Source organism: Clostridium sp. (assembly GCF_050717535.1).
Taxonomy (GTDB): Bacteria; Bacillota; Clostridia; order Clostridiales; family Clostridiaceae; genus Clostridium_AD.
Window position 1 is genome coordinate 1 of the sequence record NZ_JBOITM010000070.1, and the last position, 57671, is coordinate 57671.

Below are 57671 nucleotides of genomic sequence, written 5' to 3' on the forward strand. Positions count from 1 at the left end.
TGTGTTAGGCACGCCGCCAGCGTTCGTCCTGAGCCAGGATCAAACTCTCAATTTAAAAGTTTACACTTTTTATTTGAAATGAATAATCTGAGACAACTGTTAAGTTGTTACTCAAGCTCATTACATACTTTTTAGTCTTACGACTAAAATTTTACTTGTTTATCTAAAGTAATTAACTGGTCTAACGAAATATTATTTCGCTATTTTACCTATTTCTCTGTTTAATTTTCAAAGACCAACTATCTATTTTGTATTAATCGCCAAGTGACGACTTCTACTATATTACTAGATATTGTTTGTTTTGTCAACAACTTTTTAAAATTTATTTTCAGTGGAAAATTTATTAAAGAGTAATTAACATTTAACTTATTGCGCCACTGCTTGGTGACTACAAGAAATATTCTATCATATAAATAAAACTATAATATCATCAAATATCCATTCTACCTAGATTATATGCATATTCCTACATATATATATAAATAATTCGATATTTCGCATCCGGATACGCATGGCTAATTATCAATATAAATAATATATATATTCAGCTTAATAATACCTATGCTACAATGATATTATATTTTCATAATAATAAGCTTGAACCGCTTCTGACAAATTTATAATTATGTAGTCCTAAAAATCCCTTATTACTATATAATGTAGTAATTTTAAAAAACAATAAAAAATAATAAAAAAACAGGTGATGAAATGAATAATAAACTTACTAAAAAAGATATTGAAGAACTCCAAAAGGAATTTGACTATCGTAAAGGTCCATTAACAATGGAAATTGCACATGAAAAGATGATAGCTGCAGCTCATGGCGATAGAAGTGAAAACGCAGAATATAAAGCAGCCAAATCAAATATGTATGATAACTATAGAAGAATGGGCTACTTAATAAAAATGATTAGATCTGCTGAAGTTATTGATGATATTATTGTTAATACTCAGGGTGCAAATATTGGTGATAAATTACTGGTAAAATTTGAAGGTAGTGATGATATAGAAGAAATAGAACTTGTAACAACACTTAAAATTGATATATTTAATAACAAATTCAGTATTGAATCACCAATAGGCATAGTATTGTTTGGTAAGACACCAGGAACCATAGTAGAGGTGGCATCCCCAGATGGAAATTACAAAATAGAGTTAGTAAGTATTCAGCCATTTTATAAATAAAAACAAAGTACACCACTTAGATTAAACTAGTTTAATCTAAGTGGTGTACTTTGTTATATATTATTAAATTAATAATATATATCCAACATAAATAAAAAAACCATTAAATAGTATAACTATTTAATGGTGAAATATTAATTATTTTTCAATAGTAATATTTTCAGCTTGTGGTCCTTTTGGTCCTTCAACGATGCTGTAAGAAACCTTTTGACCTTCTTCAAGTGATTTGTAACCATCTGAATTAATTTGTGAAAAATGAGCGAAAACGTCTATTCCGTCCTCTCCTGTAATAAAACCAAATCCTTTTTCTGAATTAAACCATTTAACTGTACCATTCATATTATGTGTACCTCCGAAATTTTATATTTCTTAAACACTTTGTAATACCCCACCTATAAAATTTCGATTTTAAAATACTAATTAAAAGTACTATTTAATTGAAATATATCTGTGTTGCTTTATTTACTATTCATTTAAGTTATGACTTAATAATATCACAATTTATTATAAAAAGCAAGTTTTACTAATAGATTTTCATCAAAACTTGTCTTAAGACTCTTAATATTAACAGTGAACCGCCCATATATAAGGCGATACAGCCTTCTAAAATAAAATTAATTTATTTATATTCTAATCACTATATATCAGTATATTTAAAAAAATTAACCAATTCAGAAGTACAATTTTATTAATAATCATAAAAATAAGAATGATTTTATATAATGGAAGAGATTTAGTTCAAATGAAAAAGCATCCTATTAAGATGCTCTTATTCTATCTTTCTAATTTTTTACCAACATCTAACCATCTAGACTGCGAGTTTTAATAACTCCCTTATACCATAAGGCACTATCTTTCATAATTCTTTCTTGAGTATCATAATTTACATATACCATGCCAAAACGTTTTGAATATCCAAAAGCCCATTCAAAATTATCCATGAAAGACCATAAATAGTAACCTTTAAGATTTCCACCCTCTTCAATAAATCTTTGTATAACCACAAGGTGATCTTTAATAAAGTTTATTCTTTCTATATCGTGAACCTTATTATCTTTTGTAACTTTATCATCAAAAGCTGCACCATTTTCAGTAATATATAATGGTAGCTTTGTATATTCACTCTTGATTCTTATAAGCAATTCGTATAGTGAATTAGGACAAATCTCCCAGCCCATTGCAGTTTTTTCTTCTCCACCATCAATTCCCTTAAATTTAAGTTCCAAATCTGGAGCATATTCTATTTTACTGCTACTGTAATAGTTTATACCTAAAAAATCCATATCAGTAGATATAATACTTAAATCTCCTGCTACAATAAAATCTAGACTTCCAACTATTTTCTCATAAAATTCAATCATATCTTTTGGATAACTGCCTTTAAGCACCGGGTCTAGAAACCATCTATTTAGGAAGCCATCATTTATTTTTGTGGCAAATATATCTTCTTCTTTAGTCGATGCTGGATAAACAGGTGATAAGTTCAAGGTAATTCCTATGCTACTACTTACAAATTTAAACTTTCTAAAAGCTCTTACTACAAGACCATGAGACAATAGCAAATGGTGTGAAACCATTAGTGCCTTTTTCAAATCACTATTCCCTGGTGCATGTATCCCTAAATAATTTCCAAGCAAAGATGCGCAAAAGGGTTCATTATGTGTTATCCACAATGATACATCTCGCCCCAACTCCTCAAAGACTTTTATGCAAAAATTTTCAAACCAATATACACATTCTCTATTTTCCCATCCACCTAAATCCTGAGCCCATTGTGGTAAATCCCAGTGGTATAAGGTTATAGCTGGAATGATTTTTTTCTCTTTTAATTCCTTTATTATATCTTTATAAAATTCTATTCCCTCTTGGTTATATTCATCCTTTGATGGGAATATTCTTGGCCAAGAAATAGAAAGTCTATATGAATCTACCCCTATTTCTTTTAAAATATTTATATCTTCTTTATACCTGTGGTAATGGTCACAAGCTATGTCACCATTATGACCATTATAAACTTTTCCTTTAATTTTTGAGAAAGTATCCCAAATAGATGGAGTTCTTCCCCCTTCATCAAATCCACCCTCTATTTGATAAGCTGCCGTAGCTGTTCCGAATATGAAATCATCTTTAAATTTGTTCATTTTTATGCCTCCTACTCAAGTACCCACGTTATAAAATAAATTGGTATAAAAGTTATCCCTTTACTCCTCCTACGGTAAGTCCTCCTACTATTTTTTTTGATAAGAAAATAAATGCTATCATTATAGGTACAATTGAAATAGCTACACCTGCAAAAACTGCACCATATTCTGTTTGGTAGGTTCCTCTAGCTAGCATTACCATTATTGGCAATGTAAATTTCATAGGATCAAATAGTAATATAAGCGGTATTAAGAAATTATTCCAAGTTTGAATAAACGTAAATATAGACATTGTAGCCACACTTGGGAATATCAAAGGCAAAACTATCTTGTTAAATATTTTAAATTCGTTGCACCCATCTATTCTAGCCGCTTCTATAAGTGAACCACTAATTGCACCATCTGTATATCCTTTAATAAAGAATACCGATGCTGGTGTTGCAATAGCAGGTATTATTAGTGGTATATAGGAATCAAGTAAATGAAGACCCTTTATCAATTGAAATAATCCTATCATACCTAACTGCGTAGGTATCATCATAGTTCCAAGTAATACCCAAAACAAAATTTTATTACCTCTAAATTTAAACTGAGAAAAACCATATGCAGTTAAGGCGCTAAAATAACCACTTACTATAGTAACTAAACTTGCTATTATTAAGCTATTAAATAAACCATTCCATATAGGCTGACTTTGTAGTAATCTTTTGTAGTTTGTCATAAATGCCGTTCCAGGTGTTAAATATAATGTTGTAGCTATCTCTCCATTAGTGTGAGTAGCATCAATTATCATTATGAAAAACGGTAAAAAACATAGGATGGCAAGTGCTATTAGCACTATGTACAAAATTGTTTTACTAAAAAAACTTCCTACTTGCTTTCTATTATTTTTTAATACATTATTATATTCCATCTCTACCTCCTCTATTCGTAATCGGCATTTCTATTTATAAATTTAAATGATATTAATGCGAATACAAGTATAATTAAAAATAATGCATATCCCACAGCTGCACCGTATCCATAATTACTATTTACAAATGCAGTTCTATAAAGATACATAACCATTGTCATAGTTGCATTATTAGGATCTCCTGCACCTTTTGATAGTGCATATGGTATATCAAAAGATTGCATTCCTCCTATCAATGAAGTTATAAATGAAAATAAAATTGTTGGTCTTAATAGTGGAATTGTTATTGACCAAAACCTTTGAAATTTCGTGGCCCCATCCACAGTTGCAGCCTCATAAAGTTCTTCAGGTATATTTTTAATTCCTGCCATAAATATAATCATACTATACCCAAACCACATCCAAAAGGACGTAAGTGACACTATGCCTCTAGAGTAACCTTCACTCATCAGAAAATTTATTGGCTCCTTTATTAAATGAACCCCCATCAATATTTTATTAACTGATCCTGCTTGCCAATCAAATAAGAATGCAAACAAAATACCAATTGAAGTTGCTGTAACTAAATTAGGAAAGAAATATACTGCTCTAAAAATATCTTTACCTCTTAACCTTGCTTCATTTAATATTACTGCTAAAGCTAATGCTACAATTAGTTGAGGTATCCCCCCGCATAGCCACATAATCCAAGTATTAATTACAGTTTTTATAAAAACAGGATCTGAAAATAATCTTGAATAATTGGCAAAACCTACAAATTTTGTATTACTGGACATTCCATCCCATTTAAGAAAACTCACATAAAGAGAATAAATCATAGGATATAATTGAAAAATTAAAAATGTTATAAAAAATGGAGCAATAAACAGCAATCCATATTTTTCCTTGTTTATTCTTGCTTTCTTCAAATTTACTCCTCCCCCTAATTAATTAGCCTTATTAATTAAAAACAATTAATAAGGCTAATTGTTATTTATTTTCTTTTATATATCTTTAAATTAATCTACTTTTATGTCAGGATATGCATTTACTACATCAGCTTTGAATTTTTTAAGCATGTCATCCTTAGATGCTGTTTTACCTAAAATCAACAAATCTATTTCTTTATTCCAAGCATTGTTAATAGTATCATCATATTCTGTAACTAATTTACCATTAACGCCTTTAACAAGTTCTGCGTAAGATTTGTATACATTTTGTCCATTTAGATATTTATTGTTTCCCGCATCTGTAGTTGATAATGTAGCCTGAGTATCACTATTATTCATGAAGTCACCTTTATCTGTTGCCTGTGCTGTCATGAAATCTGTATTTGTAGTTATATAATTAACAAATTGCCAAGCATTATCTTTTTCTTTACTATTCTTGGATATTCCAAGCCAAGTTCCACCCCAGTAGTATGGTGTTGGCGCTTGTACAAATCCATAGTTTCCTTCTTCCTTTGGAGCATTCTGTGCTAGAACAAAAGGAAGTCCCCAAGTTGGAAGCATGTATCCAAATGTAGTCTTATCTGCCATAGATCCAGTCCATGCTGGTGTCCATTGAGTAAATTTAGCATCCAGTCCTTCTTTTCTAATTTTAGTTGCTTGATCAATATAATCCATCATTTTAGCATCAATAACTAACTTACTATCTTTTACCCATCCCTGCGTACGGCTACCAATAGCAACATTTACTAATTCATTATATCCAGCTAATAACTTAACAGTTCCTGAGCTCTTAGCCTTGAGTGTTTCTCCAAGTTTGATAAAGTCCTCTGTTGTTGTCATCATCTTTTGAATATCCTCTGGTTTATCTGTACCAAGATATTGCTTTGCAATGCTCCTCTTATAAAAGAATCCACCAGGAGTAGCCTGCCAAGTTAAAGCTCTAATTGACTTATCTTCATCATTTCGTCCCAAATCTATAGTATATGGTACCATTTTGCCTATAAGTGTTTCTGCATTATAAGGTGCTTTTGATAGATCCTCGTAAAAATCTGAATTTGTAAATTTCTTTACAAAAGCTGATTCTGATAAGAAAATATCAGGTCCACCTACACCAGCACTCATTGTAGATGAAATTTTAGTTGTATAAGCACTATTGTCATTTGGTATTGATACAAGCTCAACTTTAATATTAGGGTAAACTTTGTTAAACCTATCGATGATACCTAAATCCTTGAGTTCAGTATTCCAAGACCAAATTTTTATAGTGCCCTTATAATCTGCTGGTGCTTTATTAGTAGCGGCCACTGCCTCTGTTGTTTTCTTAATTTCCTCTGTTTTAGTCTTAGATCCACATCCAGCTAACATTGACGTAACCATTATTGTAGATAAGGTTAATAGTGCAACCTTCTTTAAATAATTTGTTTTCATTATTTTCCCCCCTTAAAATATTTGGTTTATCTATTAATAAATAACACCCTCAAAAGGACATTATATTACTAACCCATTCTCAATAACCTCGCGTTTATTATTGATCCAAAAGAAAATGTAAAACACTTCACTTTAGAGTCTTACATGAATTTCTTTTGACTAAATCAATAGGTAGTGTATAATTTGCTGAAAAATTAGAATCGTTCTCGATGGACGTTATTAGTGTATTGGTTGCTATTGAAGCCATTTCTAGAAGATCCATTTTTACAGTTGTTAGTGATGGACTTATATACCTTGCCACCTCTATGTCATCAAAACCTACTATAGAGATATCTTCTGGCACTCTTAAATTAGTTTCTTTAATAGCATTCAATGCTCCTATAGCCATATTATCATTTCCACAAAATATTGCGGTGGGAATTTCCTTTCGAAGCATTTTTTTTGTAGCATTATAGCCTCCATTAATTGTAAAATCACCTTTGACAATCAAATTATTCTTTATAGGAATTCCTGCATCTGTTAATGCTTCTTTATAAGCATCCAATCTCTCAATGCCAGATAAATTTTCTGATATTCCAATTATGTGTGCGATTTTTGAATGTCCAAGTTCTATTAAATAATTAGTGGCTTTATATGCTCCATAATAATTATCAGCATTTACAATTATGCACTTCGAATAGACCTCTTCATCTAATTTCACAGATTGATCCAGTAGAGCAACCCTATACCCAGAACGTATAATATCTTTTATTTCTGATTCTCCGTTTTTTTCTCCAATAAAAATTCCACCTGATATTGTCTTATTATAAAAAGTTTCTTTTACTTTTTTATAATCCTTTTGTTTACTTACTATAGAAACGAGTACGTTATAACCCAATTTACTTGCATTATCTATAACTGATCCTAAAAATGGTGAAAAGTAAGAAGATGCCGTAACTTGTTTACCGCCTGAATCTGCCTTCATGTCAATTATAAAAAGGCCAATCACCCTATTTTTAGCTCCAGCAAGCATTCTAGCTGATGCGTGAGGTACATAATTATTTTCCTTGATTATTTGTTGAATTCTTTTTCTAGTTTCCTCTGGAACATTAGTATAATTATTAATTACCCTTGAAACGGTGCTTCTTGAAACTCCTGCAATATTTGCTATGTCAATACTGTTCATATCCACACCCTCCTCGCATCCTTTAAACGCGTGTTTATAATATATATATACTACTTCATTTTTCCTTTGATTTCAAGTGGCCATAAGCTGATTTTCCCTTAAATAACGCATTTAAAATAGTATTTTCTTCAATTACATCCTATTTGCTAACTTTCTTTTGAAAACCGTTTACATTTCCCCCTTAAAATTTAAACTTAACCCGAAGTTTTTTCTAATCCTTCAACAGCTTTATTACTATCTAAATCTAAATCATTAGAGGTTTCTACACATTGCATTGTATTTAGTGCTTGTTCACTAGATATTGCTGCAATTTCCAAGATAGCAAGAGTGAATTCTACTTATTTAACTACCCATTTTCACTTCTATTTTATGCTCAGAGCCATCACCAAACACAGGTAGTGTCTTCCCTTCTATAGCCACTCCATCTATTTTTATCAATTTAACACCGCTACAAACATGCTCAGGATTTTTAACTTCAATATTATATATATCTCCTCTATATACTCTCTTAATTTCAAAACCATTACATGCACTTGGAATGCAAGGATTTACACTAAGGCCATCATATTCTGGCTTTACTCCTAATATAAACTGAGTAATTGCAAAATAATTCCATGCTGCGGTTCCCGTAAGCCAAGAATTTTTAGCTTCTCCATGCCTTGTTGCATCTTTTCCTGCTACCATTTGTGAATAAACATAGGGCTCTGTTTTATGAATCTCGCTTATGTCTTCAACAAAGGCTGGAGCTATCTTCTTATATACTTCGTATGCTCTATCCCCTCTACCTAAAACTGTTTCAGCGATCATTATCCATGGATTATTGTGACAGAATATACCCCCATTTTCTTTATATCCTGGTGGATAAGATGAAATTTCACCAAGTTTTACATCATATTTGCTGTATGATGGAGTCTGAAGCATAATACCATATTTAGTATCTAATCTTTCCGCAACAGAATCTAAGGCTTTCAATGCTAATCCCTCTTCTACACCAATACCTGCCATTACGCACAAACCCTGTGATTCAATATATATCTGACCCTCTTCACATTCTTTACTCCCCACTTTATTTCCAAAAGCATCATATGCTCTTAAAAACCAATCTCCATCAAAACCTTTTTCTATGACTGCCTTTCTCATTTCATCAATGTGCTTTTGGGCTATTATAGCTTCTTTATTTAAGCCTCGCCTCTTGCATAGCTCTACATATTCAGGTCCAATAAAAACAAACATTCCAGCTATTAGTACTGATTCCGCAACTCTACCATCTGGATCTCCAAAGGTTTGAAAAGATTCATCAGGTTCTTTAGAAAAACAATTTAAATTCAAACAATCATTCCAGTCAGCTCTTCCGATTAGCGGAAGTCCATTAGGTCCAAGATTATTAATAACATGATAGAAAGAACGTTTTAAATGCTCCATTAAGGTTCCTTTTATATTCTCGTCACAATTAAAAGCCACTTGTTCATTAAGTATATTAAAATCTCCAGTTTCTTTTATATAAGCTGCCACACCTAAAATTAGCCATAATGGATCATCATTAAACCCTCCGCCAATTTCAGTGTTACCCTTTTTAGTTAATGGCTGGTATTGATGATAAGCTCCACCGTCTTCAAATTGTATTGCAGCTATGTCTAATATCCTTTCTCTTGCTCTACCCGGAATTTGATGCACAAATCCAAGTAGATCTTGATTTGAGTCCCTGAATCCCATGCCTCTTCCAATTCCTGACTCAAAATATGAAGCACTTCTAGACATATTAAAAGTTACCATACACTGATAGGGATTCCATATGTTAACCATGCGATTTAACTTATCATCCTCACTTTTTATAATGTATTTTGATAATAAATTTAGCCAATATTTATTTAAAGCTTCTAACCCTTCTTCAACTTGAATATCCGTACTAAATTTTGCTATCATAGACTTAGCCTTTGTCTTATTAATAATACCAGGACTTTCCCACTTTTCTTCCTCTTCATTTTCTACATATCCAATTATGAAAATCAAACTTGTTTCTTCACCTGGTTTAAGTGTTAATACCTTACTATGAGATGCTATGGGTGACCATCCACTGGCTACTGAATTATTAGATTTACCAACTGTCACAGTTTGGGGCGCATCAAATCCATTATATAATCCAAGAAATGATTCTCTATCACTATCAAATCCATCTACCTCTGTATTAACTGAGTAAAATGAATAATGATTACGTCTTTCTCTATATTCTGTTTTATGGTAAATTACAGAATGATCTATTTCAACCTCTCCAGTACTAAAATTTCTTTGAAAGTTTGTCATATCATCATAGGCATTCCATAAGCAAAACTCAATAAATGAAAAAACTGTAATTTCCTTAGAATCATTTGAAGTATTTTTTATTTTAAGCCTATTCACCTCTCCCTGATATTTTAAAGGTACAAACATTAATTGTTCTACTTCAATACCATTTCTTTCACTTTTAATTTTAGTGTATCCGAGTCCATGCCTACATTCATAGGAGTCTAATTCAGTTTTCACTGGCATATAGCCTGGTGTCCACACATCTCCACCGTCATTTATATAATAATATCTTCCCCCATTATCCACAGGTGCACTATTATATCTATATCTAGTTAACCTTCGAAGCCTAGCATCCTTATAAAAGCAATACCCACCACCGGTATTTGAAACTAGCGAAAAAAAGTCCTCCGTTCCGAGATAATTAATCCAAGGATAAGGAGTTTTAGGTGTAGTTATAACATATTCTTTTTTAAAATCATCAAAATAACCAAATTTCATTGTTCATCCCCCCTATATTTGTACAATTCTATTTTATATAGAATCCATAAATATATCAATTATCATAGGAGCTAGAATTACCTCTACTACTTAGATTATATTTAATTAACGCGCGTTTTTAAGATATTTTACAGTTTCTTAAGTTTATTTAAAAAGATACAGAATACACCTAAGTATATTCTGTTAGACTAAGAATAAGTACAACATATAATATAAATGCTTATGCTCTAGAGTATTTAAGAAACCCTTCATCTATATTTAATACTAACCTTCCAGTTTCATTTAAATATTCCACATAAGATCCTAACATTCTTTCTATCATAGTATATTTATATTTACTATTTACATGAATATTAAACTTTTTAATAACCGCCTTCAAAATATCGTCCCTTGTCATAGCAGAATCTATGACATCATATACTCTTGTAGCTCTATTTTTATAGAAATCTATATTGTCAGTTATAAGTTTTGTAATATCATCGAACATCCCTTTGTGTGCCACTACATATTTACTACAACTTAAGTCATAGAGCTTTAGTTTACTCTTCAAGTCTTCACTGAGTATAAAAGCATAGGGCATTTTAGCCCCCCTCATAACTTCATAGCTTATAAGTGCATCTCCTAAGTATGCAACATCATCGGGTGTAATAATACATACATGTGCTGGACTGTGCCCTGGTGTATGAATAATTTTAAATTCAATACCCTGAACAGATACTATATCTTGGTTATCCAAAATCATAATATCTGTTTTACAGACCATATGGCCAAAATGCTCCGTAACCTCGGATAATGTTTGGCTATTATAATAAAGCTTTAAATTCATTGTGGAACTACAAATAAGAGCTTCATAGGCTGGCATAGCTATAATACAGTTATATTTTTCCTTGAAATAAGCATTATTCCCTACATGATCTACATGAGCATGAGTACATATTATACCAACTACCACAAGGTTGTTTCTTTCTAAAATTTCATCTATTCCTTCTCTTTCTCCATTGGCCCATCCTGAATCAAGCATAATAATTTCCTTTTGATTAATTTTATAAAAAGGTATGTATAACATGCCGGTATCAATACAAAATGTATTCCCCTTAATTTCTTTTATTTCCATATTTTCTTTAGTGAGAGAGTGTGCTATAAGTACACAAAAACACTAAATACCACTTCCTTTCTTATCTATTCTTTTATGTGCATTCCCTGTTAATGGATATTACAAGAATTAATGATTAATTTCAATCATTAATAAACATATACTCGATTATATCAAAGTTTCAACATTGTTTCCATATAAACGCATTATTACTGAGCAATGCCATTGTATACAACTTATAACCAAACTAATTTCAATCAAAAGAGAAAGTCCCCTATAACAGATTATAAACTGCCATAGGGAACTTCAGTAGGTGTAAAAACAACACTATAATTTAATTTTTATTTATTAATAATGTGTTTTTCTTATTTATGCCACTTTTTTCTTGATAGTAATATCTTTTCCTTCTTTACGCCACTTAGCAAATTCAGCTGTTGCTGTGAAAAGTGCATCTGTAGATGAGTTAAGTGCTGTTTCGCAAGAGTCTTGTAAAACACCTACGATAAATCCTACACCAACTACCTTCATAGCAATATCATTTGGAATCCCAAATAAGCTAGCCGCAAGAGGAATCAGTAGAAGTGAACCACCAGCTACACCTGAAGCACCGCAAGCGGAAACAGCAGACAGAATGCTTAGGATAAGTGCAGTAGGCATATCTACTTCAATACCAAGTGTGTGAACCGCCGCCAGTGTCAAGACACTAATAGTAACAGCTGCACCCGCCATATTGATAGTAGCACCTAATGGAATAGATACTGAATAAGTATCCTTATCTAAACCTAAACTTTCACATAAACTCATATTTACAGGAATGTTTGCAGCTGAACTACGTGTAAAGAATGCTGTAATACCACTTTCCCTTAAGCATTTAAGTACAAGTGGGTATGGGTTTTGACGAATATTTACGTATACAATGATTGGATTGACAACAAGAGCCATAAATACCATACATCCAACCAAAAGTGCAAGTAAATTTCCATAACTGAGTAATGCAGAAACACCATTTGTAGCAATAGCATCAAATACAAGACCCATTATTCCCAATGGTGCAAAGTCAATTACCCATCTAACCATTTGAGTTAATGCATCTGAAAAATTAGTAATCATGTCTTTTGTAGAATCAGGAGCATTTTTTAAAGCAACTCCAAGAAGTAATGCCCAAGCCAAAATGCCGATATAATTTGCATTAAAAAGTGCTTTTACTGGGTTATCAACAACATTCATAAGTAATGCTTTGAGAACTTCTACCACACCACCCGGCGGCGCTGTCACACTCTGAGCACTCCCTGCAAGTGTTAAAGTTATTGGGAATATAAAACTTGCAACAACCGCCACAAGTCCCGCTAAAAATGTTCCTAAAAGATAAAGAACTATAATCGATTTCATATTGGTCTCATGACCACTCTTATGTTGAGATATAGCCGACATTACCAAGAAGAATACCAATATTGGTGCAATCGCTTTCAAAGCACCTACAAATAAAGAACCAAAAATAATGACAGGTTTTGCTTGTTGTGGAATCGTTACAGCTAATACAATACCAATAACTAACCCAATAATTATTCGTTTTACTAGACTCATTTTATTCCAACTATTCATTAGCTTTTTCATAATCTTTTTCCTCCTATAGTTTATGATAAAAACGAAACTGCGCACAGTCGCTTTAGATGTCTACTATGGACTAGTTATGCCTAATAAACCTGTGATAAAAGTATTTTACCACAAATCACAACACATGTGAAGTAAATATTAAATGTGATTAAAGATATTCTTTTGCACAATAGTGTTACTTATCCCTTTGTTTCAAATATAATGATTTTATACCACAAAATGCTTTGTTTTGATTAAACCTTCATCATTACTAAGGAAGATTATAACCCTTCCCTTTTCAATTTTACATTCAATTTTAATAAAAATATTGTATTGACATGTATACAATTAAATGGTATTATAATTTAAATTAATGGAATTTAATTACCCCAAGTGTCCCTACTATGCAGATGTGGCGGAATTGGCAGACGCACTAGACTTAGGATCTAGCGCTTTACGGCATGCAGGTTCAATTCCTGTCATCTGCACCAAAAAAGCAGTCATTTTATGACTGCTTTTTTTATTATCAAATTTATTTTTGTACCATTTAATTAAAACCCTAACATTTGCATTATCTAGAGAGGAAAAAATAGCTCATCTCCACTCGTTGAGTTTTAGCACTGTACAGCTTAGAGATTTGTTCCTCAGCTACATTAAGTAAAACCTTAATCCGGTAATACCTGCTGACCCGTTGGTGTCTCTCGATATTTCTGGGCAGTAGCATGTATCTTATACAGTATCCTCACCTAACAAGAATATTAAATTGTTACATTGACAATTTTGCTATTTTTAAAGCACTTTCCAAGCTTTTAGCTGATGCTATAAATCCTGCACTATGACAAAATATAGCATCATCTATTTTAATTATAGAATTTATTTCTTCACTTGATTTTCCTCTAATTAATTCTAATAAATCTTTTCTTGCTTCAAAAGTATCAGCAGTTTTCTTTACGGTCTGAATCTTATACTCTGCATTATTATCATCTGGAGAAATAACGAACAATACCTCGTTATTAATATCTATTTTAAATAACTGTTGAAGCCAAGGGCAACCCTTCTTTAAAACCATTATTTCATTAATATTTCTACTTTGAAATGCCTCATTTACTATAATCCTTGCTTTTATAACAGAAACTTGCCTACTTATTAATCTCTTTATAACCTGAGTAGCATACAGAACAGCTTCCATAAACGCATCATCCTTGGATGAGTCAGAATCCCATGTAGGATTAAATCCTTGGATAATATCGCTTATGGATGTTACTTTAATTTCTGATTTTATATCTATGCCATTATCTGTAGCATCAATGCCCTGTACTAAATTTTTATCGATATAATCAAAAATCGACATTATATCCACTTCGTCAAAATCCGAGTTAAACTTTTGTATTACTCTGGATCCAAATTCCCTCCAAACTAAACCACAAGCAGCATAAGGAATATTATTTTCTCTTACTTCCTTATTTAATTGGTGATGATCAAATTCTCCTAGGGATATATCATAAACAAAGTCTAGTTTGCTAAGTATATTTTCATCTCTTGTTCTCGTTACCTTTATATCCCCTAATATTAGACTAAGTATAGCTGTAGCCATAACATCATCTGCATGAAATTTACCACTATGTGTTCCTAAAGTTTTAATATTCTTTTCATTAATCATCATTTATCTTTAGTGAGAGAGTGTATAACAAGTACCAAACCCCCACCAAAATTCACTTCCTTTCTTTTTATACTATTAATCCTATAACTCATTAATTTATTATTATATCACAACAGTTGATTATTTGCCTATAGACTTTCTTAAATATATCTGTGTTACACTCAATATTTTTTTGCAAGATTTAATAATTTTGTTGAAATATAAATAAATATTTTTTGTTAATAATGTCACAATTTTACATAAAAATGTCATAGCTTATAATATACTTTAAAGGGTCATTTGAAATATATTAAAAGATAACTTATATTAAAAAGAGGAACGGGGGTATAAAAATATGGAGTTAAATGAATTAGAAAGTCAGATATTAATTGACATTTATGATGCCGATATGTTACCAGGAATGTCACTTGACATTGAGAATTTTAAATTAAAAGAGGCGGACCCAAAAGAGAAAAAGCAAGAATTTGCTTTCTATTTAGGTAAATTAAAAAAATTAGGCTTTATAAAATATGAAGAAAAAGATGCCTTTTTAAAAGGTGGAATTCGTAGCATTAAGTATAATAATAATATAACTACGATTAATGAAGATAAAGTACACATAGATTCAAAAGGAATAAAATTAGTAGAATGGTATAACCACAGTAATTTAGCAATTCAAAAAAACGAATACAAATGTGGCTAAAAAAATTAGCATAGACAATGTTAAATATAGCATGTCATTATTCAACATCTTAAAAAATAGCTTAACAATATAAACAAAAGAATTCCAATGATGGAATTCTTTTGTTCTTTGAGGAGTTGTTGCATTTAAGCTTAAAATAAGTTAAATTCCATGTTTATACATTTTACTTTTTGTGGTATAATTATTAAAATTATACCACAGGGGGTAAAGCTATGGAAAGTAACCGTAAATTTAATTTTGTAGTCTCCATATTACTAGCTTTAATCCTCACAGGAACAATAGGTTATAAATTTTTACTAGATGTTAGCATTGTAGATGCATTGTACATGACCATTATAACAATATCAACCGTAGGGTACGCAGAAGTGGCTACTATGAATCCAGATGCTAAGCTTTTCACAATATTTATTATTTTATTTAGTTTAGGTACTGTTGGGTATTTATTTACAAGTATTGTATCTTCATTTTTAGAAGGAGATTTAAAAGATGCATGGAGGAGGCGACGTATGGAATCACAGATAACTAAGTTAAAAGACCATTATATAATATGTGGTGCAGGAGAAACAGCACAAAATGCCATAAAGCAATTCAAAAGAAGTAATGTTCCTTTTATTGTAATAGATAATGAGGAAGAAAAAATAAATGAATTAATAGAAGACAAAATCCATGCTATCCATGGAGATCCAACGGAGGAAGATGTATTAGATAAAGCAAGAATAAAATATGCAAAAGGTCTTATATCTTGTTTACCTAAGGATTCTGAAAATGTATATACAGTTTTAACTGCAAGGGAAATGAATAGTAATTTATATATTGTGTCTCGATCTATAAACAAAAATGCAGAGGGGAGGCTCAAAAAAGCAGGTGCAAACAATACAATTTCTCCAAATGAAATAGGCGGAACTAGAATGGCAGCATTGATGCTCAGACCTACTGTTATTGCTTTTTTAGATATAATAACCCATGCTGGAGATGTAGTTTTAGACTTAGAAGATGTTGTTATTTGTGAGAATTCTATTATATTAAACAAGAGTCTTTGTGAAATAAAAATTCCGGAAAAAACTGGGCTAATAGTTCTAGCCATTAAAAAGTATAATAGTGAAAAATTAGTCTTTAATCCTAGTTCTGATGAAATTTTAAAATTAGGTGATACTATGGTAGTTCTAGGAACAGAAGTTCAGGTAATTTTACTTAGAAAAATTGCAAATGACATAGGAAAAAGGTGTTTCTGATTTTATATTTTTAACCCATCCACATTTTCCTTGAAACCTTATGATATAATATTAACTATACCATTCACCTGCCATACAATCATATTATAGTAATATTTAGGTACATTTCATTTACATATATACGTTTAAATGGTAAGATGGTTAAGATGATTAAATATTTACCAATAGTTTTGCAAAATAAATACACATTTTCATATTAACAAAAGTAATTGGTTAACAATTAGATCACCATTTATGCAGGTGTGGCGGAATTGGCAGACGCACTAGAATCAGGGTCTAGCGCTTTACGGCATGCAGGTTCGATTCCTGTCATCTGCACCAAAAAAGCACTCATTTTATGAGTGCTTTTTTATTTTTCAATATTTATGATCCTAAGTTTACAACTACCCTTAACGTTTACTTTTTCTTAATTCTACTAATGTACATCCCTCTATTGCCTGAATTCCATTTACTCTACAAAAATCAAGTATTTAAGGGTTTTCAGCTCCTGGTGAAAGTGGAAACGGATGTCTTTCCTGTTTGGTCCACATAAAATAGTAAAACAGCCCCAATCTTAACTTTAAAATTGGGGCTGTTTTGCTACTTATTATTCATGGCTACATTTACTTCTTTTAAATGTTTCCTAATTTCCAAATGTTGAGGACATAGTGTTTCACATTTACCACATTCTACGCAAGAAACTGCTCTTTGTTTTAAGGTTAAATCATTATTATAAGCATGGGATTGCGTTTCATATTCATCATACATAGAAGCTTCGTTGAGTATCGCAAAGTTTTTTGGTATGTCCACACCAACAGGACATGGCATGCAATAATTACATGCTGTACATTGAACCTTTATTAATTCATTATATTGCTTCTTAACATTATGAATTATTTCTAAATCTTCAGCTGATAATGAATTTGGAAGTGCAGTGTCTGAAGTTTTCATATTCTCTGTTATCTGCTCCATGGAATTCATACCACTAAGGACAGTAGTGACTTCAGGATGATTCCACACCCATCTCAAAGCCCACTCAGCGGGAGTTTTCTTAACTTCTGTTGTACCCCATTGCTCTTTTACTGACATCGGTGGTGTTTTGGATAATCTACCACCTTTCAATGGTTCCATAATTACAATAGCCATACCCTTTTTCGCTGCATATTCTAGTCCTTGCGTACCCGCTTGATAATTATCATCTAGAAAATTATATTGTATTTGACAAAAATCCCAATCATATGCATCTATAATTTCTTTAAATGTTTCAAGTTTATCATGAAATGAAAATCCTATTTTCTTTATTCTGCCATCACTTAAAGCACCTTTGATAAATTTAAAAATATCTAATTTTAATAGCTTGTCCCATCTTTCTTTATCTAAAGCATGAAGTAAGTACATATCTATATGGTCTGTTTGAAGTTTTCCCAATTGCTCATCTAAATATTTATCAAAATCTCCATAGGAATTTGTAAGCCATGTGGGTAATTTAGTGGCTAGTTTCACTTTTTCTCTGTAACCATCTTTGAGAGCCTTCCCTACAACCAATTCACTACTACCCTTATGATATGGATATGCAGTATCAATATAAGTAACACCATTATCTATTGCATATCTTATTAAAGAAATAGCTTTCTCCTCATCAATTTGCTTTTCATCAGCATTAATTACTGGTAACCGCATACATCCAAAACCAAGTGAAGACACTTTAAAATTGCATTTCCCAAATTCTCTATATTTCATTTGTTGCTCCTTTCAAATCTGCTAAATTAATTAGCTCTAATATTCTTTTATAACTATTATATACTTTATTAAATCAAATTAAAGTAAAAATTCATTTTAAAATAATATAAAAAATAACCATCTATAATAATAGTATGGTTACTGAGAAATCAATATTTAAATTTTTTATAATACATTTAATTTAATGACTGAGCTTGTTATAATTGATTTCTTTAAAATTATTTATTACTAAATCTGCAGTAGAAATATCTTGTCTTCCTTCAGGATCACTATTAATTCCTACGCATTTCATACCAGCTTTTCTAGCAGCAAGAACCCCATTATGAGAATCCTCAATAACTATACAATTTTCAGCGCTTACCCCAAGCTTCTTTGCAGCAAAAATAAATATATCTGGTTCAGGCTTACTTCGCTTTACATCGTCACCAGTAACAAAAGCTTCAAAGTATTCTTCTATATGAAATTTCTTAGCTATGGCATCAATTACATTAAGTGGTGACGACGATGCAATTGCTAGCTTAACTCCATTTCCATGCAACTCTTCTATTAAATCCTTAACCCCATCAATAAGTAGTATTTCACATTCATCTGAATTAAGGTGTTTAAAATATTTGTTTCTGTCATACTGTGTTAATTCCTCTATAGTTTGATTAAGCTTATATTTATTTTTTAGAGCTTCCCACATATAATTAGATGTTGCTCCTACAAAAGAATGATGCTCATCTTCTGTAATCTCTATGCCTAATTTTTTATAAGTCTCATTTTCAAGTTTTATATGTGTCGGTTCACTATCAATAATTACTCCATCCATATCAAATATAACTGCTTTTAGCATAAAATCACCATCCTGTTATTTTTTTATTTTTCTGTATAAATTATTTTATCTATATACAACATATCTATATACAACAAAAATCCCGTTGCTTCCAATTCTAGAATTATAGTATAAAAGTATTATTCCCAACTATGACTATAACATATACATGGAGACCTGATACTCCCATATACTCTCATTTATATAAAAACTATAAATTACAACATATAAGAACTAAATAACTTCTGTAAAAACAAAGAAAAAGTAATACCTTAAAACTCTAAATTTGAGCTTCAAGGTATTATTTATTTTTTGAATTACTAAATTACTATTCATTTTCAGCTTCAGATTTAATATTATTCGTATTTTCATTGCTATTAGATATCATAAAATCCGAGTTAATAATAACACTTGAAACTGTGGAATTATTTTCCAGTGTTATTTTGTCCCAAACAATAGAGTCAGTAATTGTATTATTAGGTCCCACTCTGCAATCATTCCCAATAATTGTATTGGGACCAATGGTAGAATTAGCCGCAATTTTAGTGTTTTCACCAATATACGTAGGTCCAATAATTTTAGCAGAACTATGGATTATTGTATTTTCGCCTACAAATATGTCCTGGTGTTTATCTTTAATTTCTGATAATGGATAATCTCCACTCAAAATATCTTCATTGACTTGAATATATTCTTCAAGAGTACCTATGCCTATCCAATATGCATCACTTTTATAAACTGCAATAGGATACCCTTTTTTTAATAGTAGTGGAAATGTTTCTTTTTCTATTGATACAAGCTGTGAATCTGGAATTTCCTTTAAAACATTTGGTTCAAATATATATATACCAGCATTGATATAGTTTGATTTTATTTCTGAAAGCTCTGATTTTTCAGTAAAGCTTTCAGCATAAAGATTCTTGTTATATTCAATAGCATCATAATCAGAAGGATTTTCAACTTTCGTTACTGCAACTGTAACTGATGCACATTTTTCTTTGTGAAATTTTAACATATCCACAATATTAATATCACTTAATATATCTTCTGTAAATACGATAAAAGTATCATGGAAAAATTCCTCAGCATTTTTAATTGCACCTCCTGTGCCTAAAGTAATGTCTTCCCCTATATAATGAATCTTTAATCCAAATTTTGTACCATCCCCGAAATATTTTTCAATTTTTTGTGGTTTATGACCAGTACTAAGTATAATTTCATCAACACCATAATCCTTAAGTTTTAATATGTTTCTTTCTAAAAGTGGTTTAGCCACAATTGGAATCATAGCTTTAGGTAAATCGTCTGTTAATGGTTCTAGGCTAGTCCCCACTCCATCTACAAGAAATAATGCTTTCATAAGTTTTCCTCCTATAGTTAGTCCCTTAAAGCACACTATTTTAGCAAAAGTGTTATTATAAAGTCTTACTTTATTTTTCACGTATTAAAGTAATTAGCTTAAATTTATATTTAAAAGCCAATAGCCTTGTCTCATAATAAAAAAGCCACCTTAACTAATTATTTAATGTGACATTAAAATCAGTTGGCGCTCCGTTAATTAATCAATATGCAATTAAAATACTATCTTAACAGTGAAGCAATATCTACACCTATTATATCACAACATGCGTTTTTTAGCGAATTATGTATAAACTGTTAAATAATTTTTTCACAACATTGCCTACACCTATAATAATATAATAGCACCAGAGTTACCCCTGATGCGTCAAAATAAAATAATATAAACATTTACTACTATTTTTTTATTATTTTACGTATATACAGACTACAAATAATGACTATACCACCATAAACCACAGGCCCTCTAATTATATTTGAAGTGATGGTAGCCTCGGGAAAATCTCTAAATAAAAATGATATAAACCTTCCAATACTAAATATTATAAGAAACACAGCGGACGTTATACCTTTTTTCACTTTTTTTCGTAACAATAATGCTGCTATTACAGCTGACAGTAAGGCAAAAAATACTTCATATAGTTGTGTTGGATGTCTTAAAATCCTTGGACTGTTAAACAAAATGTTTGTAAACGGATTATTTCCGAATACGCTTTTAAATGGATTTTTATCAGCATTTTCAAATGCAACCCCCCAAGGCATTGTAGTGGCTACACCGTAACAACACCCATTAAAGAAACAACCAAGTTTTGCTATTGCAGCTGATACTCCCAGGTGAGGTACTATAGCATCTGTAATCCTAACAAAATCTAATTTACATCTTATACAAATGTAATACCAAGTTGAAAATGCGCCTCCAAGACCACCATAAAGTGCAAAGCCCACTAGCTTTATTTGAAATAATTTACTTGGGGTTTCTATTATTTTTCCTATATATAATATCCCATAGAGTAACCGTGCTCCTACAAAGAAAGAAATGATAACCCAAAAGCTTGTAACTAGAATTTTTCCTGTGCTAACTCCTTCTTTTTTTAAATGTCTATAAGCAAAAATATACAAGTAGAGGGCTGCTGTGCATCCAAAAAAAACATAAGCGCTGATAGCAAATTTATGATTAAACAAATATACGTAGGTCAATATAGGCTTCATAGCAACCCCCTTTTTTACTTAGTCTTTTTAACTTTCCATATGCCAGATAGCATGGCATCTGTAGAGGTAAGTTCAGTATATTGAATATGACTAGAGCTTATCATAAAACTTCCTGTTATATCTAATAAATTAACATTACCTTCAAATGTTGTTACCGATTGACTTTCTTCGTCTGTTCTTGTAAGTGTTACTTTTCCTTCCTTATATTTTACCTTGTATATCTGATTCTCGCTTTCCTCACATTCATATTCTGGGAAAGCACTTTTATAGTCTGCTTTAAGTGTTGCTTTAAATTCACTCTCGGATGCTCCTTTGGTAATAACAATTGTCAGCGGTACTTCTTTACCAATTACGTTTTTCGCCTTATTGATTACTTCTCTAATTTGCTTTTGATTTTCAACAGTGCTAAAGTCTAGTTCTTCACAGGTTTTTCCATCAGGTCCCTTGATTTCAGGAACAGATTCAGGATTTTTAAGTCCCTTTTCTGCATATTCTATAATTGGTGCCTCCGTTATTATTATAACTCCTGTATAAGTACCCACCTCTAATTTAACCTTTGGTGCATAACCCATCTCTTTAAGTAGCTTCTGATATACTTCTTCTCCGTATACATATCTGGTATTAATCAACTTTGCAAGATCTGATACCAGCATCTCTCCCTCCTTAAGCTTACCTATATTGTCTAGTCCTCTGCCTTGATCCTGTAAGTCTCCGTTTTTATACACCAAATCAAATCTTCCTGTTTCCTTCTGAATTCTTTTTATCTGATTGTACATCCTTTCAAGAATCTGCTCAATACTGCTATCTACTGGATACCAAGAACTTCCCTTTTTTAGAAGGTTCCACTGTTCAAACTGTTTAATAATTTCCTTTTGATTTTCTTCTGCCTGTGCTATTTCCTTTTCTTGTTTACTCCTATTTGTAAATTGCTCCTTCAGTGTTAGTTTCACCTTTTGCACAATCATAGAAATTTTTTCTGCTGAAAGACTTCCCTCATCTACTCCTATGGAATTTGCATATCTCTTTACTGCATCCATCTCTATCTGCCTTGCCACACCTCTCATCTGATTCCAAACATCCTCAAAATTTTCAGGGTCAACATCATAACCAAAAAGAATATAGTCATTTGAGCCCTCTTTAAATGCTTTATAGGCCTCTTCAATACCATCATTTTTCCAGTTTCCTATTTTCATATCAATAACATCTACCGCTACCTTTGCTACTTTGTAAACTGGAGAGTTTTCTGAAATGGCCTCTGCAATTTTCATCCCTGCTCCACTATAATCACCTTCCCATAGATGTCCCGCTGCAGCTGCTACCGTGCCCGTTTGACCAAATACGGTTGACAATGTGCCTGCTTCCTTACTATCTGCAAAGGTTTTACCAATCATTGTAGCTACATTAGCAGTATAGGATTTGAAATCTTTATTTACTAAGTCACTAGCCAGTTTACCGTATTCTAAATTTCCGTATTTTAGTTCCTTCATTACTTCTTCTGCAATTTTATTTATTTCCGATTTATTTTTTGCATTAAATTGACTAACTAAAATACTTTCGATCATATCACGAGTATTAGCCCTAACTTCTCCTTCAAGCTGCGACTCACCCCAGCTCTTTAAAGCCTTATCTTTTATAAACTCTGCTTTTCGCTCTTCCTCTGTAAGCTGCGCTGTACCCCATAATGGATTATTGTAAATATTGAAAGCAACATAGCCTGCTTTAACATTAACCTCTACAGGATTTGTATATGTCCATCCAGTTTCTTTAGTATAATGAACACCTTTGAATCCCTGGTATTCCTTCAGATCTTTTAAAGCCTCTTTATCAATAGCAATCTTAACAAGTAGAGGCATATTGCTCCTGTGTTCTTCACCTTCAATTTTAAATTCAAAAGGAGATCCAGATGGAGTCATGCCCTTACTACTATATTCTACAACATCTGTAATCTTTGAAATGATGAGCTTTGTTCCTTTAGGAAAAGAATCCTTGGGAACATTAACCTCAATACCATACAACTCTAAATCTCCAAGTGTATTATTTTTATCATAATTTTCTAGAAAAATGCTCTTTTTAAGCTTAGAATCTGATTTCCACTTCTGACCATCTACCCGTTTAATTTCACCACTTTTGTTGTTACATGCTACAAATAAAAATATAAAAATAAGCAATAAAGTTGTAATCTTAAAAAGGCTCTTATATCCTTTTTTACCCAATAACATATGACTTTGAGCTATCTTTTTCATTTTTATCCTCTCCTTCTGATATTATATGAATATTCTTACAACTGTACCTCTTAATTTAAGAATTTTTATATTTATTTGCAAAAAAATCTTCTTATCCTAAGATAAGAAGATAGATGAATTTCATATTAAATTTTATATAATAATAAGGCCTAGTATAGCCGAAAGGGAAATAGCTTGTATAGTAGTAACTTTTGCGCCCTTAACATCAGCGATATTTACTCCTATACCTTCAATGTCACAACTAGTAAAATCTATTCCTTTAAGACTTGTAAAATTCATTTGAGACTGAGTCAGATCAGACTCTTGAAATTCTACTTTTAAAAACTTTGAATTTTGAAAATCTGAAGAACGTAATAGACATTGAAGGAATGCAACTTGCTTCGAATTAGAATAACTAAAAAAAGCAAACTGGCCATTACAGTTTTCAAAAATCACATCTCTCAAAGTGGCTTCATTTAAATTAATACCAATAATTTTGCAATTTACAAATTCTACTTTATGGAGTGATGCCTCATTAAAATCTACATTTGATAAATCACAATTTTCGAATCTCACATCTACCATTTCTACACGTCTGAAAGTTATTTTATTAAAAGTAACTTTTGTAAATATTACTTGTTTAAAAGACACTCTATCTGCTTTATGATTTTCTAAAAAACAATCACTAACTGTTCCAAAAGAAAACTCACTTTCATCCTCAATATTCTCCTTAGATAGCTCTATAATATCTAAATCACTATCAAATTTAGGTCTTAAAACTTTTGTTTTTCTTTTCTTCTGTTCCATATATACTTCCTCCATTTTAATCTTTAAACAAATAACCTTAAAAAAGGTATTATATAAACTAACACTTTATTTATTTGTTTTTTTTATAACTAGGGATATAATTATAACACGTTTTCATTGTCCAACACTTAAAAGTTAATTTATTTCTCCTCATGCCTACATTTAAAACAAGCACTATACTACAAAAACAGTAGATATTTTATATATCTACTGTTTTTTCTCATTGACATTTTATATAAACCTAAGTTTTAGAAATATTGTTCTTACAGGATAATAACCAATAATTAATATTGCTAAAAAAATCATCCCCAGTGATGCATATGCTACACCAAATATTATACAAAATATTCCATCAAACAAGGTTACTCTTCTTTCATTTACTGTACTACATCGTTTCCTTGCATTTTCATAAGAAATTTCTTTACCAGGATATTTGTTATACGCAATGGCACATATACCCAATGCTACAACCATAATTCCTAATATAATGTTAGTTGGTGACATAAACATATCCCCCTTTGGCCTAAAATATTTCATATATTTATTTATGCATTTTTTGATTTTGAATATACATCAAATGCTACAGCAAATAATAATACCAGCCCTTTAATTGTCTGTTGCCAGTCAATCCCTACTCCCATAAGTGACATTCCGTTATTCATAACTCCCATAAAAATACCACCAATCATAGCTCCCATAATTGTACCGATACCACCAGCAGTTGATGCTCCTCCAATAAAGCAAGCAGCAATTGCATCTAGCTCAAAACCAACCCCTGCATTCGGTGTTGCTGAATTAAGTCTTGCAGCAAAAACTAATCCTGCAAGAGCACTCAGTACTCCCATATTAACAAATACCAAGAATACAATCCATTTTGTTTTTACACCAGAAAGTCTTGCTGCTTTTTCGTTTCCTCCAAGGGCATAAATATGTCTTCCAAGAGTAGTTTTTGTAGTTATAAAAGTATAGAAAGCTACTAAAATTGCTAATAGAACTAAAACATTAGGTAATCCTCTATATTTAGCCATTATATAACAAAATCCATTTATAATAATTATAATTGTAACCATTTTAATACCTAATACTACTGGACTCGTAACCTCAAAATTGTATTTTTTTTGAGTATTTCTTTTTTTTATTTCAGATATTATATATAAAACTGTTAAAATTAACCCAATTACTATAGTTGTAATATGAATTTCATTACCATTAAATAAATCTGGAATAAAACCAGTACTCATCAATTGAAATGATTTAGGAAAAGGTGCAATGGAAGTACCGTTTAATGAAACATAGGTTAAACCTCTAAATACCATCATTCCTGCAAGGGTAGTTATAAAGGCTGGTATTCTTACATAAGCAATCCAAAATCCTTGCCAAGCTCCTATAATAGCACCGATAATTAATAGAACTATAATTCCAAGTGGAATAGACATATTATTGTTAATTATCATCATTCCAGCAAGAGCTCCAATTACAGCTGCTACTGAGCCTACCGATAAATCAATATGAAAAGCAACTATTACAAGTAACATACCAATTGCTAAAATTAATATATAACTATTCTGCAATATTAAATTAGTAATATTTACAGGTTTTAACAAAATGCCACCTGTTGCAATCTGAAAATATATCATAATTCCTACTAGTGCAATTATCATGCTGTATTGAGTTACATTTTCCTTGAATGTTTTAATTAAAGCTTTCATTATTAACCCTCCTGCCCTTTGTTTAATATCATTTTCATGATTTTCTCCTGGGATGCATCCTTAGCACTTATTTCTCCTAGTATTTTCCCTTCGTTCATAACATATATTCTATCGCAAATTCCCAGTAATTCCGGAAGTTCTGAAGAAATAACCATTACACCCTTTTCTTCTGCTGCTAATTTATTGATTATAGTATATATTTCATATTTTGCACCTACATCAATACCTCTAGTGGGTTCATCCAAAATTAGCACCTCAGGCTCTGCAAAAATCCACTTAGCCAAAATTACCTTTTGCTGATTTCCACCACTTAGATTACCTGTTTTTTGAAGTATCCCTGAACATTTTATGTTTAGTCTTTTACGTAAATCTTCTGCTGCTAGAATTTCTTCATTTTCATTAATTACACCAGATTTAGATATTTTTTTCAAATTTGCCAAAGTAGTATTTCCTTTTATGTGATCTATTAAAATAAGTCCGTACTCTTTTCTATCCTCAGTGACATAGGCCAGACCGCTTTCAATAGCCTTATTTACACTATTTAAATGTACTTCTTTATCATTAATGAATACTTGCCCACTTATTTTTTTACCATAAGATTTCCCAAAAATACTCATGGCAAGCTCTGTTCTTCCCGCTCCCATAAGCCCTGCAATTCCTACAACTTCCCCTTTGTGAATCACAATATTCACATTATCACTAACTTTACGATCAATAACTACAGGATGGTACACATTCCAATTCTTCACTTCAAATATAATATCCCCAATTTTAGGTTCTCTTTGTGGATATCTATTAACTAGCTCTCGTCCAACCATGCCTTTAATTATTCTATCTTCTGTAATATTATCCTTATGAGTATCAAGGGTTTCAATAGTCGCTCCGTCTCTTAGTATAGTTATTGAGTCTGAAATCTTTTTAATTTCATTTAATTTATGAGATATCATAATTGAAGTAATTCCATGGCTCTTAAGGTCCTCAATTAACTTTAACAAGTTATCACTATCAGCTTCATTTAAGGCCGAAGTTGGCTCATCCAATATGAGCAATTTAACTTCTTTAGATAGTGCTTTTGCAATTTCAACCAACTGTTGCTTTCCTACTCCAATGTTAGTTATAAGAGTATCAGGAGATTCATTTAAGCCTACCCTTTTTAATAGCTGGCAGGTTTTTCTCTTAGTCACATTCCAATCAACTACACCATTTTTACTTTGTTCGTTTCCAAGAAATATATTTTCGGCAATAGATAGAGATGGTACTAGTGCTAATTCTTGATGAATAATTACTATTCCTAAATGCTCACTATTTTTTATATCTTTAAATTCACACAGCTTATCCTTAAATAGAATATCTCCAGAATATGTTCCATGCGGATATACTCCACTTAATACCTTCATTAGTGTTGATTTACCTGCACCATTCTCTCCAACTAGTGCATGAATCTCACCTTGTTTAACCTCTAGGTTAACATTATCCAAGGCTTTAACACCTGGAAAGGTTTTGGTAATATTTTTCATTTCAAGAATAATATCCGACATATGAAATTCAGCTCCTCCCATTTTATATAGATTTAGTGGTGGCTATAACCCCACCACTAAATATCACTTTATCTGTTTTTTTATTTTAGTTTATCAGCAGTGATGTATCCACTATCTACTAAAATCTTTTTATAATTTGATTTATCAACAACAACTGGATCACATAGGAATGAAGGAACAACCTTAAGTCCAGTGTCATATGTTTTCGTATCATTAACTGTAGGCTTTTTGCCATTAACAACAGCATCAGCCATTTCAGCAGCTTTTGCAGCGAGCACTCTTGTATCCTTAAATACAGAAGATGCTTGTTCTCCTGCAATTATAGATTTAACTGAAGCAACTTCGCAATCTTGACCTGTAGTTATTGGCATCTTTTGAGTTGATGATCCATACCCCACACCTTTTAAAGACGATAATACCCCAATACTAATAGCATCATTGGGACATAATACTGCGTCAACCTTAGTCGTAGTATAGTTTTTGCTTAATAAATTATCCATCCTTGATTGTGCCTTAGCACCATCCCATCCTAAAATACCAATCTGTGAATATTCTTTCTGTCCACTCTTAACAACTAATTTACCTGAAGTAATATATGGTTGTAGGACTGACATAGCTCCATCAAAGAAAAACTTTGCATTATTGTCATCTGGTGAACCTGCAAATAATTCAATGTTAAACGGACCTTTTCCATCTTTTAATTCTAAAGTTTTCTCTATATAACCACCTTGAAGAACTCCAACTTTAAAATTATCGAAGGTTGCATAGTAATCTATAAATGCAGTTTTTGTAATCAATCGATCATAAGATATTACTGGAATTTTTGCATCATGAGCCTGTTTTAATACATCTGTAAGTGCTGTACCATCAACTGCAGCAATTACTAATACATCTGCACCTTTGGTAATCATATTTTCAATTTGAGATATTTGATTTGCTACACTATTGTCAGCATATTGTAAATCTGTCTTATATCCTAAATCTTCAAGTGACTTAACCATATTACCTCCATCGTTAATCCATCTCTGTAATGTCTTTTCAGGCATTGCTATCCCCACAATTTTACCATTAGATTTTACTCCATCTTTAGATGAAGTTTTTGAACCACATGCTGTAAGTCCTAGTACCATTACGCATATCAATAATGCCGATAATATTTTTTTCATTTCTATTCCCCCTCGTATAAATTTAATTTACTTAAATCTTTGAATTTATCTTTTAGGCAACCATAAAGAGATACATATACCTTATATATTTCATTATATTTTTCTACATCTTTTTTTATTGGTTCAATAATCTCAGTTATATTAATTAGTTCACTGCATGCCTCCTCAACATTTGCATAGAGTCCACAACCTACTGCAGCCAAAATTGAAGCTCCATATGCAGGTCCTTCCTTAGAATTTATGCTACAAACTTTTAAATTGAACACATTTGCTAAAATTTGCTTCCATAGTACACTTTTTGAACCACCTCCACTTACTCTTACCTCTCTTACTTCTACACCCATACTTTTTAAAATTTCTAATGAATCTCTGAGTCCAAAGCACACCCCTTCAAGAATAGAACGTGTCATGTCACCCCTTTTATGAGTTATATTTAAACCTATAAAAGCACCCTTGGCATCCGGATCACTATAAGGCGTCCTTTCTCCTATAAGGTATGGTAAATAAATTAAACCTTTACAACCTACAGCTGTTTTTTCAGCCTCAGAAAGCAAAATTTCAAAAGAATTTGTCTTTGTATCTATATTTATATTATCATTCCACCACTGCAAAGACGATGCTGCTGAAAGCATAACCCCCATTTGATGCCATTTTCCATTGGAATGACAAAAGGAATGTAACCTATTCCCACTATCTACGGAAAACTTTTCGTCACAAGCAAATACAACTCCTGAAGTCCCTAATGCAACAGAAACTATACCACTATGAACTGTACCCGTTCCCACAGCACCTGCTGCCTGATCTCCAGCACCTGCAACCACCACTGTTTTTTCACAAAGTCCCGTAGCCTTTGCTGCTTCTTCACATACTTTACCTGTTATCTCAAATGATTCGAAAACTTTAGGTAAAATTTCCTCTTTAATTTCTAAAATATTCAACATTTCCTTAGACCATTTTCTATTTTCAACATCAAACATTAAAGTTCCTGATGCATCAGACACATCTGTTGCAAACATACCTGTAAGTTTAAATCTTATATAATCTTTTGGAAGCATCATTTTAGCGATTTTATGATAAATATCACTTCTATGTTTTTTAACCCATAACACTTTAGGTGCAGTAAAACCAGTTAATGCCATATTACCTGTGTATTTAGAAAGTTTATCCTTTCCTATAACATCATTTAAATAGTCACATTCTTCTTGCGTTCTTTGATCACACCATAAAATTGCAGGCATAAGTACTTCATTGTCTTTATCTAAAAGTACTAAGCTATGCATTTGTCCGCTAAATCCTATCCCAGTTATTTCTACAGATTCCAAACCACTTTGGGCAATAACCTCTTTAATACATTCTTTTGTGCTATACCACCAATCCTCAGGATTTTGCTCTGCCCATCCAATGTTGGGGTAACTAATTTCATAATTTTTAGACACATTGTTAATTACTTTCCCATTACAATCCATAACTATTACTTTTACTGAAGAAGTACCTAAGTCAATTCCTAAGAAATACATATTTTACCTCCCTTACATTAGCCTTTTTATAATATATATAGGCAACCTAGTATTGCCTATACATATCAATTGTTTCTATGCTAGAATATATCTATTCAATATTGCTTCCAGCATCTCTTGTCTTCCTGATTTGTTTACTATAGCTTTATTATCTAAAGCATATTTTTCAAGTTCATTAAATCCAACTTTACTCTCCACTATCTCTTTTCCTATACCATCACTATAGCTTGAGTATCTTTCCGCTATGAAGTTTTCTAATTCTCCTGTTTCTAGTAATTTATGAGCTATTTTAAAACCCTTTGCAAATGTATCCATTCCAGCAATATGAGAATAGAACAAGTCTATTGGTTCAAAAGATGCTCTTCTCGTTTTTGCATCAAAGTTAAGTCCACCACAGTGAAGTCCGCCATTCTTTATTACTTCGTACATTGCAAGAGTTGCAGTGCGAATATCTGTAGGAAATTGGTCTGTGTCCCATCCAAGATTTGAATCCCCTTGGTTTGCATCTACACTTCCTAGTACACCATTCACTCTTGCTAAGTGAAGTTCATGTTCAAAAGTATGACCAGCTAAAGTAGCATGATTTGCTTCTATATTCATCTTAAAATGTTTGTCTAAATCATATTTTCTTAAAAACCCTAGTACTGTAGCTACATCAAAATCATACTGATGCTTTGTTGGCTCCATTGGCTTAGGTTCAATTAAAAATTGACCAGTAAATCCAATTTCACTTGCATAATCCACAGCCATATGAAAAAATCTAGCCAAGTTATCTTGTTCAAGCCCCATATCAGTATTTAACAGTGTTTCATAGCCCTCACGACCACCCCAGAAAACATAATTCTGTCCACCTAATAAATTTGTTACCTCCAAAGCTTTTTTAGTTTGGGCTGCTGCATATGCAAACACATCTGCATTGGATGAAGATGCTGCTCCATGCACAAATCTAGGATTACTAAATAAATTTGCAGTACCCCATAAAAGTTTTACTCCAGTTTTTTGGGATAATTCTTTTGCAAGTAAAACGATTTCATCTAAGTTTCTATTAGTTTCTGCAAGATCTTCGCCTTCTGGTGCAATATCTCTATCATGAAAGCAAAAATATCCTACTCCTAATTTTTCTGCAAACTCAAAGTTAGCATACATTCTAGCCTTTGCAAGTTCCATTCCACTCAAATTATCCCAGCTTCTTTGCATAGTTGCCATTCCAAATGGGTCGTTTCCACTAGCTGTAAAAGTGTGCCAGAAGGCAACTGCAAAACGTAAATGCTCCTTCATTGTCTTTCCATCAATAACCTCATCTGCATTATAGTATTTGTAGGCTAATGGATTTTTAGATTGTTTTCCCTCATATTTCACTTTTTGAATATCTTTAAAAAATTCACCCATTTTACGACCTCCTAAAAATTTTCTGTTACACTTTTCTATATTTACATCATATCACTTATTTCAAACTTTTTAAAGCTATTTTATAAAGTTATTTTATAAAGTTTAATTATTGTGTTCCAGACTGATAAAAAAAACAAGAAGCGGTGAAATTAAAGTAATTTCGCCAACTTCTTAAATATATATTTAACTATTCTATTTAGATTTACTCATATAAATCAGGCTCAACAAGTCTTTTGCCGCCTGCTAATTAAATATACTATAATATTATATTATTTTTTTATTTATAAAAAATATATCTTGCATAGTCATTAAAGCTGCCCCTAGTATAGATGCATTGGATTTTAATTTTGAAAATGACAGCTTACATTCTCCTTTAGTGTAAAAACTATTTTCTTCAAAAACCTTCATTATCAAAAGTTCTTTAAAATATTCTTCGTAATATGCAATTTTTCCTCCTATTATAACTTCCTCAGGATCGATTATTAAAATTATATTTTTAATTCCTTCTGCTAGGTAACTTATATAATTATGAAGAATATTTTTTGCTTTCTCATTAACACTTGTAAGTTTAAAGAATTCCCCCATGCTTTTGTCTGTTGTATTAAATTCATAATTATATTGTTTTATTAAAGCTTTTTCAGAAGCATATAGTTCCCAGCATCCTTTTTTACCACAATTACATTGCTTTCCATCTTTCACTATAGTCATATGACCAAACTCTCCAGCACGCTTATTATGTCCCTTATAAAGATTCCCGTTTATCATTATTCCTGTACCTATTCCTCCTGTTATAGACACAAAAACTATATCTTTTACACCATTATCAAAATTCAAGAAAGTTTCTGCATAGGCAGCTGTATTTGCTTCATTTTCTATATAAAATTTATAATTATACTTAGTCTCATATTTTTGGAAATCTATATTTTTCAATCTTAGATTTGGTGCATTTCCCAAAAAAAGCTTTTCTTCATCTACGGTACCTGGTAATGAAAACCCTATACCAATTATCTTTTCATTAGGTATTTTTAAGCTATCAACTATTGCATCTATACGTTCTTTAATATTATCCATTAATATATCTACACTTTGATATTCTTGTACTATCTCAAACTCCTCTTCTTTAATTATCACAAGCTTAAGATTTACCAATGCAATTCTTATCTTATTACTAGTTACAGACACTCCAAATGAATATTTAGCCTCAGGTAAAAACCTTACAATAATAGGTTTTCTACCACCTGTGGATTCTGCTACACCTGCCTCATCTAAATACCCCTCCTCAATAATCTCATTCACATTACTAATAACTGTAGGTATGCTTATATGAAGTTCTCTTGATATTTCTTGCTTTGTAAGTTGATTTTTTTTATATAAAAGCTGTATTATATTTTTTTTATTTATTTTTTTTATTGTTTCCTGATCTAAAATAATTAGTTTTTTCAAAGATAAATTCACACCCCGATCTATAATTTTAATCTATACACATAAAGTATACCATTCTTTCAATCTTATTAATTCGGTTTTATAAAGTTATTTTTAATAAAATCCTCAAACCACCTAAGAACTTTATCAATTAATGGGGTTTTAACTTGTGCAATTTCACAAAACTCAATAAATAATTCCACTCATCAGGCCTTGAAGTCAACAATATGATATTTCATTCCAATCACAAAAAAATGAAACCTGTAAGTAATGAATATAAACTATATTTAGCTTTCTTTTACCCAATATACTTTTTTATAAAAATTTAAGAAAAAATTTTTAAAATTATTATTTATTTTTGAAGGATAATGTATTTGATTATAGAATTATACAATTATAGATAAGTATTTTTTCCTTATCTAAGTTCAATTAGAAAGTAATTATTTCTAAAATCCTTATGAATAATCAAAAGTATACTTAATTATTAAAATTCTTATTGAAAAATTGTTATAATTTATTATAGGAGTGATGAATTATTATGATGAATGAAATTAAGTCAATGGATAATGTGCTTTTGAATCTCAATTGGGGATTCATGTCTCTACAACAATATGACGAGATTGTAAAGTTTAAAAAATTCAAATGGATAAAAGGATATGAGATTTCACAAGAGTTACATACATTATACCCAAATCCTCCCTCCATACATGATAGTAAATCTATTAGAGTCGGTACAGCTGATACAATTTTTAAAATAGCACATGTAAATAGCAGTAAAATCACTCAAGAAGTTCTTGATACCTTGCATAGTCATATATTTGATTGTTCTGCAGCATTTAGGCTAGCACTTGTGCAATCACTTTTGTGTGTAGGCAATAGTACTTCCCTTGCACCAATTCAGCAATTATTAACTGTAGAAAAAGAATCAATGGCTATAAGAAACACCTGTGAGATAGTTCTTTATAAGATTCTAAATAGTAAAAAGTTTTTAGATGCTGGCACTTTCATATATGTGGGAGACCTTATAGATGGGGCAGCTGATGGAGATGGAAAAATGTATTATAAATATAACGGACAATTAATTTACGAAGGCGCTTTTAAAAGTAATCGTTTTCATGGTTTAGGCCTATATTATGACGATTATAGAAATATCCAAAATAAAGGTAGATTCCTGAATGGTGAATTTATTGGGTAGAAAATAGGGCATTGTCTAATGAAACCTGTAAAATCATATACTAATTATTACTACCTCCTGCATTTTGCATATATAGATTATTTAGACTAAAGAAAATTATAGTTAAATTTATACTGAATTCCTGTTTTATATGTGTTACTATTTATTTGTTAGTTATATTACAATTAAAATTATAATCTATTATGGAGGTAGCAAATGATTAAAAATATAATCTTTGATATAGGAAATGTACTATTAGAATTTAACCCAATAGATTATCTTAAAAAGACTTTCAACGATGGTAACATTGAAAAGCTTCTTTACAAAGAAATATTTCAGAGTGAAGAATGGATTCATCTAGATAGAGGAATATTAACTCAAGACCAAGCAGTAAATACAATAACACTAAGAAACCCTGATCATGAAATACATATTAAGAAATGCATGGATAATTGGATTGACATATTGACACCTATTGACAGCACAGTAAAAATAATTAATGATCTAAAAGAAAAGGGCTATAAGCTATACCTGCTTTCAAATTTTCATTCATTAGCTTTTGAAACAATTTGTTCTAAATATAATTTCTTTAAAAAATTTGATGGGGGTATAATCTCCTATAAAGAAAATCTTCTAAAACCTGAACCTGAAATTTATACAAAACTTTTAAATACTTATAAGCTAAATGCAGAAGAATGCCTATTTATCGATGATACCTTAGTGAATATTGAAGCAGCTGCTAAACTGGGTATTAAGACCCTCCATTATAATCCATTGGTGCCACCCACGTTACAATTGGCAAGTTTAGTAAATTTACATATTAGTTAACATTTTTTTAATTTTATTAAGTGAAAATAAAAATATATAAGGGATAGACATTTATGCCTATCCCTTATATTTAAGCTTTAATTTTCTTATCATAATCTTTTATAGTTCCTTCATGAACTAAGAGATTTATTAAAAGCCACTGTCCACTGCTTACTAACTATCACATTTTCTTTAGCCCCCACGTCCCCATAAGTGCTAGCCTTAACTATTGTTTGCATAGAGATAAACAATGCAAAAGTTAAAATCATAATTGTAAAGGTTTTAAAGATATTTTTCATATGTTCCTCCTAATTCGTCATTAAATTAATTTATATATTATATCACCTTAGTACTCTAATGAAATTATAAAATTTATTATTATATAAATCCCATTTAAAATTGCTTCTTCTGAGGCATCAAAATCTGGAGAATGAAGGGGATGGATTCCTTTAGTCTTATCCTCTATTCCAAGTCTAAAATGTACAGATGGAATAGCTTCTGCAAAAAATGCAAAATCCTCTGAAGCAAAGGTTTTTTCTAAGTGTAAAACCTTATCTGCTCCTATGAGTTTTTTCGTAATCTCAACAAATTTATTAGTGAGTAATTTGTTACTTATTAATGGTGGATATTGAAAATCATATTTTACTCCCACCTTGCATCCGTATTTGTCACCAGATAACTGTGCATTCTTTAATATATCATCATGTAATTTATTTCTAAGTTCACTATTAAATGTTCTTACAGTACCTAAAACCTCACATTCTTCTGCTATTACATTATTTACATTTCCACATTGTATAGAAGCAAAAGTAATTATATGTGGGTCCAAAGGATTATTTTCTATTCTAGATTGTATATTCATACTCTGAATGAATTCTATGGCAGGATATATTGGATTTTTACATAAATGTGGCATGGCGGCATGCCCCCCCTTACCTATAAAGTGCATATGAAAATTATCTACTGAGGCCATCGAAGCACCACTTGCAACTTCAATTGTCCCTACAAGTACATTAGGCCATACATGAAATCCAATCATATAATTAACCCGTGGCTCTTCAAGTACACCCTCTTTTATCATTGGTGAAGCTCCACCTTCTGTTTCTTCACCTGGCTGAAAAATAAATTTTACAGTTTTATCATATCCTAATTTTTTGAGTATTAGTGCAGTCCCTAAAACAATAGCCATATGATAATCATGACCGCAAGCATGAGAAACCCCATTTATAGGTAAAGCATCCATATCTGATCTAATAGCAATACAATTATCTCCTGAATTTAAAGTAGCCACTACTCCAGTCCTTGCCAGCACCTTTGTATCTATATTTAAATTTTTAAAAAAGTCGATAATAATGCCTTGAGTCTTAATCTCCTTAAAGGACAGTTCTGCGTTAATATTTAATTTTTTTCTTAAGTTTTTTATAGTATCAATGTTTTTTTCTATTAGCTGTCTAATATCCAAATTATCACCACCTATAAATATACTAAATCTTATTAATATAAGCATATACCATAAATGTTATAAGTATGCAAGATTAAAGTTAAATATGGCATTCCCCATTACACATTAAAAGTCATAGATTGTTTACATTATTGACATATAAATGAAACAATTGTTTAGTATTATGTTAATAGTAGTTATTTTTTCGGAGAAAACTACATCAACTAAACATAATGTCGAATTTTGTAATATTGCCTTTAGAGGCAGAAATGGGGACAATTTATGATGAAATCTGAATACGAAAATATACCTGAAATGTCGAGATTATATTCTATCTTAATTGCTTTTTGCGTTGGTGCTTCAGTTTTATCACTGGTTGGGATTAAAATACTTTTAACAACTATGTAACTCAGTGATATGCCACTAGTGTTATTAATGGATTAATAACACTGTAATTGCTGTATATGGATATATATAAGGAAATATATAAAAAAAATAAAGTTCCTGGTTGTATTATTAATACCTGTTACAGTAATCCCGCCATTTACTATTGCAGTAGAAACTGTATTTAGTATGTGGTGTTTTTTTGTTTTTAAATAATTTTTACTTGAGTTCCACAAAATTTTACTTTTGCTAAACCATAGTATTTAAGTTATAATTTTATTAATAATGGAGGTGTCTTATGAATGTTGATTTTTCAAATATTAATCTGAATACCATTATTATGTTTGCATTAGCTTTATTACTTGCTTATCTTGGTATTGCTGTATTTAAAATGATTGGAAGGATACTAAGTATTGCCATTGGTATATTCCTTTTGATATATGTTCTTCAACAAATAGGTATTACAATACCCATATTGACTGATATTCTTAGTACTATTTTACAGCTATTAAAGCCAATTATCCATATTGTAACTAATTTGTTTAGTTCTGTGAAAACAAAATAATATTTAACAAGATAAAGCGATTATGTTTTTACATAATCGCTTTATCTTGTTAAATGGATTCTTTAAAATTCAGTTTTTCTACTATTATACAAGGATTAGATGTTCTGCTTACTATCTTCCTTCCTTTTAAGTCACTTTCTATTTCTTCTAACACAAATTCAATCCTACCTTGGCAATGAGGAGCAACCCTCCCACCTAGAATTTTATATACCGCAACTATCTCACCTCTGTGTGTAACTACAGCAGTATCTTGTTTTGATACAGTTTCAAGTTTTCTCTTCCAGGACCTACTAACTCTCTCTAGTAGTTGCGCTGAACTTTGTGGAACTTCTGATATTTTTATAAGTACCATAAATCTTCCCCTAATTTATTTCTATCACACCAATATATACGCTAGGTATGCAACAATTATTCTATTGATTTATTTTCGGATGTACCACTTAAGGCCAATAGCAATTGAGAAGGAAGGTAAAAAGTCCAAATTAAAAGCCAAGTTATTTGCTGTAACCTTATCATAAAGTATACTGTTGTAGTCACATTAGATAATGCTACACATATGTCACATAAAAGAAAAAGTATCATGCCAAAGACTATCATATATTTACTTGGTGATGGGTATAAATTGTTTTTAAAGGCCGCTATAGCTTTACTTACACTGGTAATTAAGCATATAAAATAAAATAATAAAATAGGTATTAATATATTAATTTTTTCAATAAATAAAGTGGCTATTAAATAAGTGAGCACTACACATTGAAATGTAATAAAAAAATATAATAGTGTTGTTTTAAGATTTTCAGTGCTATATCTCACAGTATAAGTAATTTGAACCAGTGAAAAAAGAATTACACCTAAAACATGAAAATCAAAAATAAGCAGGCACAAATCTGCCATGACAGTTATGAAAAGACCCAATCTAAGTAGAAATATATCTCTATGTTTAGCTATATCTAAAATCGAGTTTTTATTAGAGACTATGGATAATAAAAAACATAGTAATATACATAAGTACTTTATATAATCGGAACTTATTAACCATCTTACATTATAAAAGTCCATACATAAAAACAAAATATATAAAATTAGTATTGTAGCTACTATTACCTCATGCACTAAATTATTTGATTTTCTTTTTTTCAACATAAATCAACTTTTCTTATCATTGCAGCCGCCTTTATTTCTTTAATCATTCTAGGATCAGACATTCTAGCCACCCCCCTTGCTTTCTAATATCTGAGCCAAATTTTTATTAAGTTCATATCTTTCCATAAAAAACCTCCCGAAACATAAACATAGTAACACAATGTTTAGTAAAATATCTTAGGCGACTACTGATTTTATTAAGGTTTCCAATTGGGTAGTACCTTATTTTTTTATTTAAAATAACGAAATTTGCTCCTTACTTATGGTAAAATCGGATAGCTCTAGAGTATCTTCCCCACCAGTTTTAAAGGATACATTTTCTTTATTTCTAAATTTATCTTCTACTACTTTCGCTACGTAAATTTTATTAAATCTATTATACACTGCACTTCCGCCTATACCTGAAAAGCAAAGAAGCTGTATATTATATTTTTCTGCTATCTGAAACATTGGCTCTAGTAGATGCTCAGCATTAGTTTTTGCAAAGGGATTATCCATAATTATTATTTTCTTTTCTTCCTTATTGTCTATGTCCGTCTCCCTTTTTCTCATATAGGACATTAGGCTGGAAAGCAATATGAACATCGATACAAACTTTTCTCCGCCTGAATTTTGGGAAAGTGCATTTTTCCAGCTTTTTCTTACAAGACCAGTCTTTTCAATTTTCTTAATATCCACTCTTATTCTATTAATATTTCCAATAAGCTTACTTATAAGCTCTGCACTTTGAATATCATTTTCTAGTAGATTTGAGTAATCACCTTCAAAGTTACCATAATAAATAACCCTTTCTTTGATATATTCAGTAAGGGTGGCTTCTTCTTTTTCTTCTGGAATTGTGATTTCAAGAAGTTTTTGTGTTTTTCCTAAATGCTTGATATTAGATTTTTTATCTATTGTTCTAAGTTCCTGTAGAACATGACTAGCATATCTTAATACTTCATTTATTACTACCTCTTCCTCAGATTTTATAGAACTTAGTTCTAGCTCCAGGGTTCTTACACTCCGGTCCACAACTTCTAAAAGGGATTCTATGTCACTATGACGTGATATTTTTCTTTCTTTATTAAGATAGTCAAATAGACGCTCTTTAATAAGTCTATTCTTATCTCTATATTTTTCGTAAATTGAACTGATTCCTTTTGAAATCTTTGCTTCTATATTATTAATTTCCTTTTTAATATCCTCATAGTTGCTTATATATTCCTCAGTAGCCAAAGTGGCAGCCTGAATATTCGTAAAATTAAAACCTACATCAACTATTTCCGAGGAATAACTTCCATAAATCTCTAATTTTTGTTTTAATCGCTTAAGCTTATCAATATCTTCAATATAATCCCTTATAATTTCGTTATTTTCTTTTAAATCTTCTTTAATTTTCTTCTCACGGACTTTAAAGTTTGAATCTTTAATATCTTCCTTTGATATGGGCACTTCAAATCCTAGCTTCTCAATATCTTCCATTTCTCGTTGTTTCCTTTGAATAACCAATGACAATTCATTATTAAATCTATTCATTTCATCCTTTAGTACATTAATCTGTACTTCTAAAACACTTATGTCGATTTTTAACTTTTCTAAATAATCCTCAGAAAAACTAATACTTTTATATTCCAAAGAAAGATTGCCTTCTTTAACTGTTCTATTAAGTCTACTCTGAATTTTATTTAGATTTTCACTAAGCTTCCTCTCCTCCTCTTTATCCCTTTTAACGTTCTCACCAAGCTGTTTTTCACAAGAAGATAGCCTAGCCTCTATTGTATTTTTATCCTCTTTTAATAAAACTCCAGTGTAAGTGTTTTTATAGATCTCAAATTTGGAGGAGGTCTCCTTCATCGTTCTCTTAAGCTCATATATTTCATTTCTTGAATTACTAATTTTATCTTGAAGCTTGGAATATTGCTCTTTTAAATTTACTTCTTTTTTCTTTAGGGATTCTAGATGCTTTCTTATGACATACAAATCATTTGTATACTTTTTAAACTCTTCATGCCCCACTAAGAATTCACTAAAATTCTGTTTTTGCTGCAATAAATCCCTAAGATTATTTTGAAGTTCATGAAACTCACTTGTGTTATCATCTCTTCTTTTTTCATTAGCTATTGCTTTTTCATTGCAATTAGCTAAAAGAGTTTCTAGTTCCACAATAGCTATTTCAGATTCTTTTATATCCACTTCGATAGCATCATTTTCGCTACCAATATACTCATAATGGGCTAAAACTATTTCATATTCACCATTTCTGTAAGTAGCCTTAACTATATTTTCAATATCGTAGTTTAAAGTTTTTATCTTCTGCCTCAAGTTTTTTAATAGCTCTGCTCTTTCCTCTTCATCTAGAAGCAAATAATTAAAGGCTAATAAAAACTCTTGATTTTCAATAGTTAAGATATCATTTCTTTTGTCTATCTTTAGCTTTTTATTTAAATCTCCTTTATTTATAATAGGGATAGGAATAGAAGTATAAACATCGATGCTTTCATTTTTTAGCAGGCTTATGTCCTTCGTACTTAATAATATTCCATAGGGAAAGAAAGGATTATTTTTTACTAGGTTTTCTTTTTCCTCTTTGCTTCCCCTATAGTTTTGTAGCCAATTAAGTGCATATTCGAAGTGAATACCTTTATTCTCAAAGCATCTCATCACCTCACTAGGAAGTTGAATAAGCCCCGTTTCATACCTATTTATAGTATCTTCTATTTGCCTTAATTTATCTTGTTCATTACTTAAATTCTCTTTGAGTTTAGCATTTTCACTTTTTAGTACCTCTTTAAGCTTATCCTTATATACAGCTACGTTTAGTGGTAAATTTTTAATTCTAAGTATTTCTATAATTTTAGCCGTTTCCTTTTTAAAACTATTCAATTCATTATTCTTTTTTTCAAGAGTAATTTTCTGCACTGTTAAGTCTTTTGTGGAATCATAAATATTTTTCTTTATGCTATCTCTATTCACCATCAGAGAAGCTGCTTCCACTGTTAACTCCTGTTGCTTAGCAATATTTGCATCATTTTTTTCAGCTAGGCAGAAGCCGTATTTCTCTAATTCTTTTGCGCTATATTCATTTAAAAGGGGATTTCTTATTAAATCAAAATCCACATATTTCACTTTAAAAGACTCTTCGTTTTCTTCAAAGATTCTTACTGCGTTTTTTGCCTCTGCCTCGGAACCTATATTTTCTCTAAACTCTGAATTTATGTTTTTTTGTTTTTCTTCATTTTCCTGTAGACTCACCTTTAATTCCTTCTGAGTTTCAAGGAGTTCTTTTTCCACTTCCAGAAGCTGATCTAATTCCACGTGATAAACATTTTTAAGAGTAAATTTATAGTTGTTTATATTTTCAACTATTTCTGAATCTTCTCTGTGCGAATTCTCAATTCGTTCTCTAACCTCAACTAATTCTGATTCTATATTAGTAAGATCCTCATATAGCTCAGCACTTTCCTGACTATATTTTTCTCTCACTAAGTCTTTATGTTTAATATCCACATTTTTATGTTTTGCACTTACCTCTTGGAACTTTTCCTCGGCCACTTCTTCTTTTAAGCAAAGATTATAGTAATTTAGTGAATGCTCCTCGTAATTAACCTTTGCAAGTTCGAGATATAGCTCACTAATAAATTCTTCACACTGAGATTTTTCACTGCATTTTTTCTTAAATTCTTCTTCGCAAAGATAAGCTATACTATAAATCACTTTATATAAATTTTCTCTAGAAGTTTCCTTTGCAATTCCCTCTTGCAATAGCTCAGTAACAGGAACCATTTCCCCCTGAAAAGCCTTCATTAAATCTATTTCGTGAAAAGACTCTTTACTTTGCTTATAGCTTTCAATATATTTGCCTAAATTATTTCTTATAGCTTCAATTATATTTTTCTCACCATTAATTTTGCTTTCAATAAGTGGCACTATTACATTTCTTATAAGAGCCTCATCGGTTTTATGCTTATCATATAAATTGGAAAGACCCGACTCATCATTGTTTATGCTTCTAATAATATCTTCCCACTCTTTATAATTTATTTTATAAGCTCTTAAATCCTCAAAGTATTGTGATTTCTTACTGCTGTCATTAAAATTATAATAGTTAAAATTAACTTTACCACTTTTATATTTCTTTATTTTATCCTCAGCCTCTGAAAACTTTAAAATTCTTTTACCATCAACAAAGGGAATATTTACTATATCAAAATCATTAGGCCTTGAATATCTATTAGTAAAGGCAAGAATTCGGAGCTTATTTTTCTCATCATCAGAGTTGTCCTTTTTTATTATCATACCTACTAGAAGCTTCTCACCGTTATCTAATAGTACCTCATGAATTATGTAAGTAGGAGCATTGCCAGTAAAATATTCTTCAAATTTTCTACCTGCAAGATCTCTTTTATTTCTTATAAATGGTTGGAGAAAAAACTGTATAAGCACAGTTTTACCTACACCATTTTCCATAGAAAACAAGGCATCCTTACCATTATCATAGTCAAATAACTCATTATATATAGTCCGCTTTCCATCATTATAATTTAAATTAATTATCCTGGTTTTACTTAGCTTAGGCATCGGAATCCTCCTTCCCAATATTTTCATTTAATATTCTATTAATATCTTCTAACCTCTCATAATTTAAAAAGTAATTAGCTGCTAAACGATTAAACTTAACTGTTGGTATTATAACTGTTTCATCCTGCAAATTAATAAGATTTTCTTTTTTTAGAAAGTTCATAACCTGGCTTATGTACCACCTTCTGGTTCGCAGGGCAGTTGAATCATCTTCATTAATTAAGGTAAACCAGTACTTTGCTATATCCGTAATTACTAGTCCACTTTGTTCATCTACAGACTTATCATCACTGTCTAAAAAAAGCTCTAATCTTTCAGTGATTTTTTCGTCTAATTCCCCTAATTGAATTAAATCTCTTATCTTTACATTGCTACCTTTACCGCTGTAAAATTCAGAGGTGAATTGTAACATTATATACATAGCTAAAAATAAATCTATGTTTCTCATATCCGTTCTTGTAAATATTTCCTTTTTAAGTTCAGCTCTCTTATAACCTAAAAATTCATTATCAACATTGGGAATAAAGTAAATGGTGTCGTCATATTTTTTAATGGCAACATTGCACTCTTCCTGAAAAGCTTCAATTATCTCTCTGATGCTTCCATCACTAAAATATTGAAAAAGCTCCACATCCCCAACTGCAGTAAGCTCACCATTCTCTAATAAATAATTATACAACCTCATAGCTTTTCTTATATCATCTAATATATACATATATTTATCTACTCCAATTTCATAATAATATTAGGACAATTTAAATTTTGCAGGGTTACAAAGTCCTCATTAGCATCTTCTCCTTGTTTTTCAGTTATTGTAAGACGCGCGCCATCGCTACACTTGTTAAAATAGATATACTTAACGAGTACAAGCCTATATTTTTCATTTAACTCCTCTACCAATAAGGATCTAAGATCAAATTCAATTTCCTCATTATCATAAGCATCATTTTGATCTCTTACCATTTCCTCTACATCTATAATCCCAATTCTTAAAAGTTCAATTAAAACCTCTGAAAACTTTCTCACAGTGGGTACAAGTTTTTTATACTCTAAAATATCTTTATTGTTATAAAAATTCATTAGGCTTAATAAGTCCGAGTCCTTATTTTCCACTAGAAAAGCTAATATAACAGAAATTATTTCTTTATACTCTGCTCTATTTTTCTGCTTTAAAATAAGCTCGTAATCTTCATTGTCTATCATGTCTATTACAATCTCATCCTCTTCATCGTCTTTAAAATAAAGATTTTGTTCATTAAACATAGAATTTATATTGAACTTTTTAGCTATGCTAGCTTTAAACAGTGGATTAAATAGTTTATATACACTACCAAGCCTCGAGGCATCTTTCTCAATGGGCCTGAGCAAATCATCTTTAATATTAATTCTCTTATTATTATAATAAAAGCTTGCTTCTTCCAGCGCCTTTTTATACTCATCTTTAAAATGAAAATGACAAGTTATAAGCTCACCAGCCTTATAGGATATACTAATCAAAAGCTCTTTTATCTTGCCAAGTTGCTTTAAAGAATCATAATTTTCCTTAGTAATTTCTATATCAGTTCTACTTAGTCTTTCTTCCTCTACAATAATTATTTCCTTGAGCTCATCGAATTTCTTGTTTTGCTCCACCAGCACTTGTATATTTTTTAAAAAATTCTCTTCAAAATCGCTCTGTTCTATAGAAAATATATTTTCTCTCGTTTTATATATAAAATTATTCACCACATTTATCTGCGCCGTTATAAGGTTATTTAAGTTTTCAACTGCCAAAAGCCCTTGAGAGAAATTTTTTCTCTTTAAGCTCATCTCTAAAATCATTTGATTAATATCTATCTGAGTTTTCTCATCCACCTCTAAAGCTCCTAGTATAAGCCTATACCCCTCCTGCGTGAGAGTAAATGTACTTTTATTATTATCGAGTTTCGAAGTTCTTTGCTGTAGGAGATGATAATCATATACTTTCTTTTCTCCCGTTGAATAATCAATGGTGGTAAACATAAATGGTTTACCATCATTTCTAAGAATTTTATAAACAATGAAATGTGTAATATCATAAGCCTCTTCCTCTGTTAGGACTCTATCATAATACTTAGAGGCCAGGTCATCTAATAATGCAGACATACTGTTTAAGGTGCATTCCTCATCCTTCAATGACTTGTCCAAGACAAAGCACATCAAACTATAAACTAAATTTATAAGTTCCATGCTCGTAAAATATTCTTTAAAGGTAGTTAAAGTTGAAACCTTGTTGTCAATTAAAAAGGAGTAGGACAGCTTCTCCATTCTCTTATGAAAATTATTTAAAAAATCATACATTCTACTCCCCCTCACTGAGCACATTATAGTTAACTATTTCTTGTGGTATGTAACCACCCATTTTAAATATTTTTAAAATTTTTTCTGCATAAGGCTTTATTTCAGTAAGAAAAACAACATCTATATTTTTATTTTGTTTTTCGCTATAGCATGGTAACACTCTATTCTCTGCTAGGTTAACCATTGTAATATAGGCATTCACAAATAGCTCTATATTAAATTTATCAGAGTATCTTTTTTTAAGCCTTTCATATATAGAAATACCCTCATAGTCAATATCTCCCCAATATAATACACTTAAAGGTTGCAGAAGATATTCTTCTACAGTAAACTCATACTCCTCAAGAGATTTTTCTATGTTTTTTCCACAGCCGTAAATAATAGTATCCACAGTTTCCCCTAAAAATACCTCCCTACCCTGAAGCATTAGTTTTCTTATAGTATACCAAGTGTCCTTATTTTCAATAATAAGTACTCTTTGATTTCTTCCCCTTTTACAAGAAAAATATACAAAAGGTTCTGGTGTTTTATAAACATTTAATTCCTCTAGTGTAAGGCCTAAGTTTCTCAAAATACACTGTCCATTACCATCTTTTAAAAATTTTTCTTGGCCCCATATTTCAAAACTTCTTTCATTTATGGACATAGTAACTCCAAACTTACTTTTACTACTTCTGAAATAATTAGCTAAGTACTCTATATATTCTTTATCATCTTTATATTTTTTAAGATTATTCAGATAAAATTCTCTATTAAAGTTTAGTGGAAAGCTATAGTTAATATCTTCCTTAAGAAAAGTAAGATCCTCTTCTACAAAGTTAACCCTATATTTATTATAAAGGAAGGGCATCCTTCCATTTGATTTACTGCCTTTAACTTCCTTTAAAACACCCTCTGTAACCTTTGTCTTTACTAACTCTACAAGCACGCCGTAATTCTCTATTTTAAAGTATTCTTGAATTTCTGTTAGACTTATTATCCTTTTCTCCAAATCATAAACAGTTTTCATTAAATCAACCCCATTTTTTAATATCTACCCAATTAATTATACAATATCTATACATTAGAATGCAAAATTATTAAGGATAGAGAAAGTCTTTTTATAGATACTTTCTCTATCCTATTTTCAAATATTACCATTATACATCTTTTTTATATTCTAAGTTTTTCTTATTTATTGCAGTGGGTTGGTAATTTTTAAGAACTTCAGCCAAAGACATGCAGCCCACTATCAGAAAAGGTAAGGTGCTCTTAAATTTAAATTTACCTATAGTAACAAAAAAGAGAAAAGAAAGGAAAGAAATCATACTTATAGCAAAGTAAATTTTCTTACTATTTCTCTTATTAGTGTTTTTATTGCTAAAAATAAGATTACTAATTATACATAAACTAAAAAAAATAACTAGTGCACTCATTAAAAAATCGAATGATTTTATCATACTTTATCCCCCTTTGACGCCACCCACGTAACTAATGGCAAGTTTTATACATATCCTTCTCTATTCTACCGTAAATTTTTACATTTTGTTAGTTAAAAATCCATAAACCCATTCTATCATAAAAATTTCTTAGTTAGGCTAATAATGTAACATTTCACTATTAAAAAGATTATTTACAAGAGTTTATTGTAATTCAAAGAATTTATTTACATTTAACTGTATCTATTATATAGCAACAGTAGACAATGAGGTGGTGCACTTGCCAAGTGAATGGCACCTCATTCTACATATGCATCTCTCAGTATTTTAATTTCTCTAGCATGACCAGATAATTCATTCGGTGTTTCTAAAAAAAATGGCAAATGATGTAATTTGGGGTGATTAATAATTCTAGTTATAGCTTCGAGTCCAATATAACCTTCACCAATTGTTTCATGGCGATCTTTATGACTTTCAAATGGATTTTTGCTATCATTTAAGTGAATTGCATATAAATTATCAAGACCAATAATCCTATCAAATTCATTTATGACTCCATCTAAATCATTAACGATATCATAACCAGCATCGTAAACATGGCAAGTATCAAGACATACTCCCATCTTATCAGAAAGAATGACTCCATCAAGAATTTGTTTTAGTTCTTCAAAACTTTGGCCTACTTCCGTTCCTTTGCCGGACATAGTTTCAAGAAGTACTCTAGTAGTTTGTTCTGGTTTTAACACAGTATTAAGCAGATTTATAATGTATTCGATGCCTACCTTGGCCCCTTGTTTTACATGACTACCAGGGTGAAAATTATAAAGACTATTTGGCATATATTCCATTCTATTTAAATCATCTTCCATAATTTTCAGTGCAAATTCTCTTGTGTGTTCATCTGCAGAACAAGCATTTAAGGTATATGGGGCATGTGCTAGAATTACAGCAAATTTGTTTTCTTTTGCTATTTCTAATAGTGCTTCTACGTCTTTTGGGTCAATTTCTTTTGCTTTACTACCTCTAGGATTACGGGTGAAAAATTGAAATGTATTTGCCCCTATTTTAAGAGCATCTTCTCCCATAGCTTTATAGCCTTTTGAAACTGATAAATGGCAACCTATATTTAACATGATTATTCCTCCAATTTTAAACTTTCTCTATTTATTGAAATTATAATAAAATAGTTATAAATCTATCTATAAAAACCCCATAGACTACATGAAAGTAATCCATAGGGTTTTCATTAAAATCTTTTATGTTTTAAAAAAACTAACACTTAATTATTCTATTCTACAATAATTAAATCTTTTGAAGAATGATTTAATACTTCACAACCATCCTTAGTAACTATTACTAAATCTTCTATACGAACACCAACATCTCCTGGAATATAAATTCCTGGTTCTATTGAAAAACAGTTTCCTACTTCTACTTTATCAGTATTAACAGAAGAAACATCACCAAACTCATGATCTTGAAGTCCTATTGAATGTCCTAATCTATGAGTGAAATATTTCCCATAACCTTTTTCTGTAATATAGTCTCTTGCTGCCGCATCAATATCACAGAATCTAACTCCTGGTTTAACTTTCTCAATTCCTCTTTTGTTAGCTTCTCTAACTATGTCATAAACTTCTCTGCTATGGTCTGATACACTTTTATAAAAAACGGTCCTTGTAGTATCTGAGCAATATGAGTCTTTAATACAACCAATATCAATAACTACACTATCGCCTTCTTTAACTGTTGAGTTATCCATAACATGATGAGGGTCTGCTGCATTAGCACCATAACCTACTATAGGGTCAAAAGAATGTCCCTCAGCTCCCATTTCTTCCCACATGTCACCAAGTATTTTTCCCATTTTCTTTTCAGTATATTTTTTAGAAACAAGCTTTATCATCTTTTCAACAGCAATATCATTAAGCTTTGATGATGCTCTCAAAAGTTCCTTTTCTTTTTCATCCTTTGAACTTCTTACTTTATCAATAATTTTAGAACCATTAACAAATGTGCTACCACCTTTTAGCTCCATTAATCTTAATAAGAAATGTGCAGGCCAGTCTTTATCTATGCCCATTGGAATATCTTTATTAATATGTTTTGAAAGAATTTCTACTGGTTTTTCAGTATCACTATACCATATCATTTCTAATCCTAAGTCTTCACTTATAGGAAATAACTCATTTATGAATAACTTGTTATGCCCATCTGTGTTAATATACAATGCTAGCATTCTTTCTCCTGGTAATATCCATTTGCCCGTAAGATAAAAAATAGCATTCGAATCAGAAACTATCATCTGAGGTATTTTCTTTTCTCGCATAATCTTTAAAACCTTGTTAAGTCTTTCCTGTATCATTAAAAATCCCTCCTAAAATATTATGATTATATTTTAATTCTCTGTATTGAGCAGAGAAATATAAACTATCTTTTTTTTATTAAACCTAATAGTCAGTATATTATGTTATTTATAATATATTATATCATAAAAAATTATAATATGCCTAACTTTTTAAGTATAGCAGTAATACTTCAAGTATAACAATAATTAATTTAAATATTACAGTAACTACTTAAATAAAACAATATTTTTTTTATACATATCATAATTATTATAATATTATAATATTATAATGTTTATTATATTGAATAATTTTTTTTAATATGTTATCATATCTAATAATAGATATGGACACTTTTGGTAAAAAAATATTATTTTTAATAATATACCATTATGTTTTTTGATAAGTATAAAATTTGGGGGTATTTAATGATAGCTGAGATATCAGGTAAAATTCGTAATTTAAGAAAAGAAAAGAATCTAACCTTAAAAGATTTGAGTGTTAAAACCGGCCTTTCAGTAAGCTTTCTATCTCAGGTAGAAAATGGCTATTCTTCACTTGCAATAACTTCACTAAAAAAAATTGCAGAAGCACTAAATGTAACAATGAACTATTTCTTCAAAGCTCCTGGAAAACACAATTTTTTGGTTAAGTCCGAAGAAGAAAAAACATTTAAAATAGAGGGCTCAAATTCTGAATTTATTAGAATTAGTGGAGATTTTCCTGGGAGAAAAATTGAATCCTTGATAGTTATTCTTCCACCAAAAGAAATGCATGGAAGTAGTTCTAATCATCCTGGAGAGGAATTTGTTTATGTGCTTGAAGGCGCATTAATTGTAAACCTTTCTGGAACCGATTATCTAGTAAAAGCAGGAGATTCAATTCAATATCCTTCAACAACTGATCATTCTTGGTTAAATCCACTTAATCAAAACACAAAACTTCTTAGTATCACTACTCCATTAATTTTCTAATCCTATAAAAAAAGGCCCTAAGCCTTTTTTTACATTATATTATGATAATTTTAAATTCATTTTAATTTCTTCATTTATCAAACAGTAGGCCGTATCTTCTTCAACCTTTATATATACAGACAAGGTTTTAAGTTCTGAAATCTTATGAGATTTTACCCATTCTTCATAAATATTTTCAAGTAATATTTTTTTACTAACCTCTTTTCCGTGATATTGAACATAGAATCCAACATCAATTTTCTTAGCAATTGTTTTTTTTGCTGCAGTAGTTGCTTTAGTAGCTCTAGTTTTAACACTTTTAGCAGTATCTTTCACCGCACTTATAGTCTTTCCCATATTTTCTTTTGTTTCTTCCGTAGATTTTATAACTTTTTCTGCTGTTGCCTTTAAAGCCTCTTTAGCAGATGTTAAATTATTATCTTTTTTCATATCCTTTACCTCCGTTTATAATTTTTTTAGTTTGTTATTATATTCTATATTATTTTTAAAAACCCTTTTTTGTAGGAATAAAATAATTAACCACTTATAATTGCAAAATACAATACAAACATTATAACACTACTTTACAATATATGGAATTAAATCCAATTAATAATGAAAAAAAATTAATTTCAATCATAAAAATCCTTCTTTAAATATTTAATTTATTTACCTTAATAATTAACATTATCTTTTTTCTCAATTATATTACAATATATTAATTAATTATATAACCATTTAATAATAATATAACCAAATTATTAAAAGCAAATGGAATTCCATGTGCCTTTTGTTTTAAACTTGTCACTTGCCAAAATGGTATCAAATATCTTGACTTATGCAAATACAATTTCATATTCACACTTAGTAAAATGTAGAATATACTAAAGTACGAGCTATACCTTCCTTAATTACAGGATTTTAAATAAAGAAGTCTATCATCTAGCTGTGATGGTATCAATACTAAAGCATCTCCAATACTTAAGTTAAAGCATAAAATTTCTTCTTAAGGTGGTTAATGAAAACACTTTAGTAGATTTTTAAAACTTTTACTTAGGTACAGTAAAATAAATAACAAGCATTCAAGTGCTATTTATTTTACTGTACCGAATTTAAAAAGGAGGTTATTTAAATGAGTCATAGACATAATAATAATTGTTGTAATAATAACTGTTGCTGTAGGCCTACTTCCAACTGTGGAAATAACTGTTGCTGTGGAAACAATTCTGGAAATAGTTGTGGAAATGGATGTGGAAATGGAATCGGTGGCGGCAGTGGCATCTGGTTACTTCTCTTGCTTTTAGGTGTTGGCGGCGGCGGCTGTGGCTGTGGTAGAGGGTTTGGTGGCTTTTTTTAGTTAATTAAAAAAGCACTTCTAATAATAATTATTAGAAGTGCTTCTCTTATTTGTACATAAGTTCTAATTCATTTTGAATTTCATCGCTTTCTGAGAATTCATCATACGACATTACTTTATCCATTATTCCCTTAGGTGTAATTTCTATTATCCTATTTGCAACTGTTTGAATTAGCTGATAATCATGTGACGTAATCAAAATTGTTCCAGTAAAGCTAGTTAAACCATTGTTTATAGCTGTAATAGACTCTAAGTCTAAATGATTAGTAGGTTCATCTAAAATTAATACATTAGCATTACTAAGCATCATTTTAGAAAGCATGCATCTAACCTTTTCTCCACCAGACAACACACTAGATTGTTTAAGCGCTTCTTCTCCAGAGAAAAGCATTCTTCCTAAAAAGCCTCTAATAAAGCTCTCTGCCTTTTCTTCTGAAAATTGTCTAAGCCAATCAACTAAGGTACAATCTACAGCATTAAAATATTCGGAGTTATCCTTTGGCAGATAAGCTTGAGAAGTAGTAACTCCCCATTTGAACTCACCACTATCTGGCTCCATTTCACCCATCAATATCTTAAATAGTGTAGTTTTAGCTATTTCATCTGCACCAGTGAACGCAATCTTATCGCCCTTGTTAACTATAAAAGACAAATTATCAAGAAGTGTAACTCCATCCACAATTTTAGTTAAATTTTCAACTACTAATAAATCATTACCTGCTTCTCTTTCTGGCTTAAACCCTACAAAAGGGTATTTACGAGAAGAAGGTTTTATATCGTCTAAAGTCAATTTATCTAATTGTTTTTTACGAGAAGTAGCTTGTTTTGCTTTAGAAGCATTAGAACTAAATCTAGCAATAAAGCTTTGAAGTTCAGCAATTTTTTCTTCTTTTTTCTTGTTTGAATCTTTGGCCATTTGAAGAGCAAGTTGCGAGGACTCATACCAGAAATCATAATTCCCAACAAATAATTGAATTTTACTAAAGTCAATATCTGCAACATGAGTACATATTTTATTTAAAAAATGTCTATCATGAGAAACAACTATAACAGTACTATCAAAATTTAACAAGAAATTTTCAAGCCATTTTTTTGATTTTGAATCTAGATTGTTTGTAGGCTCATCCAGAAGTAAAATATCTGGCTTACCAAATAACGTTTGAGCAAGAAGTACCTTAACCTTTTCAGATCCTGTTAATTCCTTCATTTTTTTGCTTTGAAGTTCTTCAGTAATACCTAGTCCCATTAAAAGAGTTGCGGCTTCTGATTCAGCTTCCCATCCATTAAGTTCGGCAAATTCGCCTTCCAGTATTGAAGCTCTAATTCCATCTTTGTCAGTAAAATCTGGTTTTGCATATAACTCATCTTTTTCATTCATTATTTCGAACAATCTTACATGTCCCATCATTACAGTTTTGATAACTTCATGTTCATCAAATTCAAAATGGTCTTGCTTTAAAACCGCAAGTCTTTCTCCAGGTGTAATTATAACTTCTCCTGTATTAGACTCGATTTCTCCTGATAATATTTTAAGAAAAGTTGATTTACCAGATCCATTAGCACCAATTAATCCATAACAATTACCGGGTGTGAATTTTATATTAACATTATCAAATAATTTACGTGCACCATATCTTAAACTTATATTATTTGTACTAATCATATATTTATATATACCTCCATATTAAGTAATTCCATTATAGTCGAAACCACCAAGCCATTATACCATAAGGAATGAACCTAAGCTAATGTAATTTATTCATTAACCATTTATTTTTTTAAATTTGATGCTTTATTTTGGAGCCTTTTCGCGTGTTTAGCTTTAGGCGAGTCCTCTGGATCAATAATTATACCCTTGAAGATATCTTTTGGCAGTATTTCTATATTAAAATCTTTTTCATAGTTTTTAATAAGATCAAGTTCTCTCTCTTCTGCTATTGATAGTGCAAACCCATGTTGACCCATTCTTGCTGTTCTACCCACTCTATGTAAATAGTCCTTAGAATTTTCTGGTATATCAAGATTAAATATATGTGTTACTCCTTCTATATCAAGCCCTCTAGCAGCTAAATCAGAAGCCACTAAAAGTTGGATTTTACCTGCATTGAAGTCCTCAATAGCTTTCTTTCTATTTTCTTTTTCAGAAGTCCCGTGAATTCCTTCTACACTTAATCCATGATAGCTAAGTTTTGAAGCTGTAATTTCTACTTCATCACCTTTGTTTATAAATATTATTGCTTTTTTAGGATTTGTAGCACTTATAAGTTTTCTTAAAAGAATCAATTTTTCTCTATGTTCAACCACAAAATACATATGATCTATGTTAGGGTTTACAACACTTTTATCCCCTACTTTAATAACCTCGGCATCCTTCATTAGTGTTTTAGCAATTTCTACCGCTTTAAGTGATACCGTAGCTGAAAACAACATGATTTGTCTATCCCTAAGGGTAGTTTTAATTATAGCCTTTACTCCCTCAATGTTATTTTCATCTATCATCCTATCGCCTTCATCTATTACTATAGTCTTTACCCCATGTGATTTTAGTTTCTTCATAGTTATAAGTTCTAAAATTCTTCCTGCCGAACCAACTATTATATGTGGCTTTTCCTTAAGAGACTCAAGTTGCCTTTTAATATTAACATTGCCTATTATACTAGTAGATTTTACTAGTATAGCAGAATTCTCTGATAAAAGTTCTATCTGCTTATGTATTTGCATTGCAAGCTCATGAGTAGGCGCAAGTATAATCGCCTGAATATCCTTTGATGTAACGTCTATCTTTTGAAATATAGGAAGTAGGTAAGCTAGTGTTTTACCTGATCCTGTTTCTGATTCTCCTATGATGTCTTTGTTTTCAAGTCCTAGTGGAATAGCCTTTACTTGAATTTCTGTAGGGCTCTCAATTCCTTGTTTTTTCAAACCTTCTATAAGGTTTTCTTGTAATCCTAGTTCATTAAATGATTTATCCATGTTTTCTCCTTTTTCCTAAGAAATTTTATTGTTAGAATACTTAAATATAGCTGCTTTTATAGCTAAATAATCTATTTCTTTGGGCAATGCATCTTTAATAGGTTTTAATTTTGAAGCTCCGATTTTTTTTATAACCTCTATAATAAGTGCTTCATGATGTTTTGGAATAAAATCATCTAAATTCACTTCAAAACCCTCATAAGCACATTTTAATATATGATCTTGTACTGTAAGGCTTTTTAATTGTCTCTGGCTTATTATTTCCTCTATGCGCATGCCTTTTTTATACATATTATAAGTAATTACATAACTAGGAACCTTATCTTCATTTCCACCTTTTCCATCTACCACAGGTTTATCTATATCCGAAATATCAACCTCTTCATTATATAGCATTTCCGGTGTAAGTTCTATATTATTTTCACCCATATATGTTTTTATAACCTCAATAAATTCCTCACCATACTTATTGAGTTTAGATTCTCCTACTCCTTTTATATTAAGCATCTCTTTTTTATTTACTGGGAAATACTCGCTCATTTCTCTTAGGGCACTATCTGCAAAAACAATATATGGTGGAACTTTTTCTCTTTCGGATATTTCTTTCCGAAGAGTACGCAGAATTTCAAATAACCCAGTATCACGAGCTGCCTTAGCTTTTCTTTTCTCAACTTTTTGATAAACTTTTTCCTTGCTTTTAAGTACTGCCACAGCTTTTTCTTTTAAACGAACCACTGGAAATTGACCATCTGCAAGGGAAAGATAGTCTTCTGCTGTAAGAACATTTATAAGATCCCTTATTTCTTTAACAGTATATTGCTTTATTATTCCATAGGTAGATAGCTTATCAAATCCAAGATCTAAAACTTTTTTATTCTTTGATCCCCTGAGCACCTCTGCAATTAAAGTTGTACCAAACCTTTCCTTCATTCGAAGAATACAAGAAAATATTTTTTGCGCCTCAATAGTTATATCAACTAATTCACTTTCATCATTACAAGTACTACAGTTTCCACATTTGTCTTGAACGTTTTCTTCCCCAAAATATTCTAAAATAAACTTTCGCAGGCACCTAGTGGTGTGGGAATAATCCACCATAGCTTGAAGTTTCTTATATTCATTTATCTTTCTTTCAGGTGATCCCACACTTTGCTCTATAAAAAATTTTTGAAGTAATACGTCTGCAGCTGAAAATAAAAGTATACACTCACTAGGCTCCCCATCACGGCCTCCACGCCCTGCCTCTTGATAATAAGCTTCCATGCTTTTGGTCACATTATAATGAATTACATATCTAACATTTGATTTGTCTATTCCCATTCCAAAAGCATTTGTAGCCACAATAATGTTTATATCATCATACAGAAACTTTTCTTGGTTTTCTTTCCGCTGCACGTCTCCTAGTCCTGCATGATATTTTCCAGCATTATATCCTTTTTTAAGTAAAAGTTCACAAAGGTTATCTGTTTCTTTTCTTGTAGCTGTATAAATTATCCCTACTTTATCTTTGTTATCTTTAATATATTTTAAAACAAAATCTCTTTTGTTTTCTCCGCGAATAACAGTGAAGCTTAAATTTTCTCTGTCAAAACCAGTTACATAAACATCTGGCTTTCTTAATTCTAATAGTTTTATAACGTCTTTCCGTACTGCGTCTGTTGCCGTAGCTGTGAAGGCCGCTATTATTGGTCTTACCGGTAATCTTCTTATAAGTCCAGAAATTGATGCATAACTAGGCCTAAAATCATGTCCCCATTGAGATACACAATGAGCTTCGTCCACTGCTAAAAGCGATATTGTCAATCTATTTAGCATATTTGAGAAATATTCTGATTCTAACCGTTCGGGGGCAACATAAAGAAGCTTAAACTCACCTAGTGCTACCTTATCAATTCTTTCATTAACTTCCACAATACTGAGTGAGCTATTTATATATGTTGCCGCTATATCTACACTGTTTAAGGTATCGACTTGATCCTTCATAAGAGATATAAGTGGTGATACAACAAGTGTTACTCCAGGAAGAAGTAGTGCCGGTATCTGATAACAAACTGATTTCCCTGCACCCGTAGGCATTACCGCAAAAGTATCTACCCCACTCATAATGCTCTCAATTACAGCATCTTGTCCTTTTCTAAAATTATCATATCCATAATGCTTCTTTAATTTTTCTTGTGCTTCACGTAACATTCATTTCTACCTCTCATCCCTAATAATATCTTCTAATAGTATAACATTTTTTTAAAAACTTTGTACCCTTGTGGTGATGAACTTTATATTTGTTTTAATTTAACTTTATTGGTTTGCATAAAAGAACCACTTTATTTATTTTCGTCAATTTTATAATATTTAAACCCTAATAATCATTAAATTTTTATCCTTTAATATAATTTTAAATAAATATCACTATAAAGAAATAAATACTACCCCCACAAAGATAAATAAATAAAAATATAGACCTACTCTTATATTTTAAACATCTAAAATATAAGAGTAGGCCTATAAAATCTTATTGTATTAATGAAATTTAAAGCTTTAATTCTAATACTTCTTCAG

At 30.8% G+C, this 57671-nt stretch carries 49 protein-coding genes, 2 tRNA genes and 1 riboswitch (1 of these 52 running past the window's edge); of the genes, 11 read left to right on the forward strand and 40 right to left on the reverse strand.

Annotated elements, in window-relative coordinates:
• Nucleotides 1-708: 708 nt before the first annotated feature.
• Nucleotides 709-1185 (forward strand): GreA/GreB family elongation factor, encoded by a 477-nt coding sequence (locus ACREVU_RS11835; protein WP_431551805.1) that lies wholly within the window; start codon nt 709-711, stop codon nt 1183-1185.
• A 138-nt stretch (nt 1186-1323) separates the two neighbouring features.
• Here the strand turns inward: ACREVU_RS11835 and ACREVU_RS11840 are convergent, their stop codons facing one another.
• From ACREVU_RS11840 to sstT, 10 genes are all read right to left on the reverse strand, one after another.
• On the reverse strand, nt 1324-1524 hold the full coding sequence (locus tag ACREVU_RS11840; protein ID WP_431551806.1) for a cold shock domain-containing protein: 201 nt from the start codon (nt 1522-1524) through the stop codon (nt 1324-1326).
• A gap of 461 nt (nt 1525-1985) precedes the next feature.
• On the reverse strand, nt 1986-3326 hold the full coding sequence (locus ACREVU_RS11845) for a GH1 family beta-glucosidase (RefSeq protein ID WP_431551807.1): 1341 nt from the start codon (nt 3324-3326) through the stop codon (nt 1986-1988).
• A gap of 52 nt (nt 3327-3378) precedes the next feature.
• On the reverse strand, nt 3379-4239 hold the full coding sequence (locus ACREVU_RS11850) for a carbohydrate ABC transporter permease (protein ID WP_431551808.1): 861 nt from the start codon (nt 4237-4239) through the stop codon (nt 3379-3381).
• An 11-nt stretch (nt 4240-4250) separates the two neighbouring features.
• Nucleotides 4251-5147 (reverse strand): carbohydrate ABC transporter permease, encoded by an 897-nt coding sequence (locus ACREVU_RS11855; protein WP_431551809.1) that lies wholly within the window; start codon nt 5145-5147, stop codon nt 4251-4253.
• A gap of 90 nt (nt 5148-5237) precedes the next feature.
• Complete coding sequence (locus ACREVU_RS11860) at nt 5238-6596, reverse strand: ABC transporter substrate-binding protein (RefSeq protein ID WP_431551810.1); 1359 nt, start codon at nt 6594-6596, stop codon at nt 5238-5240.
• A 127-nt stretch (nt 6597-6723) separates the two neighbouring features.
• Entirely contained in the window at nt 6724-7761 is a 1038-nt protein-coding gene (locus ACREVU_RS11865) for a LacI family DNA-binding transcriptional regulator (protein WP_431551811.1), read from the reverse strand.
• 194 nt (nt 7762-7955) lie between these two features.
• A complete protein-coding gene (locus ACREVU_RS11870; RefSeq protein WP_431551812.1) occupies nt 7956-8078 on the reverse strand; it encodes a hypothetical protein in 123 nt (40 codons plus the stop codon).
• Between the two features lie 25 nt (nt 8079-8103).
• Complete coding sequence (locus ACREVU_RS11875) at nt 8104-10542, reverse strand: glycoside hydrolase family 94 protein (RefSeq protein WP_431551813.1); 2439 nt, start codon at nt 10540-10542, stop codon at nt 8104-8106.
• A 220-nt stretch (nt 10543-10762) separates the two neighbouring features.
• On the reverse strand, nt 10763-11656 hold the full coding sequence (locus ACREVU_RS11880) for an MBL fold metallo-hydrolase (RefSeq protein WP_431551814.1): 894 nt from the start codon (nt 11654-11656) through the stop codon (nt 10763-10765).
• Between the two features lie 348 nt (nt 11657-12004).
• The gene (sstT, locus tag ACREVU_RS11885) at nt 12005-13249 is read right to left on the reverse strand and encodes a serine/threonine transporter SstT (protein WP_431551815.1); all 1245 of its coding nucleotides are present in this window, start codon (nt 13247-13249) and stop codon (nt 12005-12007) included.
• A 385-nt stretch (nt 13250-13634) separates the two neighbouring features.
• Between sstT and ACREVU_RS11890 the strand changes: the two genes are divergently transcribed.
• Nucleotides 13635-13719 (forward strand) — tRNA-Leu (locus tag ACREVU_RS11890).
• Between the two features lie 101 nt (nt 13720-13820).
• Nucleotides 13821-13989, reverse strand: a riboswitch (M-box (ykoK) riboswitch).
• A gap of 5 nt (nt 13990-13994) precedes the next feature.
• On the opposite strand, the gene ACREVU_RS11895 is transcribed toward ACREVU_RS11890, so the two are convergent.
• A complete protein-coding gene (locus ACREVU_RS11895) occupies nt 13995-14891 on the reverse strand; it encodes an MYG1 family protein (RefSeq protein WP_431551816.1) in 897 nt (298 codons plus the stop codon).
• Between the two features lie 331 nt (nt 14892-15222).
• On the opposite strand from ACREVU_RS11895, the gene ACREVU_RS11900 reads away from it, so the two are divergent.
• The 3 genes from ACREVU_RS11900 (at nt 15223) to ACREVU_RS11910 (ending at nt 17123) form a co-directional block, all read left to right on the forward strand.
• On the forward strand, nt 15223-15570 hold the full coding sequence (locus ACREVU_RS11900; RefSeq protein WP_431551817.1) for a hypothetical protein: 348 nt from the start codon (nt 15223-15225) through the stop codon (nt 15568-15570).
• A gap of 212 nt (nt 15571-15782) precedes the next feature.
• Nucleotides 15783-16802 (forward strand): potassium channel family protein, encoded by a 1020-nt coding sequence (locus ACREVU_RS11905; protein WP_431551818.1) that lies wholly within the window; start codon nt 15783-15785, stop codon nt 16800-16802.
• A 236-nt stretch (nt 16803-17038) separates the two neighbouring features.
• Nucleotides 17039-17123 (forward strand) — tRNA-Leu (locus ACREVU_RS11910).
• Nucleotides 17124-17381: 258 nt separating this feature from the next.
• Here ACREVU_RS11910 and ACREVU_RS11915 read toward each other — a convergent pair.
• The 13 genes from ACREVU_RS11915 to ACREVU_RS11975 form a co-directional block, all read right to left on the reverse strand.
• Complete coding sequence (locus tag ACREVU_RS11915; RefSeq protein WP_431551819.1) at nt 17382-18521, reverse strand: aldo/keto reductase; 1140 nt, start codon at nt 18519-18521, stop codon at nt 17382-17384.
• A 181-nt stretch (nt 18522-18702) separates the two neighbouring features.
• Complete coding sequence (locus ACREVU_RS11920) at nt 18703-19356, reverse strand: HAD family hydrolase (protein ID WP_431551820.1); 654 nt, start codon at nt 19354-19356, stop codon at nt 18703-18705.
• 307 nt (nt 19357-19663) lie between these two features.
• Nucleotides 19664-20695: a nucleotidyltransferase family protein gene (locus ACREVU_RS11925; protein ID WP_431551821.1), complete on the reverse strand. Its 1032-nt coding sequence runs from the start codon at nt 20693-20695 to the stop codon at nt 19664-19666.
• 395 nt (nt 20696-21090) lie between these two features.
• Nucleotides 21091-21903, reverse strand: coding sequence for a prolipoprotein diacylglyceryl transferase (locus tag ACREVU_RS11930; RefSeq protein WP_431551822.1), 813 nt, complete (start codon nt 21901-21903; stop codon nt 21091-21093).
• Nucleotides 21904-21917: 14 nt separating this feature from the next.
• Nucleotides 21918-24146, reverse strand: coding sequence for a hypothetical protein (locus ACREVU_RS11935; protein ID WP_431551823.1), 2229 nt, complete (start codon nt 24144-24146; stop codon nt 21918-21920).
• A gap of 132 nt (nt 24147-24278) precedes the next feature.
• On the reverse strand, nt 24279-24932 hold the full coding sequence (locus ACREVU_RS11940) for a pentapeptide repeat-containing protein (protein ID WP_431551824.1): 654 nt from the start codon (nt 24930-24932) through the stop codon (nt 24279-24281).
• A gap of 231 nt (nt 24933-25163) precedes the next feature.
• Nucleotides 25164-25436 (reverse strand): hypothetical protein, encoded by a 273-nt coding sequence (locus ACREVU_RS11945; protein WP_431551825.1) that lies wholly within the window; start codon nt 25434-25436, stop codon nt 25164-25166.
• 41 nt (nt 25437-25477) lie between these two features.
• Nucleotides 25478-26641, reverse strand: coding sequence for a multiple monosaccharide ABC transporter permease (gene mmsB, locus ACREVU_RS11950; protein WP_431551826.1), 1164 nt, complete (start codon nt 26639-26641; stop codon nt 25478-25480).
• 2 nt (nt 26642-26643) lie between these two features.
• Nucleotides 26644-28179, reverse strand: a complete 1536-nt coding sequence (gene mmsA, locus ACREVU_RS11955; RefSeq protein WP_431551892.1) for a multiple monosaccharide ABC transporter ATP-binding protein — start codon at nt 28177-28179, stop codon at nt 26644-26646.
• 80 nt (nt 28180-28259) lie between these two features.
• Nucleotides 28260-29345 carry a multiple monosaccharide ABC transporter substrate-binding protein gene (gene chvE / locus ACREVU_RS11960; RefSeq protein ID WP_431551827.1) on the reverse strand — a complete coding sequence of 362 codons (1086 nt, stop codon included), beginning with the start codon at nt 29343-29345 and terminating at the stop codon, nt 28260-28262.
• A gap of 2 nt (nt 29346-29347) precedes the next feature.
• Nucleotides 29348-30862: a xylulokinase gene (gene xylB / locus ACREVU_RS11965; protein ID WP_431551828.1), complete on the reverse strand. Its 1515-nt coding sequence runs from the start codon at nt 30860-30862 to the stop codon at nt 29348-29350.
• A 75-nt stretch (nt 30863-30937) separates the two neighbouring features.
• Nucleotides 30938-32251, reverse strand: a complete 1314-nt coding sequence (xylA, locus tag ACREVU_RS11970) for a xylose isomerase (RefSeq protein WP_431551829.1) — start codon at nt 32249-32251, stop codon at nt 30938-30940.
• 264 nt (nt 32252-32515) lie between these two features.
• A complete protein-coding gene (locus ACREVU_RS11975; protein WP_431551830.1) occupies nt 32516-33694 on the reverse strand; it encodes an ROK family transcriptional regulator in 1179 nt (392 codons plus the stop codon).
• Between the two features lie 517 nt (nt 33695-34211).
• On the opposite strand from ACREVU_RS11975, the gene ACREVU_RS11980 reads away from it, so the two are divergent.
• Nucleotides 34212-34868 (forward strand): toxin-antitoxin system YwqK family antitoxin, encoded by a 657-nt coding sequence (locus ACREVU_RS11980; RefSeq protein ID WP_431551831.1) that lies wholly within the window; start codon nt 34212-34214, stop codon nt 34866-34868.
• 195 nt (nt 34869-35063) lie between these two features.
• Nucleotides 35064-35675, forward strand: coding sequence for an HAD family hydrolase (locus ACREVU_RS11985; RefSeq protein ID WP_431551832.1), 612 nt, complete (start codon nt 35064-35066; stop codon nt 35673-35675).
• 110 nt (nt 35676-35785) lie between these two features.
• Here ACREVU_RS11985 and ACREVU_RS11990 read toward each other — a convergent pair whose 3' ends face one another.
• Both ACREVU_RS11990 and ACREVU_RS11995 read right to left on the reverse strand, forming a co-directional pair.
• The gene (locus ACREVU_RS11990; protein WP_431551833.1) at nt 35786-35953 is read right to left on the reverse strand and encodes a hypothetical protein; all 168 of its coding nucleotides are present in this window, start codon (nt 35951-35953) and stop codon (nt 35786-35788) included.
• Nucleotides 35954-36000: 47 nt separating this feature from the next.
• On the reverse strand, nt 36001-37116 hold the full coding sequence (locus tag ACREVU_RS11995; RefSeq protein WP_431551834.1) for a M20 metallopeptidase family protein: 1116 nt from the start codon (nt 37114-37116) through the stop codon (nt 36001-36003).
• A gap of 261 nt (nt 37117-37377) precedes the next feature.
• On the opposite strand from ACREVU_RS11995, the gene ACREVU_RS12000 reads away from it, so the two are divergent.
• A complete protein-coding gene (locus tag ACREVU_RS12000) occupies nt 37378-37503 on the forward strand; it encodes a hypothetical protein (protein ID WP_431551835.1) in 126 nt (41 codons plus the stop codon).
• Nucleotides 37504-37777: 274 nt separating this feature from the next.
• Complete coding sequence (locus ACREVU_RS12005; RefSeq protein WP_431551836.1) at nt 37778-38044, forward strand: hypothetical protein; 267 nt, start codon at nt 37778-37780, stop codon at nt 38042-38044.
• A gap of 49 nt (nt 38045-38093) precedes the next feature.
• Here the strand turns inward: ACREVU_RS12005 and ACREVU_RS12010 are convergent, their stop codons facing one another.
• The 9 genes from ACREVU_RS12010 to ACREVU_RS12050 all read right to left on the reverse strand — a co-directional run bounded on the left by ACREVU_RS12010 (nt 38094) and on the right by ACREVU_RS12050 (nt 49849).
• Entirely contained in the window at nt 38094-38396 is a 303-nt protein-coding gene (locus ACREVU_RS12010; protein WP_431551837.1) for a hypothetical protein, read from the reverse strand.
• Between the two features lie 56 nt (nt 38397-38452).
• On the reverse strand, nt 38453-39187 hold the full coding sequence (locus ACREVU_RS12015; RefSeq protein ID WP_431551838.1) for a lysoplasmalogenase family protein: 735 nt from the start codon (nt 39185-39187) through the stop codon (nt 38453-38455).
• Nucleotides 39188-39421: 234 nt separating this feature from the next.
• Complete coding sequence (locus ACREVU_RS12020) at nt 39422-43747, reverse strand: coiled-coil domain-containing protein (RefSeq protein WP_431551839.1); 4326 nt, start codon at nt 43745-43747, stop codon at nt 39422-39424.
• The gene (locus ACREVU_RS12025) at nt 43740-44462 is read right to left on the reverse strand and encodes a DUF6063 family protein (RefSeq protein WP_431551840.1); all 723 of its coding nucleotides are present in this window, start codon (nt 44460-44462) and stop codon (nt 43740-43742) included. Before ACREVU_RS12025 ends, ACREVU_RS12020 begins: the two co-directional genes overlap by 8 nt.
• 8 nt (nt 44463-44470) lie before the next feature.
• Nucleotides 44471-46066, reverse strand: coding sequence for a hypothetical protein (locus ACREVU_RS12030; RefSeq protein WP_431551841.1), 1596 nt, complete (start codon nt 46064-46066; stop codon nt 44471-44473).
• Between the two features lies 1 nt (nt 46067).
• The gene (locus tag ACREVU_RS12035) at nt 46068-47075 is read right to left on the reverse strand and encodes a Wadjet anti-phage system protein JetD domain-containing protein (RefSeq protein WP_431551842.1); all 1008 of its coding nucleotides are present in this window, start codon (nt 47073-47075) and stop codon (nt 46068-46070) included.
• Between the two features lie 130 nt (nt 47076-47205).
• Nucleotides 47206-47505 carry a hypothetical protein gene (locus ACREVU_RS12040; RefSeq protein ID WP_431551843.1) on the reverse strand — a complete coding sequence of 100 codons (300 nt, stop codon included), beginning with the start codon at nt 47503-47505 and terminating at the stop codon, nt 47206-47208.
• A 278-nt stretch (nt 47506-47783) separates the two neighbouring features.
• Nucleotides 47784-48617, reverse strand: coding sequence for a deoxyribonuclease IV (locus ACREVU_RS12045; protein WP_431551844.1), 834 nt, complete (start codon nt 48615-48617; stop codon nt 47784-47786).
• Between the two features lie 155 nt (nt 48618-48772).
• Nucleotides 48773-49849, reverse strand: a complete 1077-nt coding sequence (locus tag ACREVU_RS12050; RefSeq protein ID WP_431551845.1) for a M24 family metallopeptidase — start codon at nt 49847-49849, stop codon at nt 48773-48775.
• A 411-nt stretch (nt 49850-50260) separates the two neighbouring features.
• Between ACREVU_RS12050 and ACREVU_RS12055 the strand changes: the two genes are divergently transcribed.
• The gene (locus ACREVU_RS12055; protein WP_431551846.1) at nt 50261-50806 is read left to right on the forward strand and encodes a helix-turn-helix domain-containing protein; all 546 of its coding nucleotides are present in this window, start codon (nt 50261-50263) and stop codon (nt 50804-50806) included.
• 39 nt (nt 50807-50845) lie between these two features.
• On the opposite strand, the gene ACREVU_RS12060 is transcribed toward ACREVU_RS12055, so the two are convergent.
• A complete protein-coding gene (locus ACREVU_RS12060) occupies nt 50846-51235 on the reverse strand; it encodes a DUF6465 family protein (protein ID WP_431551847.1) in 390 nt (129 codons plus the stop codon).
• 682 nt (nt 51236-51917) lie between these two features.
• Between ACREVU_RS12060 and ACREVU_RS12065 the strand changes: the two genes are divergently transcribed.
• On the forward strand, nt 51918-52142 hold the full coding sequence (locus ACREVU_RS12065; protein WP_431551848.1) for a ground-like protein: 225 nt from the start codon (nt 51918-51920) through the stop codon (nt 52140-52142).
• A gap of 46 nt (nt 52143-52188) precedes the next feature.
• Here the strand turns inward: ACREVU_RS12065 and ACREVU_RS12070 are convergent, their stop codons facing one another.
• The 4 genes from ACREVU_RS12070 to ACREVU_RS12085 form a co-directional block, all read right to left on the reverse strand.
• Nucleotides 52189-53805, reverse strand: coding sequence for an ABC-F family ATP-binding cassette domain-containing protein (locus tag ACREVU_RS12070; RefSeq protein WP_431551849.1), 1617 nt, complete (start codon nt 53803-53805; stop codon nt 52189-52191).
• Between the two features lie 107 nt (nt 53806-53912).
• Nucleotides 53913-55115 carry a DEAD/DEAH box helicase gene (locus ACREVU_RS12075; protein WP_431551850.1) on the reverse strand — a complete coding sequence of 401 codons (1203 nt, stop codon included), beginning with the start codon at nt 55113-55115 and terminating at the stop codon, nt 53913-53915.
• 15 nt (nt 55116-55130) lie between these two features.
• Nucleotides 55131-57305, reverse strand: a complete 2175-nt coding sequence (gene recQ / locus ACREVU_RS12080) for a DNA helicase RecQ (RefSeq protein WP_431551851.1) — start codon at nt 57303-57305, stop codon at nt 55131-55133.
• 337 nt (nt 57306-57642) lie between these two features.
• A protein-coding gene (locus tag ACREVU_RS12085; protein ID WP_431551852.1) for a response regulator crosses the window boundary here: on the reverse strand, nt 57643-57671 show its end. It continues 352 nt past the right edge of the window; only the last 29 of its 381 coding nucleotides appear in the window; the start codon falls outside the window, past its right edge — the gene reads right to left on this strand; its stop codon occupies nt 57643-57645.

What these genes read in the sequence shown, in the direction of transcription:
- ACREVU_RS11835 (WP_431551805.1), top strand. Translation starts at nt 709, where the DNA reads ATGAATAATAAACTTACTAAAAAAGATATTGAAGAACTCCAAAAGGAA.
- ACREVU_RS11840 (WP_431551806.1), bottom strand. Translation starts at nt 1,524, where the DNA reads ATGAATGGTACAGTTAAATGGTTTAATTCAGAAAAAGGATTTGGTTTT.
- ACREVU_RS11845 (WP_431551807.1), bottom strand. Translation starts at nt 3,326, where the DNA reads ATGAACAAATTTAAAGATGATTTCATATTCGGAACAGCTACGGCAGCT.
- ACREVU_RS11850 (WP_431551808.1), bottom strand. Translation starts at nt 4,239, where the DNA reads ATGGAATATAATAATGTATTAAAAAATAATAGAAAGCAAGTAGGAAGT.
- ACREVU_RS11860 (WP_431551810.1), bottom strand. Translation starts at nt 6,596, where the DNA reads ATGAAAACAAATTATTTAAAGAAGGTTGCACTATTAACCTTATCTACA.
- ACREVU_RS11865 (WP_431551811.1), bottom strand. Translation starts at nt 7,761, where the DNA reads ATGAACAGTATTGACATAGCAAATATTGCAGGAGTTTCAAGAAGCACC.
- ACREVU_RS11875 (WP_431551813.1), bottom strand. Translation starts at nt 10,542, where the DNA reads ATGAAATTTGGTTATTTTGATGATTTTAAAAAAGAATATGTTATAACT.
- ACREVU_RS11880 (WP_431551814.1), bottom strand. Translation starts at nt 11,656, where the DNA reads ATGGAAATAAAAGAAATTAAGGGGAATACATTTTGTATTGATACCGGC.
- sstT (WP_431551815.1), bottom strand. Translation starts at nt 13,249, where the DNA reads ATGAAAAAGCTAATGAATAGTTGGAATAAAATGAGTCTAGTAAAACGA.
- ACREVU_RS11895 (WP_431551816.1), bottom strand. Translation starts at nt 14,891, where the DNA reads ATGATGATTAATGAAAAGAATATTAAAACTTTAGGAACACATAGTGGT.
- ACREVU_RS11900 (WP_431551817.1), top strand. Translation starts at nt 15,223, where the DNA reads ATGGAGTTAAATGAATTAGAAAGTCAGATATTAATTGACATTTATGAT.
- ACREVU_RS11905 (WP_431551818.1), top strand. Translation starts at nt 15,783, where the DNA reads ATGGAAAGTAACCGTAAATTTAATTTTGTAGTCTCCATATTACTAGCT.
- ACREVU_RS11915 (WP_431551819.1), bottom strand. Translation starts at nt 18,521, where the DNA reads ATGAAATATAGAGAATTTGGGAAATGCAATTTTAAAGTGTCTTCACTT.
- ACREVU_RS11920 (WP_431551820.1), bottom strand. Translation starts at nt 19,356, where the DNA reads ATGCTAAAAGCAGTTATATTTGATATGGATGGAGTAATTATTGATAGT.
- ACREVU_RS11925 (WP_431551821.1), bottom strand. Translation starts at nt 20,695, where the DNA reads ATGAAAGCATTATTTCTTGTAGATGGAGTGGGGACTAGCCTAGAACCA.
- ACREVU_RS11930 (WP_431551822.1), bottom strand. Translation starts at nt 21,903, where the DNA reads ATGAAGCCTATATTGACCTACGTATATTTGTTTAATCATAAATTTGCT.
- ACREVU_RS11935 (WP_431551823.1), bottom strand. Translation starts at nt 24,146, where the DNA reads ATGAAAAAGATAGCTCAAAGTCATATGTTATTGGGTAAAAAAGGATAT.
- ACREVU_RS11940 (WP_431551824.1), bottom strand. Translation starts at nt 24,932, where the DNA reads ATGGAACAGAAGAAAAGAAAAACAAAAGTTTTAAGACCTAAATTTGAT.
- ACREVU_RS11945 (WP_431551825.1), bottom strand. Translation starts at nt 25,436, where the DNA reads ATGTCACCAACTAACATTATATTAGGAATTATGGTTGTAGCATTGGGT.
- mmsB (WP_431551826.1), bottom strand. Translation starts at nt 26,641, where the DNA reads ATGAAAGCTTTAATTAAAACATTCAAGGAAAATGTAACTCAATACAGC.
- mmsA (WP_431551892.1), bottom strand. Translation starts at nt 28,179, where the DNA reads ATGTCGGATATTATTCTTGAAATGAAAAATATTACCAAAACCTTTCCA.
- chvE (WP_431551827.1), bottom strand. Translation starts at nt 29,345, where the DNA reads ATGAAAAAAATATTATCGGCATTATTGATATGCGTAATGGTACTAGGA.
- xylB (WP_431551828.1), bottom strand. Translation starts at nt 30,862, where the DNA reads ATGTATTTCTTAGGAATTGACTTAGGTACTTCTTCAGTAAAAGTAATA.
- xylA (WP_431551829.1), bottom strand. Translation starts at nt 32,251, where the DNA reads ATGGGTGAATTTTTTAAAGATATTCAAAAAGTGAAATATGAGGGAAAA.
- ACREVU_RS11980 (WP_431551831.1), top strand. Translation starts at nt 34,212, where the DNA reads ATGATGAATGAAATTAAGTCAATGGATAATGTGCTTTTGAATCTCAAT.
- ACREVU_RS11985 (WP_431551832.1), top strand. Translation starts at nt 35,064, where the DNA reads ATGATTAAAAATATAATCTTTGATATAGGAAATGTACTATTAGAATTT.
- ACREVU_RS11990 (WP_431551833.1), bottom strand. Translation starts at nt 35,953, where the DNA reads ATGAAAAATATCTTTAAAACCTTTACAATTATGATTTTAACTTTTGCA.
- ACREVU_RS12000 (WP_431551835.1), top strand. Translation starts at nt 37,378, where the DNA reads ATGATGAAATCTGAATACGAAAATATACCTGAAATGTCGAGATTATAT.
- ACREVU_RS12005 (WP_431551836.1), top strand. Translation starts at nt 37,778, where the DNA reads ATGAATGTTGATTTTTCAAATATTAATCTGAATACCATTATTATGTTT.
- ACREVU_RS12010 (WP_431551837.1), bottom strand. Translation starts at nt 38,396, where the DNA reads ATGGTACTTATAAAAATATCAGAAGTTCCACAAAGTTCAGCGCAACTA.
- ACREVU_RS12015 (WP_431551838.1), bottom strand. Translation starts at nt 39,187, where the DNA reads ATGTTGAAAAAAAGAAAATCAAATAATTTAGTGCATGAGGTAATAGTA.
- ACREVU_RS12020 (WP_431551839.1), bottom strand. Translation starts at nt 43,747, where the DNA reads ATGCCTAAGCTAAGTAAAACCAGGATAATTAATTTAAATTATAATGAT.
- ACREVU_RS12025 (WP_431551840.1), bottom strand. Translation starts at nt 44,462, where the DNA reads ATGTATATATTAGATGATATAAGAAAAGCTATGAGGTTGTATAATTAT.
- ACREVU_RS12030 (WP_431551841.1), bottom strand. Translation starts at nt 46,066, where the DNA reads ATGTATGATTTTTTAAATAATTTTCATAAGAGAATGGAGAAGCTGTCC.
- ACREVU_RS12035 (WP_431551842.1), bottom strand. Translation starts at nt 47,075, where the DNA reads ATGAAAACTGTTTATGATTTGGAGAAAAGGATAATAAGTCTAACAGAA.
- ACREVU_RS12040 (WP_431551843.1), bottom strand. Translation starts at nt 47,505, where the DNA reads ATGATAAAATCATTCGATTTTTTAATGAGTGCACTAGTTATTTTTTTT.
- ACREVU_RS12045 (WP_431551844.1), bottom strand. Translation starts at nt 48,617, where the DNA reads ATGTTAAATATAGGTTGCCATTTATCAGTTTCAAAAGGCTATAAAGCT.
- ACREVU_RS12050 (WP_431551845.1), bottom strand. Translation starts at nt 49,849, where the DNA reads ATGATACAGGAAAGACTTAACAAGGTTTTAAAGATTATGCGAGAAAAG.
- ACREVU_RS12055 (WP_431551846.1), top strand. Translation starts at nt 50,261, where the DNA reads ATGATAGCTGAGATATCAGGTAAAATTCGTAATTTAAGAAAAGAAAAG.
- ACREVU_RS12060 (WP_431551847.1), bottom strand. Translation starts at nt 51,235, where the DNA reads ATGAAAAAAGATAATAATTTAACATCTGCTAAAGAGGCTTTAAAGGCA.
- ACREVU_RS12065 (WP_431551848.1), top strand. Translation starts at nt 51,918, where the DNA reads ATGAGTCATAGACATAATAATAATTGTTGTAATAATAACTGTTGCTGT.
- ACREVU_RS12070 (WP_431551849.1), bottom strand. Translation starts at nt 53,805, where the DNA reads ATGATTAGTACAAATAATATAAGTTTAAGATATGGTGCACGTAAATTA.
- ACREVU_RS12075 (WP_431551850.1), bottom strand. Translation starts at nt 55,115, where the DNA reads ATGGATAAATCATTTAATGAACTAGGATTACAAGAAAACCTTATAGAA.
- recQ (WP_431551851.1), bottom strand. Translation starts at nt 57,305, where the DNA reads ATGTTACGTGAAGCACAAGAAAAATTAAAGAAGCATTATGGATATGAT.